53 protein-coding genes and 1 pseudogene (2 of these 54 cut by a window edge) are annotated in these 57,671 nt (G+C 71.4%); 30 read left to right on the forward strand and 24 right to left on the reverse strand.

What is annotated here, in order from left to right:
• A protein-coding gene (locus OG417_RS06915) for a hypothetical protein (RefSeq protein WP_329251361.1) crosses the window boundary here: on the reverse strand, positions 1-261 show its start. 1,683 nt of this gene lie to the left of the window's left edge; the window shows 261 of its 1,944 coding nt (coding positions 1-261); the start codon lies at positions 259-261; its stop codon lies beyond the left edge, outside the window.
• The gene (locus tag OG417_RS06920; protein WP_329251363.1) at positions 258-1,679 is read right to left on the reverse strand and encodes a bifunctional cytidylyltransferase/SDR family oxidoreductase; all 1,422 of its coding nucleotides are present in this window, start codon (positions 1,677-1,679) and stop codon (positions 258-260) included. Before OG417_RS06920 ends, OG417_RS06915 begins: the two co-directional genes overlap by 4 nt.
• Positions 1,680-2,020: 341 nt before the next feature.
• Here OG417_RS06920 and OG417_RS06925 point away from each other — a divergent pair, with 341 nt between their 5' ends.
• Positions 2,021-3,742: an outer membrane protein assembly factor BamB family protein gene (locus OG417_RS06925; RefSeq protein WP_329251365.1), complete on the forward strand. Its 1,722-nt coding sequence runs from the start codon at positions 2,021-2,023 to the stop codon at positions 3,740-3,742.
• Positions 3,743-3,758: 16 nt separating this feature from the next.
• Here OG417_RS06925 and OG417_RS06930 read toward each other — a convergent pair whose 3' ends face one another.
• From OG417_RS06930 to OG417_RS06940, 3 genes are all read right to left on the reverse strand, one after another.
• On the reverse strand, positions 3,759-4,847 hold the full coding sequence (locus tag OG417_RS06930; protein WP_329251368.1) for a glycosyltransferase: 1,089 nt from the start codon (positions 4,845-4,847) through the stop codon (positions 3,759-3,761).
• Positions 4,848-4,910: 63 nt separating this feature from the next.
• Positions 4,911-6,179 (reverse strand): nucleotide sugar dehydrogenase, encoded by a 1,269-nt coding sequence (locus OG417_RS06935; RefSeq protein ID WP_329251371.1) that lies wholly within the window; start codon positions 6,177-6,179, stop codon positions 4,911-4,913.
• Between the two features lie 13 nt (positions 6,180-6,192).
• The gene (locus tag OG417_RS06940; protein ID WP_329251374.1) at positions 6,193-7,377 is read right to left on the reverse strand and encodes a glycosyltransferase family 4 protein; all 1,185 of its coding nucleotides are present in this window, start codon (positions 7,375-7,377) and stop codon (positions 6,193-6,195) included.
• 383 nt (positions 7,378-7,760) lie between these two features.
• Between OG417_RS06940 and wecB the strand changes: the two genes are divergently transcribed.
• From wecB to OG417_RS06955, 3 genes are all read left to right on the forward strand, one after another.
• Complete coding sequence (wecB, locus tag OG417_RS06945; RefSeq protein WP_329262154.1) at positions 7,761-8,816, forward strand: non-hydrolyzing UDP-N-acetylglucosamine 2-epimerase; 1,056 nt, start codon at positions 7,761-7,763, stop codon at positions 8,814-8,816.
• A gap of 62 nt (positions 8,817-8,878) precedes the next feature.
• Positions 8,879-9,550 (forward strand): hypothetical protein, encoded by a 672-nt coding sequence (locus tag OG417_RS06950; protein WP_329251377.1) that lies wholly within the window; start codon positions 8,879-8,881, stop codon positions 9,548-9,550.
• Entirely contained in the window at positions 9,547-11,799 is a 2,253-nt protein-coding gene (locus tag OG417_RS06955; protein ID WP_329251378.1) for a glycosyltransferase, read from the forward strand. Before OG417_RS06950 ends, OG417_RS06955 begins: the two co-directional genes overlap by 4 nt.
• Here the strand turns inward: OG417_RS06955 and OG417_RS06960 are convergent.
• From OG417_RS06960 to OG417_RS06970, 3 genes are all read right to left on the reverse strand, one after another.
• Complete coding sequence (locus OG417_RS06960; RefSeq protein ID WP_329251381.1) at positions 11,729-12,862, reverse strand: acyltransferase family protein; 1,134 nt, start codon at positions 12,860-12,862, stop codon at positions 11,729-11,731. The genes OG417_RS06955 and OG417_RS06960 overlap by 71 nt on opposite strands.
• 117 nt (positions 12,863-12,979) lie before the next feature.
• Positions 12,980-14,386, reverse strand: a complete 1,407-nt coding sequence (locus tag OG417_RS06965) for an LCP family protein (RefSeq protein ID WP_329251384.1) — start codon at positions 14,384-14,386, stop codon at positions 12,980-12,982.
• Positions 14,387-14,392: 6 nt separating this feature from the next.
• Positions 14,393-15,115, reverse strand: a complete 723-nt coding sequence (locus OG417_RS06970) for a TIGR03089 family protein (protein WP_329251387.1) — start codon at positions 15,113-15,115, stop codon at positions 14,393-14,395.
• A 226-nt stretch (positions 15,116-15,341) separates the two neighbouring features.
• Between OG417_RS06970 and OG417_RS06975 the strand changes: the two genes are divergently transcribed.
• From OG417_RS06975 to OG417_RS07000, 6 genes are all read left to right on the forward strand, one after another.
• On the forward strand, positions 15,342-17,405 hold the full coding sequence (locus tag OG417_RS06975; RefSeq protein WP_329251390.1) for a hypothetical protein: 2,064 nt from the start codon (positions 15,342-15,344) through the stop codon (positions 17,403-17,405).
• Positions 17,406-17,458: 53 nt separating this feature from the next.
• Positions 17,459-18,355 carry a glycosyltransferase family 2 protein gene (locus tag OG417_RS06980; RefSeq protein ID WP_329251393.1) on the forward strand — a complete coding sequence of 299 codons (897 nt, stop codon included), beginning with the start codon at positions 17,459-17,461 and terminating at the stop codon, positions 18,353-18,355.
• Positions 18,352-19,440, forward strand: a complete 1,089-nt coding sequence (locus tag OG417_RS06985) for a glycosyltransferase family 4 protein (protein ID WP_329251396.1) — start codon at positions 18,352-18,354, stop codon at positions 19,438-19,440. The genes OG417_RS06980 and OG417_RS06985 overlap by 4 nt, the downstream gene beginning before the upstream one ends.
• Positions 19,441-19,615: 175 nt before the next feature.
• Positions 19,616-21,019 (forward strand): glutamate decarboxylase, encoded by a 1,404-nt coding sequence (locus OG417_RS06990; protein WP_329251400.1) that lies wholly within the window; start codon positions 19,616-19,618, stop codon positions 21,017-21,019.
• 12 nt (positions 21,020-21,031) lie between these two features.
• Positions 21,032-21,901, forward strand: coding sequence for a class II glutamine amidotransferase (locus OG417_RS06995; protein WP_329251402.1), 870 nt, complete (start codon positions 21,032-21,034; stop codon positions 21,899-21,901).
• Between the two features lie 169 nt (positions 21,902-22,070).
• Complete coding sequence (locus OG417_RS07000; RefSeq protein WP_329251406.1) at positions 22,071-22,649, forward strand: Uma2 family endonuclease; 579 nt, start codon at positions 22,071-22,073, stop codon at positions 22,647-22,649.
• Between the two features lie 29 nt (positions 22,650-22,678).
• On the opposite strand, the gene trxA is transcribed toward OG417_RS07000, so the two are convergent.
• Positions 22,679-23,020, reverse strand: a complete 342-nt coding sequence (trxA, locus tag OG417_RS07005) for a thioredoxin (RefSeq protein ID WP_329251410.1) — start codon at positions 23,018-23,020, stop codon at positions 22,679-22,681.
• Between the two features lie 110 nt (positions 23,021-23,130).
• Between trxA and OG417_RS07010 the strand changes: the two genes are divergently transcribed.
• Positions 23,131-23,331, forward strand: coding sequence for a hypothetical protein (locus OG417_RS07010; RefSeq protein WP_329251413.1), 201 nt, complete (start codon positions 23,131-23,133; stop codon positions 23,329-23,331).
• Here OG417_RS07010 and OG417_RS07015 read toward each other — a convergent pair.
• The 9 genes and pseudogenes from OG417_RS07015 to OG417_RS07050 all read right to left on the reverse strand — a co-directional run bounded on the left by OG417_RS07015 (position 23,322) and on the right by OG417_RS07050 (position 32,699).
• Complete coding sequence (locus OG417_RS07015) at positions 23,322-23,999, reverse strand: hypothetical protein (protein WP_329251416.1); 678 nt, start codon at positions 23,997-23,999, stop codon at positions 23,322-23,324. The genes OG417_RS07010 and OG417_RS07015 overlap by 10 nt on opposite strands.
• A 19-nt stretch (positions 24,000-24,018) precedes the next feature.
• Positions 24,019-24,345: a hypothetical protein gene (locus OG417_RS07020; protein ID WP_329251418.1), complete on the reverse strand. Its 327-nt coding sequence runs from the start codon at positions 24,343-24,345 to the stop codon at positions 24,019-24,021.
• A gap of 5 nt (positions 24,346-24,350) precedes the next feature.
• The gene (locus tag OG417_RS07025) at positions 24,351-24,701 is read right to left on the reverse strand and encodes a hypothetical protein (protein ID WP_329251420.1); all 351 of its coding nucleotides are present in this window, start codon (positions 24,699-24,701) and stop codon (positions 24,351-24,353) included.
• 393 nt (positions 24,702-25,094) lie between these two features.
• Positions 25,095-25,508 (reverse strand): IclR family transcriptional regulator domain-containing protein, encoded by a 414-nt coding sequence (locus OG417_RS07030; RefSeq protein WP_329262157.1) that lies wholly within the window; start codon positions 25,506-25,508, stop codon positions 25,095-25,097.
• Positions 25,509-25,737: 229 nt separating this feature from the next.
• Positions 25,738-25,941 (reverse strand): annotated as a pseudogene (locus OG417_RS54235) (helix-turn-helix domain-containing protein); the annotation flags it as partial.
• Positions 25,938-27,917, reverse strand: coding sequence for a hydantoinase B/oxoprolinase family protein (locus tag OG417_RS07035; protein WP_329251422.1), 1,980 nt, complete (start codon positions 27,915-27,917; stop codon positions 25,938-25,940). The gene OG417_RS07035 and the pseudogene OG417_RS54235, both read right to left, overlap by 4 nt.
• Positions 27,914-29,971, reverse strand: a complete 2,058-nt coding sequence (locus tag OG417_RS07040; protein ID WP_329251425.1) for a hydantoinase/oxoprolinase family protein — start codon at positions 29,969-29,971, stop codon at positions 27,914-27,916. The genes OG417_RS07035 and OG417_RS07040 overlap by 4 nt, the downstream gene beginning before the upstream one ends.
• Before the next feature lie 31 nt (positions 29,972-30,002).
• Complete coding sequence (locus OG417_RS07045; protein ID WP_329251427.1) at positions 30,003-31,298, reverse strand: MFS transporter; 1,296 nt, start codon at positions 31,296-31,298, stop codon at positions 30,003-30,005.
• Between the two features lie 30 nt (positions 31,299-31,328).
• The gene (locus tag OG417_RS07050) at positions 31,329-32,699 is read right to left on the reverse strand and encodes a dihydroorotase (protein ID WP_329251430.1); all 1,371 of its coding nucleotides are present in this window, start codon (positions 32,697-32,699) and stop codon (positions 31,329-31,331) included.
• 235 nt (positions 32,700-32,934) lie between these two features.
• On the opposite strand from OG417_RS07050, the gene OG417_RS07055 reads away from it, so the two are divergent.
• Positions 32,935-33,111, forward strand: coding sequence for a hypothetical protein (locus OG417_RS07055; RefSeq protein WP_329251433.1), 177 nt, complete (start codon positions 32,935-32,937; stop codon positions 33,109-33,111).
• A 41-nt stretch (positions 33,112-33,152) separates the two neighbouring features.
• On the opposite strand, the gene OG417_RS07060 is transcribed toward OG417_RS07055, so the two are convergent.
• Positions 33,153-34,097 carry a lysylphosphatidylglycerol synthase transmembrane domain-containing protein gene (locus OG417_RS07060; protein ID WP_329251436.1) on the reverse strand — a complete coding sequence of 315 codons (945 nt, stop codon included), beginning with the start codon at positions 34,095-34,097 and terminating at the stop codon, positions 33,153-33,155.
• Between the two features lie 328 nt (positions 34,098-34,425).
• Between OG417_RS07060 and OG417_RS07065 the strand changes: the two genes are divergently transcribed.
• From OG417_RS07065 to OG417_RS07085, 5 genes are all read left to right on the forward strand, one after another.
• On the forward strand, positions 34,426-35,130 hold the full coding sequence (locus OG417_RS07065; protein WP_329251440.1) for a class I SAM-dependent methyltransferase: 705 nt from the start codon (positions 34,426-34,428) through the stop codon (positions 35,128-35,130).
• Between the two features lie 96 nt (positions 35,131-35,226).
• Complete coding sequence (locus tag OG417_RS07070) at positions 35,227-36,351, forward strand: glycosyltransferase family 4 protein (protein WP_329251444.1); 1,125 nt, start codon at positions 35,227-35,229, stop codon at positions 36,349-36,351.
• Positions 36,352-36,398: 47 nt separating this feature from the next.
• Entirely contained in the window at positions 36,399-37,451 is a 1,053-nt protein-coding gene (locus OG417_RS07075; RefSeq protein WP_329262160.1) for an NDP-sugar synthase, read from the forward strand.
• An 87-nt stretch (positions 37,452-37,538) separates the two neighbouring features.
• On the forward strand, positions 37,539-38,762 hold the full coding sequence (locus OG417_RS07080) for a hypothetical protein (protein ID WP_329251448.1): 1,224 nt from the start codon (positions 37,539-37,541) through the stop codon (positions 38,760-38,762).
• A gap of 59 nt (positions 38,763-38,821) precedes the next feature.
• Positions 38,822-39,727 carry a DNA-3-methyladenine glycosylase family protein gene (locus OG417_RS07085; RefSeq protein WP_329251453.1) on the forward strand — a complete coding sequence of 302 codons (906 nt, stop codon included), beginning with the start codon at positions 38,822-38,824 and terminating at the stop codon, positions 39,725-39,727.
• Here OG417_RS07085 and OG417_RS07090 read toward each other — a convergent pair.
• Positions 39,712-39,837, reverse strand: a complete 126-nt coding sequence (locus OG417_RS07090; protein ID WP_329251456.1) for a hypothetical protein — start codon at positions 39,835-39,837, stop codon at positions 39,712-39,714. The genes OG417_RS07085 and OG417_RS07090 overlap by 16 nt on opposite strands.
• Before the next feature lie 242 nt (positions 39,838-40,079).
• On the opposite strand from OG417_RS07090, the gene OG417_RS07095 reads away from it, so the two are divergent.
• The gene (locus OG417_RS07095; protein ID WP_329251459.1) at positions 40,080-42,632 is read left to right on the forward strand and encodes a bifunctional FO biosynthesis protein CofGH; all 2,553 of its coding nucleotides are present in this window, start codon (positions 40,080-40,082) and stop codon (positions 42,630-42,632) included.
• Between the two features lie 39 nt (positions 42,633-42,671).
• Here OG417_RS07095 and OG417_RS07100 read toward each other — a convergent pair whose 3' ends face one another.
• Positions 42,672-42,983: a DUF6624 domain-containing protein gene (locus OG417_RS07100; RefSeq protein WP_329251462.1), complete on the reverse strand. Its 312-nt coding sequence runs from the start codon at positions 42,981-42,983 to the stop codon at positions 42,672-42,674.
• Positions 42,984-43,136: 153 nt separating this feature from the next.
• On the opposite strand from OG417_RS07100, the gene OG417_RS07105 reads away from it, so the two are divergent.
• Positions 43,137-43,805, forward strand: a complete 669-nt coding sequence (locus OG417_RS07105) for an HAD family hydrolase (RefSeq protein ID WP_329251465.1) — start codon at positions 43,137-43,139, stop codon at positions 43,803-43,805.
• A gap of 11 nt (positions 43,806-43,816) precedes the next feature.
• Here the strand turns inward: OG417_RS07105 and OG417_RS07110 are convergent, their stop codons facing one another.
• On the reverse strand, positions 43,817-45,112 hold the full coding sequence (locus tag OG417_RS07110) for a coenzyme F420-0:L-glutamate ligase (protein WP_329251468.1): 1,296 nt from the start codon (positions 45,110-45,112) through the stop codon (positions 43,817-43,819).
• Positions 45,109-46,053: a 2-phospho-L-lactate transferase gene (cofD, locus tag OG417_RS07115; RefSeq protein ID WP_329251471.1), complete on the reverse strand. Its 945-nt coding sequence runs from the start codon at positions 46,051-46,053 to the stop codon at positions 45,109-45,111. Before cofD ends, OG417_RS07110 begins: the two co-directional genes overlap by 4 nt.
• 95 nt (positions 46,054-46,148) lie before the next feature.
• Between cofD and OG417_RS07120 the strand changes: the two genes are divergently transcribed.
• From OG417_RS07120 to OG417_RS07150, 6 genes are all read left to right on the forward strand, one after another.
• The gene (locus OG417_RS07120) at positions 46,149-47,105 is read left to right on the forward strand and encodes a hypothetical protein (RefSeq protein WP_329251473.1); all 957 of its coding nucleotides are present in this window, start codon (positions 46,149-46,151) and stop codon (positions 47,103-47,105) included.
• Between the two features lie 258 nt (positions 47,106-47,363).
• Complete coding sequence (locus tag OG417_RS07125; protein WP_285579166.1) at positions 47,364-47,630, forward strand: WhiB family transcriptional regulator; 267 nt, start codon at positions 47,364-47,366, stop codon at positions 47,628-47,630.
• A gap of 305 nt (positions 47,631-47,935) precedes the next feature.
• Positions 47,936-51,010, forward strand: a complete 3,075-nt coding sequence (locus tag OG417_RS07130) for a glycosyltransferase family 2 protein (RefSeq protein ID WP_329251476.1) — start codon at positions 47,936-47,938, stop codon at positions 51,008-51,010.
• Positions 51,007-52,533 (forward strand): DUF5719 family protein, encoded by a 1,527-nt coding sequence (locus tag OG417_RS07135; RefSeq protein ID WP_329251478.1) that lies wholly within the window; start codon positions 51,007-51,009, stop codon positions 52,531-52,533. Before OG417_RS07130 ends, OG417_RS07135 begins: the two co-directional genes overlap by 4 nt.
• A gap of 314 nt (positions 52,534-52,847) precedes the next feature.
• Positions 52,848-52,991 carry a hypothetical protein gene (locus OG417_RS07140; RefSeq protein ID WP_329263185.1) on the forward strand — a complete coding sequence of 48 codons (144 nt, stop codon included), beginning with the start codon at positions 52,848-52,850 and terminating at the stop codon, positions 52,989-52,991.
• Between the two features lie 292 nt (positions 52,992-53,283).
• The gene (locus OG417_RS07150) at positions 53,284-53,703 is read left to right on the forward strand and encodes a MarR family winged helix-turn-helix transcriptional regulator (RefSeq protein WP_329251481.1); all 420 of its coding nucleotides are present in this window, start codon (positions 53,284-53,286) and stop codon (positions 53,701-53,703) included.
• Between the two features lie 12 nt (positions 53,704-53,715).
• Here the strand turns inward: OG417_RS07150 and OG417_RS07155 are convergent, their stop codons facing one another.
• Entirely contained in the window at positions 53,716-54,102 is a 387-nt protein-coding gene (locus tag OG417_RS07155) for a metallopeptidase family protein (protein ID WP_329251483.1), read from the reverse strand.
• A gap of 307 nt (positions 54,103-54,409) precedes the next feature.
• On the opposite strand from OG417_RS07155, the gene OG417_RS07160 reads away from it, so the two are divergent.
• From OG417_RS07160 to OG417_RS07180, 5 genes are all read left to right on the forward strand, one after another.
• Positions 54,410-54,772, forward strand: a complete 363-nt coding sequence (locus OG417_RS07160; RefSeq protein WP_329251485.1) for a DUF3499 domain-containing protein — start codon at positions 54,410-54,412, stop codon at positions 54,770-54,772.
• A 121-nt stretch (positions 54,773-54,893) separates the two neighbouring features.
• Positions 54,894-56,249: a phosphomannomutase/phosphoglucomutase gene (locus tag OG417_RS07165; protein WP_329251487.1), complete on the forward strand. Its 1,356-nt coding sequence runs from the start codon at positions 54,894-54,896 to the stop codon at positions 56,247-56,249.
• A complete protein-coding gene (locus OG417_RS07170) occupies positions 56,246-56,419 on the forward strand; it encodes a Trm112 family protein (protein ID WP_329251490.1) in 174 nt (57 codons plus the stop codon). Before OG417_RS07165 ends, OG417_RS07170 begins: the two co-directional genes overlap by 4 nt.
• A 52-nt stretch (positions 56,420-56,471) precedes the next feature.
• A complete protein-coding gene (locus OG417_RS07175; RefSeq protein WP_329251492.1) occupies positions 56,472-57,617 on the forward strand; it encodes an SIS domain-containing protein in 1,146 nt (381 codons plus the stop codon).
• Between the two features lie 16 nt (positions 57,618-57,633).
• On the forward strand, positions 57,634-57,671 hold the beginning of the coding sequence (locus tag OG417_RS07180) for a cation diffusion facilitator family transporter (RefSeq protein ID WP_329251495.1). 901 nt of this gene lie beyond the right edge of the window; only the first 38 of its 939 coding nucleotides appear in the window; the start codon lies at positions 57,634-57,636; its stop codon lies beyond the right edge, outside the window.

The raw sequence follows: 57,671 nt of genomic DNA on the forward strand, positions 1-57,671 counted from the left end.
GCCCGCGTGTCCCTGGCGCACCAGCAGCAGGAGCACGGCGAGCTCGCGGATGAGGAACCGCACCGTCACGCCGGTGTGGGCCTGGGCGAGCCGCTCGGTGACGGGGAGTTCCCCGCGCGAGGCGACCGCGTCGGCGACGTAGGCGATCAGCGCCGTGACGACGAAGGCCCAGGCGCTCGGCCACAGCGCGGCCACGACCGTCGCGGGATAGGACAGGACGAGCGCGGGGCCCGCCGCGGCCCGTACAAACCGATGAGTCATCGGGCGACCGCCGTCGGGTCGTGGCGGCGGATGTCGACGGTGTGGCCGGTCAGCCCGGAGATGAGCACGTCGATCGAGGTCATCGCCACGTCGCGGGAGGACAGCAGCGTGCCGGGTGGCTCCTGCCCGAACGCTCGCGTCCGCATCGGTGTGGCGGTCCGCTCGGGGTTGATGCAGTTGACGCGTACCCCGTCGTCGGCCCACTCGTCGGCCAGCGCCTGGGTCAGGTTGACGGTGGCCGCCTTGGCCGAGGAGTAGAGGCTGTAGCCGGCGCGGCCCCTCGTGTAGCTGCTGGAGGTGTAGAGCAGCAGCTGTCCCTTGGTCTCGCGGAGGTAGCCGATGGCCGCCCGCGCGACCCGCAGCGGGCCGAGGTAGTTGATCCGCAGCGACTCGTCGATGATCGCGTCGTCGACCTCGTCGAGGCGCCCGGTGTGCAGCACGCCCGCGGTGTTGACGACGTAGTCGATGCGGCCGGTCTCACCGTACGCCTTGGCGAGGGCGTTCTCGATGTCCTGCGGGTTCTCCACGTGCGTCCCGGTCTCCGAGCGCGAGAAGGAGTACACCTTCGCGCCGAAGGAGCGGGTCAGCTCGGCGATGTCGGCCCCGATGCCCTGGCTGCCGCCGAAGATGACGACCGTCTTGCCGGTCAGGCGGCTCTCGTAGCCGCCGTCGTCCTCCGGCGACGGTGGCGGCGCCTGGGAGGACAGCTGGAACAGCTTGTCGGCGAGGAACACGTCGACCGGGTGGGTGACCTTCATGTTCTGCTCGCTGCCGGGCACGACGACGATCGGCACGTCGGGCAGGTAGCGGAGGACGACGCTGCAGTCGTCGGTCGCGGTGACCTTCCCGCCGGTGAAGTCCGGGTCGGCGAGCGCCAGCGCGTAGGCGTCGCGGATCGTCGACAGGCGGAAGCACTGCGGCGTCTGCCCGCGCCGGAGCAGGTCGCGGCGGGGCACGTCCTTGATGACCGTACCGCCGTAGTCGTCCACCCTGATGATGGTGTCGGCCGAGGGAATCGCCACGTCGACGGCTTCGTACCGTTCCAGAGCCGTGACGCAGTCCTCGATGACGCGGTGGTCGATGAACGGCCGCACGGCGTCGTGGAAGAGGACGTTGGCCTCGGGTGAGGTCGCGCCGACCACCTCGATCGCGCGCATGGTGGTCTCGGTACGCGTGGCGCCGCCCTCGATGACGCGGGACACCTTCGTACATCCGGAGGAGGCGACGATGGCCTCGGCCTCGGTGGTGAAGCCGGGGGTCATGGCGACGATGATCTCGTCGATCTGCGGGGCACTCTGGAAGACCTGCAGCGTGTGCTGCATGATCGGCTTGCCGGCGATCTTGACGAGCTGCTTGGGGATCTCGAGCCCCATCCGCTGCCCCGTGCCACCTGCCAGGACGACTGCGACGTTGTACAACTTGGGTCCGTCCTCTGTCTGATAGGTGCAAGCGAGGATAGCGCCAGATATCCGGTAAAAAACGACAGACGAGTTATGTGAAGGCTACGTAACAGTCACCTGAGAATTCGGTTACTTGATCAACGTTTTACGTCGCCCAAGCGTCTCCTGCGCGGGGCCGCGAGGCGGCGCGACCCCCTACGACCCCGGTCCGGTGCGGCGGAAACGCCTTGACCGGTGCCGTCATGCCGCCATCATCGGTGGCAGGCGTCCAAACCCCGTACGCTCGGCAGTCCCGGATTCTGGAGGTGATCACGGTCGAGTTCGCACGGAGCCGTTGGCGCGCCGTGCCAGGGGTTCTCGTGACCTTGGTCACCGTCGTCTGCGGCGTGATCCTCGCCGACCGGCTCATCCTCCAGGCGGAGTGGTGGCAGGTGAACCGCACCGTGACCCATGCCCCGCGCCCGCCGCTCGCCGACCTGGGTCCTCCGCCCGGTCCGGTCACCGTGAGCTGGCAGCTCAGCACTCCGGTGGCCGACAGCGAGCTGCCCGCCTACGACCGGGTCGCCTACACGGTCATGGAGGGCGAGCTCGTCGTCGTGTCCGGCCACGGCCTGACCGTCCGCGACGCGCGCACCGGCCGCGAGCGCTGGCACTACTACCGCGGGCAGTGGTCCCTGCTCGGGTGGGCGCGCACCGGTCACGTGCTCGTCGCGTACCTCGAGCGCACCGGCCACCGCGGCAACCGCCTCATGGTCGGCCTCGACGCGGTCAGCGGCACGCTGCTCTGGCGCCAGCGCGGCGACGTGCCGGCCGCGACCGAACGCAGCACGCTGCGCTGGCCGGCCGGCTACGGAGTGGTCATCGTCACCGAGGACGGCCGGCACACGCTGTACGGCCGCGCGGCGGCGACCGGCCGGCGCGTGTGGAGCAAGCGCCTCGCGCACGGCTGCCTGCTGCCCGAGGCCGTCCCGTACGGCTCGGCGGCCAGCGACGGCGTTGCCGCGTTCGGCCTCGACTGCGGCGCGCGCGACCGCACGCTGGCGATCGATCCGCGTACCGGGCGCACCCTGTTCACGACGAGCGCCGCGCATCCCGCGGTGTCGGTCAGCGGTAACGTGACCGTCGTCTTCGACGGCACCGGCCTGCACGCCTACGACCGGAACGGCCGGGAGTTCCTCGTCCGCCGGGGCGAGAGCGTCTGCCGCGACATGTGCCCGGCCGTGACGAACGGCGGGCGCCTGTTCATCGCCTACGACCTGGCCCGCGGGCCGGAGAACGGCACCGAGACACGGAGGCTGGAGTCGATCGACATCGATTCCGGATCGCTGTCCTGGCGCCGCGACATGTCCGGGTACACCGCGCTGTCGGTGTCGGGCGGCCTGCTGTACGGCCTGCGCTCCCGGCTCGCCGACCCGCTGCTGCCCGCCGGGATCGACGTGATCGACCCGGCCACGGGCGCCGGCACCACGGTGCCCGCGCCGCTGGTGACCCGCCCGGGCCTGGACGGCGTACGGCCCTGGCTCGCCGCCGGCGGCGGACTGCTGTACGTGGCCGTGCCGACCGCGCGTCCACGTCCCTTCGGCGCGGCGCGGCTGGTCGCCCTGCGCGGCGGGGTCCGCGGGGCGGGGCCGCCGGAGCTGGCCGGGGTGCCGGCCCGCGACTGGCCCGACGCGTGCTCCCTGCTGACCAAGCACGACCTGCCGCGCGGATACACGCCGGAGCCGACCACGGTCCAGGTCGAGGGCGTCCGTCTGCGGGCCGGGTGCACCTACCGCCTCCGCCACCAGAAGCACCGGACGTCGGACGGCCCGGAGCGCGAGGCGGCCACCCTCTCGGTCACGGTCCAGTGGGTCGCGGCCGACGCGAAGACGGCCTCGGCTCTGTTCGGGGCGGCCCGCGACACGCAGAGCGGCGCCCGCGACCCGGTGAAGGCCGGCGACGCCGCGTACGGGCTGGGCGCACCGTCGGGGACGGTGGTGATGCAGGTGGGTCGCACGATCGTGACGGTCACCGCCAACGTGCCGAACCGGGCCACACAACTGGCCACGCTGATCGCCACCCGGCTGCGCGCCTCCGCCTGATCCCCAAGCGCCTGGGTCAGGCTCTCGCGGAGGCCCAGTCCTCGAGCTGGGCGACGAACAGGCGTGCCTGCTCGGGCCAGTGGAAGCGGGCGCGCGCCGCCTCGTGCCCGCGCTTGCCCATCTCCAGCCGCAGCGCGGCGTCGTCGCGCAGCCGCCGGACCGCCGCCGCCGTGGCCGCCGGATCCTCGAACGGCACGACCAGGCCGCAACCGCCCTGGGTGACGATCTCCGCGGCGATCGGGTTGGGCGTGGTGATGACCGGCAGGCCCCGCGCCATGTACTCCACGACCTTGGTCGGCATCGAGTGCCGGTAGTTCGGCGAGTCGTGCAGCAGCGCGAGCCCCGCGATGGCGCCCTCGGCCATGCGCAGCGCCCGGTCGTTCGGCACGAAGCCGTACCACCGCAGCAGGCCCGTCCGCTGCGCCTCGCGCAGCAGCGGCCGTACACCGGCGTCGGCCGCGCCGATGAGCTCCAGCGTGATCCCGTCGGACTGGAGGATCCGCGCGAGTTCGATCAGGTCGGCGGCGCCGCGGGCCATCGAGAGCTGCCCGACGTAGACCACCCGCTCGTCACCCGGAGGCGCGGGCGGGACGTCCGGGACGTTCGTGGTGTTCGGCACGACGAGATGGGTCCGGCGGAACCGCGTGCGGTACCCCTCCTCGGCCAGCAGCAGCTTCATCCGGCGCTCCGCGCGCCGCTCCAGCCGCCGTACGGCGAACCGCAGCGGTATCCGCATCGGCGCCGGCAGCCAGCCCTTCGCACCCAGGGCCGCCGCGGTGTCCTCGTGGACGTCCCAGACGGTGCGTGAGCGCAGACGACGCGGCACCGCGAGCAGCAGCTCCGGATCGTGCAGCAGGACGAGGTCGGCCTCCGCGCCGCGTTCGCGCAGCACGCGCCGAGCCATCCGCAGCGCGTGCAGCCGGCGGCGGCCGGTCGCCCGCGGCACGTCCACCGGAGTGATCTCCGGCCAGGGCGTGACATTGCACGCGCGGAAAGGCGCCATGTAAGTGATCTGGTGACCCGCGTCGAGCAATGCTCGAATCTGCCGGTGCAGAATTCGCGCGTCCTCCGGATGGTGCACGACCGTACAGACGAAAACACGCATTGATTTCACTTCACCGCGAGTCTCTTGTAGGAAGGAGAACATTCGGTGAATTCGGCGCGACCATCACAGCAATTCAACGCGTTCGGCGGCCGACTCGTCCGCCATTCGCGTACGGCCACGGGTGTCGAACAGCAGGCGCGCGTGCCGGGTCAGCGTGTCGGCGTCGTACTCGGCGTGGTTCGTGAGGACGACGACGAGGTCGGCCTCGGCCAGCGCCGTGTACAGCACGCGGGCGCGCGGCACCGCGACGCCGTCGACCTCCCAGTCCTCCACGTGCGGGTCGTGGAAGGTCAGGTCCGCGCCCATCTTCCGCAGCCGCCGCGCGACCGGGCGCGCCGGCGACTCGCGCTGGTCGGCGATGTCGGCCTTGTACGTCACGCCGAGCAGCAGGACCTTGGCGTTCTTCATCGCCCGGCCCTCGCGGTTGAGCAGGGCCTGCGCCCGCTCGACCACGTACCGCGGCATCCGGTCGTTGATCTCCTGGGCGAGCTCGACGAAGCGGAACGGGTAGCCGAGCGAACGCACCTTGTACGACAGGTAGTTCGGGTCGATCGGGATGCAGTGGCCGCCGACGCCGGGTCCCGGGTAGAACGCCTGGAACCCGAACGGCTTGGTCGACGCGCACCCGATCGCGTCCCACAGGTCGATGCCGAGCTCGTGGCAGAACACCGCCATCTCGTTGACCAGCGCGATGTTGACGTGCCGGTAGGTGTTCTCCAGCAGCTTGGCCATCTCGGCCTCGCGCGTGCCCTTGGCCTGCACGACCTGCTCGACGAACTTGCCGTAGAACCCGGCGGCCGCCTGGGCGCAGCCCGGGGTCATGCCGCCGACGATCTTGGGGGTGTTCTTGACCCCGTACACCGGGTTGCCCGGGTCGATGCGCTCCGGCGAGAAGGCCAGGTGGAACTCCTCGCCCGCCTTCAGGCCGGACTCCTGCAGGATCGGCGCGACGACCTCCTCGGTCGTGCCCGGGTAGGTCGTCGACTCCAGCACGACGAGCATGCCCGGCTCCAGGTGCCGCGCGACCGTCTGCGCCGCCTTCTGCACGGCCGTCAGATCCGGGCCGCCGTCGGCCGACAGGGGCGTGGGCACGCAGATCACGACCGTGCGCACGCCTTCGAGGACCGACTCGTCCCGGCTGGGGGTGAAGCCCGCCGCGAGCATCTCCTCGACCTCGGCCGGGCTGACGTCGTCGACGTGGGAGAGCCCCGCCTTGAGCCCTGCCACGACGCGCGCGTCGAGGTCCAGCCCGCCGACCCTGAGCCCGGCGCGGCAGGCTTCCCGCACGAGCGGGAGGCCGACGTATCCGAGTCCGATGACCACCAGGTCCATCCGGTGGCTCCCTTCACGATGCTGTGGAGGCGATTTCCCGGTAGCGATCGAGATATCGAGCCGTCACGGCTCGCCAGGTGCGATATTGGGCGACCCACTCTCGACCGGCTTGTCCGATTTCGCCGCGTGTCTTCGGACTGTAAATGAGCTGGTCCAGGCAATTCGCCCATGCTTCCGGGTCTTCCGGAACTGTTAACGTGCCGGTCACGCCCGGTTCGATGATTTCGCGAAGTGCTCTGACATCACTTGCTATTACCGGGATAGCTCCTGCCATCGCCTCCAAGGGCTTCAGCGGAGTCACCAGCCGGCACACACGGTCCGCGGTACGCGGGACCGCGAACACATCGAGGACGGCTTGATACCGACGCACCTGATCGACCGGCACCCGGCCGGTGAAGATCGCCGGGACGCCCAGCTCGGCCGCGCGGCGCTCCAGGGCCGGGCGCTCCGGCCCGTCGCCCACGAGCAGCAGGGTGAAGTCGCGGCGCAGGGCGGCGGCCTCGATGAGCGTGGCGATGCCCTCGAAGCCGTAGAACGTCGAGGTCAGCCCGACCACGACGGCACCGGGCGCGATGCCGAGCTCCGCGCGGAGCTTCGCACCGTCCGGAAGGGGTTCCAGGAACGAGTCGTCGACGGCGTTCGGCACGACGAGCACGTTGTCGACGCCGCGGCTCTCGATCTCCTCGCGCATGGCCTCGCCGAGGGTGACGACCAGGTCGGCCGCGCGCATGCGGGCCGTCTCGACCTCGCGGGTGAGCCGGTAGAACTCATCGTTTTCGGTACGCGCCGGGTCGCGCGACAGCCAGGAGTCCTCCAGGAAGCCGCGCACCTCGTACGCCACCGGCACGCCGTACCGGTCGCGCAGCTCCAGCGCGACGGCCGCGTTCAGGTGGTTGCTCGCCGCGTGCAGCACGGACGGGCGGAGCCGCTCCACGAGGTGTCCGGCCAGGTCGGCGGCCTTGCGGATCTCCCGCACCGGCCCGCGCGCCGGCAGCCAGGGCAGCAGGCGGTGGTAGGGGATGCCGTCCACGGCGACCTCGGCCCGAGCGTCGCCGATCCCCTGAGCGAGCGGATGCCCGAGCCGCGTCACGACGTGCGGGTCCAGACCCAGCTCCCGCTGGGCCACGACGATCCGCTGCGTCCGCACGGTGTACCCGGCCTGGGTGGCCGGCAGCGCGTTCGTGACGAAGTGCAGCACGCACGCCGGGTCGCGGAGCCCGGAGCCGCGAGGCGCGGAGGACTCTGGCCTGTGAGGGGCCCCCTGACCTTGCTCTGGGCGGGTGAGGGGTCCCCTCACACCACTTGCGGCGGGCCGCGGCGGAGCGGCGGGCTCAAGGGCCTCGACGAGTTCTCGGAGGGCGCTGGTCTCGTTCGACTTCGGGGTTGGCATCGCCCACTTCGTCAGGTGGGGGCGTGCCCCTCCCGGAACGACGCGCAGCGCCAGGCGTACGGCGAGCCGGAGTGCACGCCGCGGGTCGTCGCGCGCGTGCCGCCAGGCCAGCACAGCGGAGAAAAAGATCATCTTGGCCACCTGCATGGCGGGCGAGGCTAAGCACCTTCAATGAACGAGAGGCAAACGTGATCGCGCACGTTCTCGGCGCCCGGCCGAACTTCGTCAAGGCCGCACCCGTCATCGCCGCCCTGCACGACCAGAGAGTGATCCACACCGGCCAGCACTACGACGAACGCATGTCGGAGGTCTTCTTCCGCGAGCTCGGCCTGCCCGAGCCGGACGTCAACCTCGGGGTGGGCTCGGGCAGCCACGCCGCGCAGACCGCGGCGATCATGGTGGCGCTGGAGAAGGAGTTCATCGAGCGTTCACCCGAGCTCGTCATGGTGTACGGCGACGTGAACTCCACCATCGCCGCCGCGCTGGTCGCGGCCAAGCTGCACATCCCGGTCGCCCATGTCGAGGCCGGGCTGCGCAGCTTCGACCTGACCATGCCCGAGGAGGTCAACCGGCGGCTGGTCGACCAGCTCTCGACCCTGCTGTTCGTCACCAGTCCCGAGGCCGTCGGGCACCTCGCCGCCGAGGGCGTGGACGTCGGCCGGGTGCACTTCGTGGGCAACCCGATGATCGACACGCTGCTCGCGCACCTGGACTCCTTCGACACCGAGGCGGTGCGCGCCGCCCACGGCCTGCCGGAGCGCTACATCGTCGCGACCCTGCACCGGCCGGCGAACGTCGACGACCCGCAGGTCGCCGCCGGGCTGGTCAAGCGGCTGCACGAGATCGCCGACCTGGCCGACGTGGTCATGCCGGTGCACCCGCGCGGGCGCAGGGTGCTCACCGAGGCCGGGCTGGACGACCACCCGCGCGTGACGCTGCTGGAACCGCTCGGCTACGTCGACTTCGTCGCGGCCGTGCGCGGAGCCGCGGCCGCCGTCACCGACTCCGGCGGCGTCCAGGAGGAGACCACCATCCTCGGCGTGCCGTGCCTGACCGTACGGCCCAACACCGAGCGGCCGATCACCATCACCCACGGCACGAACCGTCTCGTCACCCCCGACGAACTCGTGCCCGCGGTCGAGCAGGCGCTGACCGCGCCGGCCGGCGAGCGTGAGGTCCCGCCGCTGTGGGACGGCAAGGCGGGCCCGCGCATCGCACGGATCACGGAGGGATGGCTCGATGGCTGAGCGGGACGCCGGGGCGCGAACCGCCCGGCTCGCGGAAGGACGCCTCTCGAAGGGACTGCTCGATGGCTGACCGGCAGGTGTCCCGGCTCAAGGCGGCGCTGGCCGACCGTGAGGCCCGGGTGCGCATCCTGGAGGCGCGGGTCGCGGCGCTGGAGGCCTCGACGTCGCTGCGGGTCGGCCGCGCCGTGACCGACGCGGCACGCAGGCCCGGCAAGGGCGTCGTACGGCTGCCGCGCGAGCTGTACCGCATGTGGCGGCACCGCGGCACGCCCAACGTCGTCACGTCGGTCGACGCTCGCGAGCGCCCGATGTTCAGCGCCCGTGACGAGGACCGGCTGATCGTCGGCTCGCCCGCGACGGGCCTGGCCGTGGCCGGGGTGCTCGGCCGGGCCGCCGCCGAGGAGCTGGGCCGTACGGCCCACGTCGTCCCGCTGATGCCGCACGACGCCGCCCTGATCCTCGACACCGCCGACGTCGACCTGGTGCTCGTGGACGCCGCCGCGGGCGCGCCCGGCGGGCCGTGGGCCTACCTGGGCGTCCCGGGCGTTCCGGACCGCGAGCGCGCCCTGCTGGGCCTGATGGACGTCGCGCGGAGCCGGGGCCGCCCGCTCGTGCTGCTCGGTTCCGCCCCGGGATTGGCCGGGCTCGGCTGGGACGCCACGCTCAGGACCGACGCGCCCCTGGATGAGGCGCTCGCCGGTCTTCACGCTCGCTTCAGCCTCGATCTGGGATGACTGTCACCACCACCACCGCGAAAGGAAATCGCGTGCGCGCTCTCGTGTACGGCGACGTGGACCTCAACATCATCGACGGGTCGGCGATCTGGGCCCAGGCGATGGTGCAGGCGCTGCGCGAGGCGGACGTCGAGGTCACCCTCGTGCTCAAGGCGCCGGTGCGCACGGACCGCCTCGTGGCCCCGCTGGAGCGGCTCCCCGGAGTGACCGTACGGCGCCGGCCCGAGGACGCCACCGGCCCGCTGACGGTCGAGGCCGCCGCCCGGCTGCTCACCGAGCTCGACGCCGCCGAGCCGTACGACCTCATCGTCGTGCGCGGGCGACGGCTCGCGGTGCGCGTCACCGCGACGCCGTTGGCCGGACGGCTGTGGACCTACCTGACCGACGTGCCGCAGAACGCCGCCGAGATGGCGGCCCCGGCGAACAAGGGCGTCCGCGGCGAGCTGGCCGCCGTCGCCCGGGCGTCGCGCTTCCTGCTGTGCCAGACCGAGGAACTGCGCTGCTTCCTCGAAGGCATGCTGCACAAGGCGGCCGGCAAGTGCGTACTGTTCCCGCCGGTCGTCGTGCTGCCCGAGGGCCTGGAGCCCACGCCGGGACGCACGCCCGGTCGGCCGCTGAAGCTCGTCTACACCGGCAAGTTCGCGCCCCGGTGGAACACCTACGAGATGACCGCGCTGCCCCGGCGCCTGGCCGCGCGCGGCGTCGAGGCCGAGCTGCACATGGTCGGCGACAAGATCCACAACGACCGTACCGACCCGGGGTTCTCCCGCCGGATGCGCGTGGCGCTGGAGTCCACCCCCGGCCTGGTCTGGCACGGCGGTCATCCCCGCGCCGAGGCCATGCGGGTGACCTCCACCTGCGACATCGGACTGTCCTGGCGGCACCCGGACCTGGACGCCAGCCTCGAACTGTCCACGAAGGTCCTGGAGATGGGCGGCCTCGGTGTGCCGGTCGTGCTCAACCGCACCCCGATGCACGAGAACCTCCTCGGCCCGGACTACCCGCTCTTCGCGAACACCGAGGACGAGGTGGTCGACGTCCTCGCCGCGGCGTCCGAGCCCGCGACGTACACCGCGGCGCGCGACCGCTGCCTGAAGGCCGCCCGCGAGTTCACGCTCCGCGCCGCGGCCGACCGGCTCCGCGGCTACCTGCGCACGGCCTTCCCGCCCGCCCCGGAGGGCGCGGGCCGTACGAAGGTCGTGGTCGCCGGGCACGACCTGAAGTTCTTCACCCGGCTGCTCGACCACCTGCGCTCCCTGCCGAACGTGGAGGTGCGGGTCGACCGGTGGCCGGCGCTCGGCAAGCACGACCCGGAGGTCAGCCGCGAGCTGGCCGCGTGGGCGGACGTCGTGGTCTGCGAGTGGTGCGGGCCGAACGCCATCTGGTACAGCGAGTGGCTCAAGAAGCACGGGCGGCCGGACCAGCGGATCATCGTCCGGCTGCACCGCTTCGAGCTGTACGGCGCGTGGCCGGGCCGCCTCGACATCGACGCGGTCGACCAGGTGGTGTGCGTCAGCCCGCACTACGCCGACCTGACCCGCAAGATGACGGGCTGGCCCGCCGGCAAGGTCACCGTCATCCCCAACTGGGTGGACGACGCGCAGTTCGGCCGGGCCAAGCTGCCGGGCGCCGAGCACCACCTGGGCCTCATCGGCCTCGCGCCGTGGCGCAAGCGGCTCGACCTGGCCGTCGACGTGCTCGAACGCCTGCGGCGCGACGATCCGAGGTTCACGCTCTTCATCAAGTCCAAGCTGCCCTGGGATCTGCCGTGGATCTGGAATCGCAGCGAGGAACGCGAGAGGTTCGAGGCGCTGTTCCGCCGGATCCGCCGCTCGCCGCTGCTCGCCCCGGGCGTGGTGTTCGACCCGGCCGGGCCCGACGTGGCCTCCTGGCTGCGACGGGTCGGCTTCGTGCTGTCCACCAGCGACGACGAGAGCTTCCACCTGGCGCCGGCCGAGGGCATGGCCTCGGGCGCGGTGCCGGCGCTGCTGCCCTGGGAGGGCTCGGACCGGATCTATGACCGGCGCTGGATCCACGACGACCCGGCCGCGATGGCCGACGCGATCGCGGCGGTCGTCGCCGAGGGCCGCTGGGAGGCGGAGCGGGCGCGGGCACGCGAGGAGGTGCGGCGGTCCTACGCCCTCGACCTCGTCTGCGACCGCTGGGCCGAGCTGGTGCTCACACGCTCTTCGGACGACGCAGCGGGACGAACGCCCACGACATGTCCGGCTCCAACGCCCAGTGCATGAGCCAGCGCACCGGCGGAGTGCACAAGATCGTCGCGAACACCGCGCCGGTCGCCGCCGTCACGGCCACGCCGGGCAGCGTGTGCAGGAACGGCATGTCGTACCAGCCCATGTACTCCATCAGCTTCGTGGCGAAGCCGTGCAGCAGGTAGGCGTACAGCGTGGCCGCGCCCAGGTTGGTGAACCAGGTCTGGCGCGCGGGCACCATCGTGAGGAACGCGATCACGAGGATGCCCGCCGCCACCAGGAGACCGAGGCGCATCCCCGAGCCGACGAGGTTGTTCACGTGCATGTCGGCGTTGCCCTTGCGCCAGTACATCCACTCGGTCGTCATGTGGCGGTCGGCGACGAAGTACGTGAAGGCGAGTGCCAGGGCGAGCGTGATCCCGCCCAGCACCCGGGCCATCGGGCGCTTCAGCGTCTCGAAGTGCTCCGGCTTGAGCACCAGGCCGAGCACGTAGAACGGCACCAGGCCGAGCGTGCGGTGCATCTCGAGCTCGCCCGGCAGGGCGGTCATGGCCGACAGCAGTGAGATCACCACGGCGGCGGCGACCGGCCAGCGGATCTGCTGCCACACCGGCGTGGACAGGCGCCACAGGAACAGCGCCATCAGGAACCAGGTCAGGTAGTACGGGTCCAGGATGCTGATCTCGAACTTCGAGTGCCCGACCGCCCAGTGATAGGTGGAGTAGGCGGTCTCGAAGACGATGTACGGCACGCCGAGATTCACGATCAGCTTCTGGGCCTTGCGGCCGCTGAAGGTGAAGTTACGCGAGAAGTAGCCGGTGATCACGATGAAGACCGGCATGTGGAACGTGTAGACGAACATGTAGAGCGCGTGTGCGGCGCGCACGTCGCGCAGCTTCACGATCGAGTGACCGGCCACGACGAGCACGATGGCCATGAACTTGGCGTTGTCGAAGAACGGGTCGCGCCGCCGGCGCGCGGGGCGCTGCTCGACGACCGCGTCGCGTGGCGCGGGGACCGTCGGGGCGGCGGAGGCGTCGGCCGGTATACCGGCCGGAGAGGCCGGCGGTGCGGTGTGTGGTGTGCTCGGCGAAGTCATCGATTCCGTTGAGAGACGACGGTGCGGCCGGCTCCGGGACATGACCGGGAGCCGCGAACGACCATACCTATCCGGACCGATGATCGGACGCCGGGTCGAAAAACTCTCCAGAAGCTCTCAGGCTTTGCAGGGGTCGTCGGAGGCGGTGACCGCGTCCGATGACTTGGGGATCGTCGTGGACCGCGTGCCCTTGAGACCGTTCCAGTCCGGGCCGAGAATCAGGTCGACGACCCCGGCCGCGACCGACTGGTCCGCCACCGGGCTGCTCGCCGGGGCGACCTGGCCGAGCGCGGCGGCCTGCTGGTCGGCGCCGCTGCCGTAGCGCAACTCGGTCCTGCTCGGCTTCGTCGTCGCGGTCCCGATGCCGGCGACGGAGTAGCCGCGCGCGGTGAGCTGGTCGCCGACCCGCTGGGCCAGGCCGGCCGTGTCGGTGCCGTTCAGCACGCGCACCTTGATCTGCGCCGGCGGCACGTTCACCTTCTGGGCCTTGGCCGGTGTCTGGATCTTGTTGTCGTTGCGGATCGCGGCGAACAGGTTGTTGGCGTCCGGCTGCCGCCAGGCGATCCGGTTGGGGTCCGGGGCGTACGCCCCCCACGGCACGGTGACGAACTGCACCTTGCCCGCCGACATGCCCTGGACGCTGCCGGCGACCTTCTTCATCTCGTCGACGGTGAAGTCCTTGTCGGTGGTGACCGACTTGGTGGCGGCGTCGAGGAAGCTGTAGAGCTTGCCCGGGTTGGTCAGCGTGCCGTTGCTGGTGGCCTTCTTCACGACCGCGCCGAGGAACTTCTGCTGGCGCTTGATCCGGTCGGTGTCGGAGCCGTCGCCGAGGCCGTGCCGGGTGCGGACGTACGCGAGTGCGGTGTCGCCCCTGACGATGTGCCGGCCGCGGGACAGGTGCAGCTTGCTGTCCGTGTCGTTGACGGCCTGGGGCAGGCAGATCTCGACGCCGCCGAGGGCGTCGACGACCCGCTTGAAGCCGGTGAAGTCGACCTTGACGAAGTGGTCGACGCGGATCCCGGTCAGCGTCTCGATGGTGTGCATGGTGCAGCCCGCGCCGCCGTTGTTGAACGACGCGTTGATCATGTTCAGGCCGCCGGGGATGGTCCGCCCGCTCGCGGTCTTGCACGAGGGGAGCTGCACCATCGAGTCGCGGGGAAAGCTGATGCCGACGGCCTTCTGACCGCCGGGGGAGAAGTGCAGCAGGATGATCGTGTCCGAGCGCTCGCCCTCCGCCTTGCCGTACTTGGCGTTGGCGCCGTTGCGCTGGTCCGAGCCGATCAGCAGGATGTTGAGGGCCTGGTTGAGCTTGGGCGGCCGATGCGTGCCGAGCTCGGCGGTGACGTCCTCTTGGGTGATGTTGCCCTGCAGCTTGCGATACGTCCCGTACGCGACGAGGCTCGTCCCGACGAGCACCACGGCGAGCCCGACCGACACCCAGCCGAGCACGCGCCAAAGGACGCCGCGCTTCGGCTCGTCGCCGAGCGCGTCGTCGTACTCCGGGTACTCATAGTCGCTGAACATTCGGCCCTAGAGGCTAGTGGTGGTTGCCCTTTCCAGGGATATACGTCTATTCAGTCGTGTTTCGTCGAGGTTTTGGCAGATTATTACTGATCCCTGCGCGACCAAGGGCCCGATCAGTCCGGAAAGTAGCCCTTCTGTTGTGGCGTAGGACACAGTCGTCAGCGTGCGAGTCTGGGGCGGCAGTCCCAGCGCCTCACCGGCGGCGACGAGCCGCGCACCGCTCATGACCTCACCGGCGATCTCCACCGCCGGGGCGTCCGCGTCGGTCACGGCGGTGAAGTGGTCGCCGTACGAGCGCACCTCGACCGCGTAGTCGGTGACGCCGGGCGGGCACTCGGCCAGCGGCGCGCCGAGCGCGTGCAGCGACAGGCCGACCACCTCGGCCCCGGTCGCCAGCGCGGCCTCCAGCCGATCCGGCGCGGCGGCCACGAGGTCGGCGTCGGCGGGGATCTCGCCCTCGTCCACCGGGATCGCGGTCAGCCCGGCCGACCAGCAGGCGAACAGCCACACGGCGGTCTGCCAGTGCACCGGCAGCGCGAGCGCGACCCGGGCGCCCGGGTCGGCGGCGAGCCCGTCGATCAGCAGGTTCGCCGTCTTGGCCACCCAGTTGTCAAAGGTCTTCACCGACAGCTCCACGCGTTCGCCGGTGGCGTCGTCGTAGAACGTGACGAGCGGGCGGGACGGCTCGGCCGCCAGCGCCCCCCGCAGCAGATCGACGGGATGTGACATGAAAGTGAAGAGTAGGGCCTGTCCCAACGGTCCCGTGGACAACCCGGGTGTCGGTGGGCTCGCCGTGGGCGTGAGGTTCGTGTCGGGGAGACCCCTCTGTTGCGCTCCGTGTCCTAGCCTGGCTCCTTGTGCTGGTCGATGAGCTGGTCCGGGACCGTACGGACGCGCCGCCATCAGGGCGACTCCACCTCCAGGCCCACCTCCAGGGCGGAGGTGACGGATCGTCGTGTCGGTAGTCGCTCCCGAACCGACGGATGAGCGGGACAGGAGAGACCCGGGCGAGGCCCGCGCGGGCGTCTTCCTGGCCCGCCTGACCGTCGCCCCGGCGCTGCTCCTGGTCTCCTGGCTGGCGGTGGCGCTGCCGCTGCTCATGGCCGGGGTGTTCACGCCGCTGCCCGCGGTCGCGCTGTTCGTGCCGGTGGCCGCCGCCGTGCTGACCTTCGGCCTGCGGGCGGTACGCCCGCCCGAGGCGCGCTGGGGTACGTGGTGGGCGGTCGGCGGGCTGCTCGCCGTCATCGTGGCGTTCTGCGTGTTGCAGCTCCTGACCTTCTCCGAGCAGATCGTGGTGCGCCGGGACCCCGCGTCGTACTTCAACTTCGCGACCTGGCTCGCCGGCCACGGGTCGCTGCCGATCCGCCCGGCCCTGGCCCCGTTCGGCGGCGCGGACCCCGCGCTGTCGTTCGGCAGCCCCGCGTTCTACCAGCGCGGCGGCGTGCTGTGGCCGCAGTTCATGGCGGGCACGCCGATGATCCTGGCGCCGGTCGGGCACCTCGCGGGCTCGTACGCCATGCTCGCGGCGATGCCGGTGATCGGGGCGCTGGCGGTCCTGTCGTTCGGCGGGCTGACCGCGCGCCTCGTCGGGCCCCGGTGGGCGCCGGCCGGCGCGCTGCTGCTGGCGCTGGCCTGGCCGATGATGATGATCTCGCGGTCGATCTACAGTGAGACCCCCGCGCTCGTGCTGGTGTGCGGCGGCCTGGCCCTCACGCTCGATGCCGTACGGGCGAACCGCGGGCTGCCCGCGCTGCTCGGCGGGCTCGCGCTCGGGCTGACCGTCCTGGTGCGCATCGACGGGCTGCGCGACGTGCTGCCCGTGGTCGCGTACGCCGGTCTGCTGGTGGGGCTGCGGCGGCACACGGGACCGGCGCTGTTCGCCGGGCTGGTCGTCGGCGTCGGCGCCGGGCTGCTCGAGGGGTACACCCTGTCGAGCCCCTACCTCCACTACGTCCGCGGCTCGCTCGTGCCGCTGCTCTACATCGGCGGGGCCGTGCTCGTGGTCACGGCGGTGGCGGTCGTCGTCGTGCGGAGGTGGGGCCTGCCCGACCTCACGAGGTTCCGGCTGCCCGACCTGGCCCTGGCGGCCGTCTTCGCGGTCATGGCGTTCTTCGCCGCCCGGCCGAGCCTGCAGACGGTCCGGCGCGTGCCGCACAACCCCGACGACGAGGCGAACGCCTCCTTCATCGCGTCGCTGCAGAAGTCGCTGGGGCTGCCCGCCGACCCGTACCGCCAGTACTCGGAGCTGAGCCTGCACTGGGTGACCTGGTACATCGGCGTGCCGGCGGTGCTGCTCGCCACGATCGGCGCGGGCCTGCTCCTGCGCAAGCTGCTGCTCCGCCGCCGTACCGACTGGCTTCTCCCGTACGCCGTGATCGCGTGGACGACCGTGACCACGCTGTGGCGGCCGGGGATCACGCCGGACCACCCCTGGGCGAGCCGGCGGCTGATCGTCGTGGTGCTGCCCGGCCTGCTGCTGTTCGCGCTGTGGGTGATGGCCTGGGCGGTGCGGAGCGTGCGGCGGCTGGGGTACGGGCCGCAGATCGCGGGCGGCGCGGCGGTCGTCGGTGTCCTGATGGTCCTGGCGCCCACCGTGCGGACCTCCGCGAGCATGATGTTCACCCCGACGGAGCAGGGCGAGGTGGCGCAGGCCCGGTCGATGTGCGCCGGCTTCGGCCCCCGCCCCACCGTGCTGATCATCGAGCGGGTGACCGCCGACCGCTTCAGCCAGCTCATCCGCGGCATGTGCGATGTGCCGTCCGCCCGGATCCGGGTGCGGCCCGGCTCCAACACGGCCGCGTCGGAGGACGTCGAGCGCATCAGTGAGAAGGTCGTCGCGGCCGGCCGCCGCCCGGTGCTGCTGGGCGCGGACGCCGTGGACGTGGCGCCGTACGGCACGGCGCGGCACGTCTATCACGTCAGCACAAGCCGCGATTCGAGCAGCCTCGTCGAGGCTCCTCACGGCACCTGGTCACTGACGATCAACGTCTGGATGGCCGTTCCCGTGTACGCAGGGTGAACAGTGCGTACCCTTGGCTCGTGTCCCAGCCAGTCCGAGTATCCTCGCCATGCGTGACTGACACGCCCCACGTGACGATCGTCCTGCCGTGCTACAACGAGCAGGACCACGTCATCGACGAGGTCGAGCGCATCTGTAAGGCGATGGATGCCAGTGGCCACACCTATGAGCTTCTCGCCGTGGACGACTGCTCGACCGACGGCACGCTGGCGCGCCTTGAGGAGGCGGCGCCGAACTTCCCGCACATGCAGGTGGTCCCCTTCCACCGCAACGGAGGCTCGGGCACCGTACGCCGCATCGGCTCCCAGCAGGCCAAGGGCGACATCGTCGTCTGGACCGACGCGGACATGAGCTACCCCAACGAACGCATCCCGGACCTGGTCGACATCCTGGATGAGGACCCGACCGTGGACCAGGTCGTGGGCGCGCGGACCAGCGAGGAGGGCACGCACAAGATCCTGCGGGTGCCGGCCAAGTGGTTCATCCGCAAGACGGCCGAGCACCTGGCCGGGCAGAAGATCCCCGACCTCAACTCCGGTCTGCGGGCCTTCCGCAGGGACGTCGCCGAGCCGTACCTCAAGCTGCTGCCCCCCGGGTTCTCCTGCGTCACCACGATCACGCTGGCGTTCATGTCGAACCAGCACGACGTCCGGTACGTCCCGATCGACTACGCCAAGCGGGCCGGCAAGTCGAAGTTCCACTTCGTGCACGACGCCTACCGCTACATCCTGCAGGTGCTGCGGATGGTGATGTACTTCAACCCGCTCAAGGTGCTGATGCCGCCCGCGCTGTGGCTGCTCGGCCTGGGCATCGCCAAGGGCGTCTACGACCTGATCGTGCACCCGGTGCGGTTCGCGAACAACACCGTCATGATCTTCGTGACCGGCATGATCATCGCGTCGCTGGCCCTGCTCGCCGACCTCATCGTGCGGTCGCGGGGAGACACGTGAAGATAGCGATCGTCGGTCCCGCCTTCCCGTACAAGGGCGGCGGCGCACACCACACGACCGAGCTGGCCCACCGGCTCGCCGCGGCCGGCCACGACGTGACGATCGAGTCGTGGAAGGCTCAGTACCCCGGCTTCCTCTATCCGGGCGAGCAGACGATCTCCACCCCGGAGGGCGTGCCGTTCCCGGGCACCCGCCGCACGCTGGCCTGGTACCGCCCGGACGGCTGGATCCGTACGGGGCGGCGGCTGCGCTCCTTCGACCTCGTGGTGCTGGTGGTGCTCTCGCCGGTCCAGGTCCCCGCCTACCTCGGCATGGCGCGTGGCCTCGGGCGTGGCGGCCCCCGCCTGATCGCCCTCTGCCACAACGTCCTGCCGCACGAGCGCAAGCCCTACGACGTCCCGCTGATGCGGCGGCTGCTGCGGCGCGCGGACGGTGCCCTGGTGCACTCCGCGCAGCAGGCGCAGCTCGCCCGCAACCTCGCCCCCGGCACGCCCGTGGTCACCGCCGGGCTGCCCGCCCACCTGCCGACCCCCGCCGGAGGGGAGCGGGTGATCAACCTCGACGCCGAGCCGGCGAACCACCTGCTGTTCTTCGGCATCGTCCGGCCGTACAAGGGCCTGGACGTGCTCCTGAGAGCCCTCGCGAACCTCGACGGCGTCTCGCTGACCGTGGCCGGGGAGTTCTGGGGCGGAGTGGACGAGACCCGCACGCTGATCTCCTCGCTCGGCCTGGCCGACCGGGTCGAGCTGCGACCGGGGTACGTCCCGGCGAGTGACGTGCCGCTTCTGTTCGCCCGCGCCGACGCGCTCGTGCTGCCCTACCGCACGGCCACGGCGTCGCAGAACGTCTTCATGGCCTACGAACACGGCATCCCGGTGATCGCCACCCGCGCCGGCACCCTCGCCGACCACGTACGCGACGGCATCGACGGCCTGCTGTGCGAGCCGGACGACGTCGACTCGCTGACCGACGCGCTGAGACGCTTCTACGCCCCGGGCGAGCCGGCCCGGCTGCGCGCGGGGGTCAAGCCGGTGGACGCCGAGCCACACTGGGTCGCCTACCTGGAGCAACTGCTCGGTCACTGACCTTCGCCCGGCGCGGCGCGCCGATCTCCGTGATCGCGTGGGCCCGGCCTCGCCGGAGATTGAAGTTCGCTTGGGCGTCGCGACGCGCCGCGCGGGGAATTCTGTGATCGCCGGGTACGGCTCCTGCCCGCCTCATGGGCGCTGTCGGGCGCACAGCTTCGGGGGATGTCAGCAGATGGCCGTAAAGAAGCCGCAGCGCAGCGGTCGTCCCGTACGGGACCTGGAGGTGAATCCCCTCTTCAGCCGGGAGCCGGTGAGCGTTCCCCGGTACGCCCTCGCGGACGGGGAGATGGAACCGGCGACCGCGTATCAGGTGGTGCACGACGAGCTGATGCTGGACGGGAACGCGCGGTTGAACCTGGCGACGTTCGTCACCACCTGGGCCGAGCCGCAGGCCCAGCGGCTCATGGCCGAGTGCTCCGAAAAGAACATGATCGACAAGGATGAGTATCCGCAGACCGCCGAGCTGGAGCTCCGGTGCGTGCACATGCTGGCCCGGCTGTGGCACGCCGCGGACCCCCGGCACGTGGTCGGATGCTCGACGACCGGCTCCAGCGAGGCCGCCATGCTGGCGGGGCTCGCGCTCAAGCGACGCTGGCAACACCGCCGCCGTGCCCAGGGCCGGCCGGCCGACCGGCCGAACCTGGTGATGGGCGTGAACGTCCAGGTCTGCTGGGAGAAGTTCGCGAACTACTTCGAGGTCGAGCCGCGCTACGTGCCGATGGAGGGCGACCGCTATCACCTGAGCCCGAAGAAGGCGGTGGAGCTGTGCGACGAGGACACCATCGGGGTCATGACCATCCTGGGCTCGACGTTCGACGGCAGCTACGAACCCGTCGCCGAGGTCGCGGCCGAGCTGGACGACCTGCGGGAGCGGACCGGCCTGGACGTGCCGATCCACGTCGACGGCGCCTCCGGCGCGATGGTCGCGCCGTTCCTCGACCCGCATCTGACCTGGGACTTCCGCCTGCCCCGGGTGGCGTCGATCAACACCTCCGGCCACAAGTACGGGCTGGTCATGCCCGGCGTCGGCTGGGTGGTGTGGCGTGACGCCGACGCGCTACCGGACGACCTGGTCTTCCACGTCAACTACCTGGGCGGGCAGATGCCCACGTTCGCGTTGAACTTCTCCCGTCCCGGCGCCCAGGTCATCGCGCAGTACTACAACTTCCTGCGGCTGGGCTTCGACGGCTACCGCCGCGTCCAGCGTACGTGCCGGGACGTCGCCACGCGGCTGGCCGGCGAGATCGCGGCTCTCGGCCCCTTCGAACTGCTCACCGACGGCGGCCAGGCGCCGGTGTTCGCCTTCCGGCTGCGCCAGGAGATCACCAACTTCACCGTCTTCGACGTCTCGGCCGCCCTGCGCGAGTACGGGTGGCTGGTGCCCGCCTACACCTTTCCGCCGAACCGTACCGACCTGTCGGTGTTGCGGATCGTCGTCCGCAACGGCTTCAGCCATGACCTGGCCGATCTGCTCCTGGAGGACATCCGCCGGATCCTGCCGCGCCTGCACCGGCAGCGCGAGCCTCACCGGGACTCCGGCGACGCGGGTGCCTTCACGCATGGCATCAAGACGTGAGGAGTGTGCGCGATGTGCCGTCTGTTCGGCATGAGCAGTTCGCCGCGGCGTACGCACGCCACGTTCTGGCTGCTGGACGCCCCGGACAGTCTCAGCGACCAGAGCCGGCGAGAGCCGGACGGCACGGGGCTGGGCTTCTTCGACGCCGACGGTTCCCCGTGCCTGCGCAAGGCGCCCATCGCCGCGTACGAGGACCGGTGTTTCGCCGCCGAGGCCAGGCAGGTCGAGTCCACGACCTTCCTCGCCCACATCCGTTTCGCCTCCACCGGGGGCCTGAAACGGCGCAACACTCACCCGTTCGAACAGGACGGGCGCCTGTTCGCGCACAACGGCGTGCTGGAGAACCTGAGCGAACTCGACGCCGAACTCGGCCCGGACATCGCGCTGGTCCACGGTGACACCGACTCCGAACGGTTCTTCGCCCTGATCACGCGCGAGATCCGGGCGCACGGCGGGGACGTCGCCGGCGGCATCGTCCCCGCGGCCCGCTGGATCGCCGATCGCCTGCCCGTCTACTCCCTCAACCTGATCCTGACGACCGCGGACGGCCTGTGGGCGTTGCGCTACCCCGACACCCACACCCTGTACGTGCTCGAACGCCGGCGCGGCGGCCACCACGGCGACCGGCACCTGGACCACAGCGGCACCGCCGGCCACATGCGCGTCCACTCCCGAGCGCTGACCGGCGAGCCCGCGGTCGTGGTCGCCAGCGAACGCATGGACGACAACCCAGCCTGGCGCCTGATGGAGCCCGGAGAACTCTTCCACGCCGGACCCGACCTGCACATCACCCGCACGGTCGCGCTTCCCCATGAACCACACCACCGGCTCACCCTGAAGGACCTGCGCCCCGAAGCCGCCGCATCCCAGCAGACCGTGTAGCGAGGCCGCGCAACCTACCTGCCCCTGCTCCCCGGATTCTCCCGCCGAACCGCCCAGAACAGCCCTGCGGTGCGCTAACCTGACGACTCCCCGACGTAATCACACAGTCGCGCTAGGTGACGCTTGATCTGTGTCAAACTGAAGTATGCGTAGTGGAGGTGAGGAAGGCGTGGCCGTGCCCCTTGAGCTCGACCTGCCCAGTGACCACTACACCGTCGAGGACTGGCTTCACCTGCCCGAGACCGTCGGGCAGCGGATTGAGCTCATCGACGGGAGCTTTGTCGTGAGTCCCACGCCGTTGTCGAACCACCAGGTTTGCGCTGGTCGGCTGCGCACACTTCTTGCGGCGGCAGCGTCGCATGATCTTGAGGTCGTCGAAGCGTTCGGCGTACGTACGGCGAGCGAGGTGCCGGTACCGGATGTAGTGGTCGGTGACGGGGAGGTGCTTCTGAGCGGGGCCACTGTGCTGCTACCCGAGCAGACCCATCTCGTGGCCGAGATCGTTAGCCCGAGCCACCGTCAACGGGACTATCACGACAAGCCGCGGATCTACGCCGCGGCCGGCATCCCGACGTTCCTCCGTATCGAACTGGCCGGGGTCGCTCCGCCATACGTCGAGGTGTTCCATCTGCACGACGGCGCGTACACCCTGGTCGCGAAGGCGAACGCGGGGCAGACGCTGGAGCTGACGCGGCCGTTCCCCGTCGCGTTCGACCCGGGGCGCCTTCTGGGGCGTCGCGCCGGGTGAACGCTTCGGGGTGAGTGGCCTGGCCCGTCTCAGGCGCTGATGCCCTCGATGTGGGGCTGGAGCTCCTTGAGCAGGGCGCGCTTGGGCTTGGCGCCGACGATCTGCTGCACCGGCTCGCCGCCCTTGAACAGCAGCAGGGTGGGCAGACCCATGACGCCGTAGCGGTTCGGGACGTCCGGGTTGGCGTCGTAATCGAGCTTTGCGATCTTGAGCTTGTCGCCGTGCTCCTCGGCGATCTGGTCGAGCACCGGGGCGATCATGCGGCAGGGGCCGCACCAACTCGCCCAGAAGTCGACCAGCACGGGCGTCTCGCTCGCCAGCACGGCCTCGTCGAAGGTCGCGTCGGTCACGGTCATGGTCTCGCCGGCCATGGGCTGTCTCCTTCCGGGCGCGCCGCCCGTACGGCAGCGACGTCTCCCGGTGAAAGTCGCGAACCGCCGAAGTTGTTCCCGCAGCCAACGGTTCGGGGTCGGTGAGCCGGGTGGCGCTGCGAACCGACGAGATCGCGGGCGGTGCATGTCAACTGCGTGCCGGCCGCTCCACGGGCGGTACCAGCGGCATCGATCAACACCGCGACGCCTTTTGCTGTTCGTCCTTCGGGGCATGGCTCGCGTTCGGCTCGCTCAAGACGCTCGCAGCCATCGCCGGTCGATCCGCAGCGCCGGTATCCCTTCACTCGTAGGGATACGCTCCCACCCAGCTCCCCAGATTTGGAGGTTCCAGCCAATTCTCCTCGCCGGTTGGGTCTGATTTCCAGTGGAAGCCTTCGCGCTTGAGGATGTCTTTTTCGATGCCGTCGAAGAGCTTCTTTGCTTTGTCTAGATCCGTGGCATATTGAGCGATCTTTCCAATGGCGTTCTTGCGCTCGTCCACCAGTAGCTTTTTTGTCTTGTTTACGGCGTTGACAGCATTCTTCGTGCGAGTCCCATCGTCGGTCACGCCGGGAAGGAAGCTCGCCCAGGCGTATTTCTCGTTGTCGTGGAGGTACTTCTTGAGCGTCCGCAGATTGTCGATCATGAATTTCTGGTATGCCAGGACGACGCGCCATGCCGCCAGCATGGCGCCCGCTGTTAGACCGGCGCCGGTCGCGAGGTCGGCATGATGGGCGAGCGGGCGGGTCGTCCAGAAACGCAGAAATGAGTCCACGGCATCGCTCTTGTTCTTTCCCACCTGGGCGATGGCGTGTGCGGGATGCGTGCTGAGGATCTGAATTTGCTTCTGTAGATTTTTCCAGTCCTGTATCGCGATATCGACGAACCAGACGTCTTCGTCCGGATAGGAGACTCCCACCCGTTCTTTGACATCCCACAGTTCGTCAGGGAATTCCAAAGCGCGCAGGTTTTCTGTCATGGCGCTTACCTGCCCTCGGCTAGGATTTGAGGAGTGGCCGGAAGATGTCTTCTATATTAATATTCTCTGTGTCTTTCATCATCTTCGCCATTTGTAGAAGCCCGCTCGAGGTCAGATTCAGTTCCGCGATGATCTCTTCCCGTGCGCCGTATCCGGCGTGCCGTGTGGCGCTGTACTTATCAGTGAATGCGCGCAACAGTGAGCTGTCGTCGTCGGGTGCCCACAGAAAGCCGTTGTCGTCCGGTATCTGAATTTTCAAACTTGAGAAAGGGTAATCGGGCTGCTGGTCAATCGCTTGATCTATCGCCGTGGCGGCATCGCGAAAGGCCTTGGTGTTGATTTCCACCGTGATCAGTCTCCCATTGCCCGCACGATGTCATGCATCATGCGATCGCAGGCTTCCAGTTGGCGTGCGTACTCGTCGTTGATCTCGGCGAGCTTTTTGTCCAGCGCCTTTTCCTCGGCGTCGGTGGCCTGTCTGACGTCCTCGAGTTGCCTGGCCCGGTCGAGTTGTGCGGCGCGCATCGCCTGCTTGAAATGGTCGGCGATGATATGCGCGTCGAGCCTTCTCGCCCTGGGGGTGAGTTCTACGGTGTCCACGAGTCCGTCGGCGGCGACCGTCACGCGTACGATGCCGCCCTTTGACTCTCCGTGGCCGTTGGCCGGGGCGTCGCCGGTGTCCGTGCGAGACCGACCGGCCATCACGTCTCCAAGCCCGAGGTCATGACTGGGCTCATCATTCCTCCGGTTTAACGGGATTTAATGCCCTTTTAATCGGGTCAATGTACATGATCGGATCAGGCGTCGCAGGAACTATCGTCCCCTTCTTCGTCTTTGGACGCGCATAGACGTGAGTGTCCGGTTATGGGCCGGACTCATCGGGGAATCGCGATCGACGGCTCGCTGACCTCGACCTTCTTCGCATGGTGCCTACCTGGAATGACCGGGCAGTGGAGATATGTGGGATCGGCGCGCTGTGGAGACCCGTGGAATGTCGCTTATCAGAATTGCGTTCGGTTGGTGGCGCACCTTCCGGCCGGGACATCCAACGGGAGATGGCGTTCCGACGGCCGCGAAGGCCGTGGTGGCGCGGCGTCAGGAAAGCGGGGACGGTGACCAGGCGGTGTCGACGCTCGTGGCGTCGAGGATCCGGCCGAGGTCGGCGGCGGAGGAGGTGACGGCTCGCAGCGCTTCCCGGAGCCGGTCGCCGGCCAGGGTGACGGCGGCGCCGGCGATGCTGACCACGCAGACGCACTGCCTCCGGCGGAACACGGGCACCGCGACGCCGACGGCATCGGCGTTGATCTCGCCCTTGCTGATCGCGTAGCCGCGCTCCCTGATCAGCGTGAGCCGCCGGCGCAGCGCGGCACGGTCGGGGGTCCGCGCGGTGAGCGGGCGGATCGGCCCGGCGAGTACCTCGTCGACGACCTCGCGGGGCGCGTGCGCGAGCAGCACCTGACCGCTGCAGCCGGCGTACAGCGCCTGTACGGAGCCGCGCTGGAACGTCAGCCTCGTCGAACGTCAGCCTCGTCGGACGTCGCGGCGTGACCCGGTCCAGGCACAGCAGCGTCGAGCCCACGCGCACGCTGAGCAGCGCCGTGTGGCGGGTGCGGTCGCGGAGGCGGAGCAGCGTCGGCTCCGCGATCGCGACCAGGTGGGCGGTGTCACGCCTGCTCTCGCCCCCGGCGAAGCGGGCCCCCACCGAGTAGAACCCGTCGACTTCGAACAGATAGCCGGACGCCTTCAGCTGCCGGACGTACCGGTACACCGTGGACACGGGCAGGTCGACGCGTTCGGCGATCTCCTCGACGCGTACCCGGGTGACCGCGGCGACGCAGTCGAGGATGCGCAGCCCACGGTCGAGCGCCGTGCTGAAGTGCGACGGCAGCTCGCCGTGCTCCTGGCCGCCCGCGTCCACCTGTGTCGGTCTCCTCGGCCTCACGTCACCTGGTCGAGTGTCGTCGTCCAGACCGCGTCGAGCCGCTCGACGGTGAACGGCTGCGAACTCTCGTCGGCGTCCACCCTCCGGTGGATCTCGTTCTTCACGAACGAGCGCAGTGCGACCGGCAGCGTCTCCAGGCGCACCCCGAGCTCGTGCCTCGCCTCGGGCGTCCACCTCTCTTCGTACGCGACCCGGTCCGCGCCGAGATCGAACAAGGACGCGTCGTCAGGCCGTTGACGCAGCTCGCCGCGGAGTCTCTCGGTCGCCGCATCGTCGACGCCGCCGCCGGTGACCACGACGCCGTAGTGCCGGGCGGCGTTCTCGACGCTGAGCAGGTCGGACCGCACGTCCGCGAGGACCAGGCGCGGATCCCGATCGAGGGGATCGCCGTAACCGCCCCCGCCGCTGCTGCGGATGGTGACGGTGTCGTTCGGCCGCAGGCGCAGGACGTCGATGCGGCCCAGCCGCCGCTCGCCGACCCTGCCCTCGTTCACGACGGTGCTCGTCAGCCCGGACGCCCGGCCGCCCGCCAGACCCCACGGGCCGAACCGGGTGCGCTCCATGCCGCGCGCCGTGACGATGGAGTTCGGCCGGAGCACACGGAACGCGAACTGCGTGCCCCAGCCGCCGCGATGGAGCCCGGCTCCGGCGGAGTCCGGCAGCAGTTCGTAGCGTTCCGCGATGACGGGGATCGTGTTCTCCATGCTCTCGATCGGTGTGTTCTTCAGATATCCGGCGCAGGAGTCGGCACCGGCGACGCCGTCGCACCGTCCCGTGGAGCCACCGCCGCCGAACATCGGCTGGAGCACGGCGACCTGCCGGCCACCCAGCCCCGGGCGGGGCACCGAGAGGGCGACCATCGCCGCCTGGCCGGCGCCGGCGGCCGGTACCCGGTCGGCGCACGCCTGGGCCAGCGCGCCGAGCACCACGTTGTAGAGCCGGTGCGCGGTCGCGTACCGCACGCCGACCGCTGCCGGAAATGTCGGATTAACGATACTGCCCGGTGTGGTCACGTTGCGCAACGGCCGCACGATGCCGCCCGTCAGCGGGATGTGGGAGTCCTGGGTGAGGAAGTAGTTCAGCAGGCCCTGGGCGAGGAAGGGGTGCCGCTCGCCGAACGCCGGGACGTTGAAGGCGGCGTCGACCTGCGGGTCCGTGCCCGTGTAGTCGAGCACGATGTCGTGGTCGGCGACGCGCAGCGTGACGGCCAGCCGGATCGGGATGCCTTCGGCGTCGTGGTCCATGTAGTCCGCGAAGGAGTACTCGCCGTTCGGGATCTCGCCGATCAGGTCACGGACGCGCTCCTCGCTCCAGTCGGCGAGATCGGACATCGCCCCCCGCAGCCGCTCCGCACCGAACTTCGAGACGAGCGTGGCGGCCCGCGCCTCGGCGGTGTTGAGCGCGGCGACCATCGCCTTGAAGTCGCCCCAGTTCTCCTCCGGAGTCCTGGTGTTGGCCAGGAAGGTGTCGATGAAGGCGCGGTCCAGCTCCCCGCCGCGGTACAGCTTGCGCGGCTGCACGCGGAACCCCTCCTGGTGGATGTCGTACGCCTGCGGGCTGATGCTCGCGGGCACGAGCCCGCCCACGTCGGAGCAGTGGATGAAGCACCACGCGAAGCAGAGCAGCTCGCCGTCGGCGAAGATCGGCTTCAGGAAGTGGATGTCGGGCAGGTGGGTGGCCAGGCCCATCGTCGTGTACGGGTCGTTGGTGATGACGATGTCGCCCGGCTCGTACGGCCTCGCGGCGCGGATCGTCTCAGCGAGGTTGAGGGCGACGAAGCTGGTCACGCCGACGTAGCGCGGGTACCCCACGATCTCGCCGTCGACCGTCGCGATGCCCGCCGCGAAGTCCGCCGACTCCTTGATGAAGGTGCTGTGCGCCGTCCGCTCCAGGGAGTGGCACATGCCCTCGGCGACGGCCACGAGGTGGTTCTTGATGATCTCCAGGGTGACCTTGTCGGTGCCGTGGCCCGTCATGCCTGTGCCCCTTTCTCGACGAGCAGGTTGCCGAACTCATCCGTCCGCGCCGTCCAGCCGGGTGGGATGACCGTGGTGCAGTCGGACTGCTCGACCACCGCCGGCCCCTCGACGCGGAGCTCGGTCGTCAGCCGGTCGCGGGGATGGATCGCCGCCTCGAACGACTTCCCGCCGATCATTACCGTCCGCTTGCCGGGCGCGCCGTGGCCCGCCGGGCATGGTGCGTCCTGCTCGGGTACGTCGGGCATGAGGCCGACCGCCCGGGTGCGGACGTCGACGATCTCGACTGCGGCGTCGCGGTCGCAGTGCCGGAACAGGCGTTCGTGCTCGTCGTGGAACGCGGTGCGGATGAGCTCGGGGCGCCAGTCGCGCAGCCACGGCTGTTCCACCGGCACGTCGATCTCATACGACTGCCCCACGTACCTGCACTCGAGCGACCAGCGCAGCGTCGTCTCGGCCACGGCCGGCGCCTCGTGGTCGAGCCAGACGGAGGCCCGCTCGATGAGCTCGTCCACGGCGGTGGCCAGCTCCGCCGGTGCCTCGTCGGCGACCGGGCAGCTCACCGAGCGGACGAAGTCCGACATCACGTCGGCGGCGAGCGCGCCGAGGGCACAGAGCGTCCCGGGCGAGCGGGGCACGAACACCTGCCCGATGTTGATCTCGTCGGCGAGCTGACAGGCGAGGACGGGACCGGCGCCGCCGAACGCGACGAGCGTGAACTCTCGCGGGTCGATGCCCTTGCGCTCGAACACCCCGGAGATCTCGGTGTACATGTTCGCCAGCGCCACCTCGATCACGCTGGACGCCGTCTGCGCGACGTCGAGCCCCAGCGAGGCGGCCAGCGGCCGCAACGCCGACTCCGCGGCGCCGGCGTCGAGGCTGAGCCCGCCGCTGAACGTCGCCGGGTTGAGGTAACCGGACAGCAGGAAGGCGTCCGAAAGCGCCGGCTCCTTGCCGCCGAGCCCGTAGCACGCGGGGCCCGGGTCGGCGCCCGCGCTGCTGGGACCGACCTTGAGCACGCCCGAACCGTCCAGCCAGGCGATGCTTCCGCCGCCCGCGCCGATGCTGGAGATGCCGATGGCCGGAATGATGACCGGCAGATCGCCGATCTGTTCCTCGCGGCTCAGCCCGGCCCGGCCGTCCTCGACGACCGCGACGTCCGCGCTCGTACCGCCCATGTCGAACGTGATCAGATTGCCGAGCCCGGCCGCCTTGGCGGAGTTCATCGCGCCGACGACCCCGGACGCGGGCCCCGACAGCAGGGTGTCGACGGGAGAGGAAGTGGCGGCGGACACCGTCATGATCCCGCCGTTGGAGCGCGTGATGTACGGCCGTACGGTGACGCCCAGCCGGTCGAGGGTCCGTTCGAGGTCGGCCAGGTATCGGGTCATCACCGGCTGCACGTAGGCGTTCATCACAGTCACGACCGTGCGTTCGTACTCCCGCATCTGCGGCCACACGTAGCTCGACGTGGACACGGTGAGATGGGGCAGCGCCTCGACGAGGGCGTGCTCGAGCGCCTGCTCGTGCTCGGGGAACCGGTACGAGTGCAGCAGCGCGATGACCACGCTCTCCACCTCGAGATCGCGGACGACGGACACGATCCGGTCCACCTCCGTGGCGGTGAGCTCGCGCTCGACGCCCGCCGGCGTCACGCGCTCGCGCACCGGCACGACGAACTCGCGCGGCACCAGGGGAGCGGACCGGTGCGAGTAGAAGTCGTACGGGATCGGAATCCGGACCCGCGCCTGTTCCAGGACGTCGCGGAAACCGTCCGTCACGAGCAGCGCGACGCGCGCGCCGGAGCGCTGCAGCAACGCGTTGAGGGCGATCGTCGTCCCGTGGACGAAGTACTCGAGCCGCGACGGCTCGATCCCGCGTTCGGCGAGCGCCGCGATGCCGTTGGCGACGCCCTGGGCCGGAGCCGCCGGCACGGTCGGCGTCTTCAGCTCGGTGCGCTCACCGGTGACGGTGTCGACCAGGCTGAGGTCCGTGAAGGTACCACCGATGTCGATACCGAGCCGGTACGCCGGAGCATCGGGAGAAGCGGTCATCAGATGTCTTCGGTCCTTTCTGGACGTCGGGTCAGTTCTTCCGCAGCGGGCGGCGGGCCGTCTCCGGCAGCCTGAGCACCACGAGACCGGTGACGACCGCGGCAGCGATCATGTAGAGCGCGGGTGTCGTGTGGTCGCCGGTCACCGAGATGAGCAGGGTGGAGATGAACGGGGCGGTACCGCCGAACGCCGCGACGGCGAGGTTGTAGCTGATCCCCAGGGCGCTGAACCGCACGTTCGTCGGGAACATCTCGGCCGTCGCCGTGGGACCCGCGCCGCCGATCAGCGCGACCACGCAGGCGAACACGACCTGGCCGATGATCACCGCCGCGATCGTCCCGACCGAGATCAGCAGGAACAGCGGGTAGGTGAGCACCGCGGCGAGCGCGCAGAACGCCAGCAGGACGGGACGCCGCCCGACGCGGTCGGAGAGGGCGCCCGCGAACGGGATGAGGGTGAGCATCACGGCGAGCTGGATCGAGTTGGACAGCAACGCGTTCGTCAGCTTGATGTCCGTGGTCGTCGTGACGTACGTCGGCATGTAGGTGAGCAGCATGTAGACCGAGACGGTGTACGCCAGCGTGAAGCCGAACGCACGCGCGCCGTCGCGCCAGCGGGAGGTGACGGCGCGGCCCAGGCCACTCTCCACGACCTCACCCCGCTCCCGCAGGTCGTTGAACTCCGGGGTGTCCTCCAGCCTGGTGCGCAGCAGCAGGCCGAACGCCCCGAGGACGCCGCCGAGCAGGAACGGCAGCCGCCATGCCCAGCTCTCCACCTGCGCCGTCGAGAAGACCAGGCCGAGCAGCACCCCGAGGAGCGAGCCGAGCAGCGACCCGCCGGACGCGCCGAACTGCACCCAGCTGCCGTAGAGTCCCCGGCGCCGCACCGGCGCGTGCTCCACGACGAACACCGACGAGCCGCTCCACTCGCCGCCGGTGGACAGGCCCTGCACGAGCCGGGCGACGACGAGCAGGATCGGGGCGAGCACGCCGATGCTGTCGTACGTCGGCAGCACGCCGACCATGAGCGTGCCGAGGCCCATCAGGATCACGGTCGCGGCCAGCGCCTTCTTGCGCCCGTGCCGGTCGCCGTACGCGCCGAAGACGATCGCGCCGAACGGGCGGATGAAGAACGACACGGCGAAGACGGCGAGCGTCGCGAGCAACGAGGCGACCTTGTCGCCGGACGGGAAGAAGTTCTTCGCCAGCACGGTCGCGAACAGCCCGTAGATGGCGAAGTCGTACCACTCGATGATGTTGCCGACGGTGCCGGCGGCGATGATCCGCTTGGTCCGCTGGGCGACCGGTAGGTCGACCGTGTCCGTCATCGTCGTTCTCCTCGGGTGCTGAGGGTCGGGTCAGTTCCCCCGTGCCGGCCGCACGAAGCGGCCCATCGGCGCCTCCGCGACGAGCTCGCCGTCGCGTGCCGTCACTTCGCCGCCGACGATCGTGTACGCCGTCGCGCCGGTGTACGCGCGCCCGTGGAACGGCGTGAGCCGGTGCCTGCTGTGCAACCGCGACTCGTCGAACTCGCCCCGTCGATCGAGGTCGACCACGGTGATGTCGGCGTCCGCCCCCGGCTTCAGGTTGCCCTTGCGCGGCCACAGCCCCCAGGCGCGCGCGGGCCCTTCCGACTGGCAGTACGCGTACCGCTCCAGGCTCAGCCGCCCCTCGTGAACCGCCGTGAGCATCAGCGACACGGTGGTCTCCAGGCCGGGCCAACCCGGCGTCGCGGCCCAGATGTCGGTCATCCGGTCGGCGTACCGCTTCTCCTCGTGGGTGTGCGGAGAGTGGTCGGTGCCGAGCACGTCGATCGTCCCGTCGGCGAGCGCGGCGAGCGTCGCGTCGGCGTGCTCACGTGTACGCACCGGCGGGTGCATGGTGAGCATCGTGCCGAGCCCGCGGTCCATGTCCTCGCCGTCGACCACGCAGTAGTGCGGGTTGGTCTCCGCCACGACGTCCACGCGCCCGTCCGCCTTCGCACGGCGGACCCAGTCGATGCTCGGCGCGGTCGAGACGTGGTAGAACGCGAGCCGCACACCGGTCGCCTCGGCGAGCGCGAGCGACCGTGCGATGCCCTCCACCTCGGCGACCGGAGGCCGTGCCTCGCGTGCCGCGGCGGGATCGCGCCGGCCGGCCAGCTCGAGACGGCGGCGCAGGTGCTCCAGGATCTCGCGCGTCTCCGGATGCACGCCGCAACGCAGACCCGTGCCGGCGACGACGTGCCAGGCGTCGAGGATCTCGCCCGAGGTCAGAGCCGGTATCGCCCCGACGGTTCCGGCCATCGAGAAGCGGAAACCGCAGACACCGGCGTCGGCGAGGCGCGGAATCTCCTCCACGTTGCCGGGTACGAGCGACGCCTTGATCGCGTAATCGCAGTACGACCTGCCCTTCGCGGCGGCGAGTTTGGCGTCGAGCGACTCGGTGTCCACGGTCGGGCGACCCGTGTTGGGCATGTCCATCACGGTGGTCACGCCGCCGCACACGGCGGCCGCGGACCCCGTGAGCCAGCCCTCCTTGTACTCCAGGCCGGGCTCGCGGAAGTTCACGTCGGGGTCGACGAGGCCGGGCAGGACGAACAGCCCCGTGGCGTCGACGACGGTCCGGGCCGCGGGAACGTCACCGTCCCGCGTGACGACGTCGACGACCGTGCCGTCATCGACCAGAACGTGCCCACGCCTGCTCCCCTCGGGGGAGACGACGGTCCCGTTGACGACGGCGAGTTGCACCTGATCGGCCCTCCAGAAGGAAGCTGCGGACGCGCCTCACGTTCGCAAGCACGTCCGACCGGCCGCCAGATCTCTCTCGGAGACTGAGAACCGCCGCGGACCAGGGCGGCTCGCAGCAGTTCTGTCGTTCGCGGCCGAACGGGAGGCCGGCGGTAGCGCCTCAGACGTGCCGGCCACCAGCTCCGCCACCTCGCGGGGCTTGAGCAGGTCATCGTCGTCTTTGGGGAGTCTCACGATGCGACCTCGCCGCCGGCCGTCGCGCCCCCGGGGAGCGCGCGGCGGCGCGTTCGTCATGGGTGAGCGGACCGCCGACGGGCAGGAGGGCGTGCACGACCTTGTGGTCGGCGAAGATCGTGTACGCGAAGTGCCCGAGCGCCATGACGATCTCGATGCCGCGCCCGTCTTCGTCTAACGACCCGTGTCGAGGTCGTCGTGGTCGACAGGAGGCGGTAGCTACCGCACGTCGGGCTGTTGCTCCAGCAGCTCGGCCTCTTCGACGGCCGGGTGGCGGGAGCCCAGGAGTACCGCCGCGCCCGCCCACAGCAGGTCGGCGACGGTCATCACGACCCGGGAGGCCAGGGCGACGACCAGCGGGGCGCCCGCGGGCAGCACCGGGCCCAGGGCGACGGTGAGCGCCGCCTCCCGTACGCCGACGCCGCCCGGGGCGATGACGACCAGGAAGCCGGCGGTGAACGCCAGCGCGTACGCGCCGGTGGACAGGAAGAAGCCCGATCCGCCCGCCGCGCGGACGAGTAGCCAGGCGTGCGCGCCGAACAGCAGCCAGCCCAGCGCCGTCCAGGCGACCGCGCGGATCATCGTGCCCAGGCCCGCCGTACGGTCGAGGGGCTGGCGCCGGGCGAGCCGGAGCGCCCGGTTGAGCGTCCACGCCACGATCCGCGGGTGCAGCAGGGCCAGGAAGATCGGTGCGAGGACCAGCAGCCACCAGTAGCGATGCGTGGCATCGGACGAGGTCAGCGGCAGGGTCACGGCGGCCACCGCGCAGCCGCTCGCGATCGTGGTGGCCATCGCCAGCAGCGCCGCCGTCGCGCCCCTCTGGCGCGGTACGTGATGTTCCTTCGCCAGCTCCATCTGGGCGACCAGCGCCCACACCGAGCCCGGGATGTACTTGCCGAGCTGGGAGACGAAGTAGACCCGTACGGCCGCCCGCAGGGGGAGCGGCGAGCCCATCCCGGCCAGCAGCGATCGCCAGCCCAGCATCCAGGTGGCCAGCCCGACGATCCCGGCGACGAGCGCGGCGACCATGTACGGCCAGGAGAACGCCGTGAGCGCGTGCCGGGTGTCGTCCCAGCGCGAGGCCAGGCCGTACACGCAGAAGGCGAGCGCGACGACGACCAGCGCCACGCGCGGCAGGCGACTCGCTCGCAGCCGGGAAATCACCCGGTCAGGGTAGTCGGTACCGAGAGCGATACGGGGCATGCGGATGAACAGTCGATGATCAGGAGATATCCATCCGCCGCGCCCCGTAGAGTGGGGCCGCCTTGACGTCCTCTCCCGCCTGAAGACGGGAGATTCCGACCTCTCGAACAGGAGTGCCGGTGGTGCGCAGTTCACGGCCCCGTCTGACGACTGGAGGGCTCCCTGCGCTGTCACGGCCCGCCCGGCCGCGAATCCGCTTGGCTATCGTGGACTCACTCAAAGTAGCAGAAGGGGGCAAGGGGCGTTTCCTCTCTGGCTCGCAGACCGGAGTCTCCACGCCGCGACCTCGATGAAACTTAACGACGCAAAGGCCTTCGTGGGCCATCAGGTGCACGTGTGCCGTTTCCGTGAGGCCGGGACGCTTCTCCGCTGGATGGGCGACGACCTGCGCGGCAAACGGGTGCTCGACGTCGCCGGCGGTGACGGCTACTGGGCCGGGCAGGCGCGCAAGCGCGGGGCGTACGCGGTCTCCATCGACCTCGCCCGCGGCAAGATGCTCTACGGGCGTACGCTCAAGCACCCGCCGGCGCTGATCGAGTGCGACGCTCTCAAGCTGCCGTTCGCCGACGAGTCCTTCGACGCGCTGCTGTCGGTCTGCGCGATCGAGCACTTCGACGACGGCGGCACCGCGCTGGACGAGATGTCGCGCATCCTCAAGCCGGGCGGCGAGCTGTTCATGTCCGCCGACGTGCTGAGCCGGTCCCACGACTGGCCCAAGCTCCGTGAGGCGCACTGCGACAAGTACCACGTGCAGCACACCTACACGCACGAGAGCCTGGCCGGGCTGCTCACCGAGCGCGGCATGGAGCTGGCCGACTACTCCTACCAGTTCCGCAGCCGGACCACCGAGCGTCTCTACCTGTCGCTGTCGGCGTACGGAGGCCGGGTCGGTTTCAACGCCGCCGCGCCGCTGACGCCGCTCGTGGCTCTCGCGGATCGCCGCAGTCCCAACGACCGCGGCAGCATCGTGCTGATCAGGGCGCGCAAGAAATAGTGACGTCCCCCCGTTCCGGACTGATCGGCGTAGGCTTCCGATCGGGGAGTGATCCCCACCACTTCGGCACCTAACGAGGGGGCGACTGTCAACGTGGTGCCTCGGGTCCTTGTCGACGCGACCGCTGTACCCGCTGACCGCGGTGCGCTGGGGCGATATGTCGACGGCCTGATCGCCGCGCTGCACCGCGCGGACGCCGATCTGGCCGTCGCCTGCCAGCGATCGGATGAGGAGCGCTACGCCGCACTCGCGCCGAAGGCCCGCGTGGTCGCGGGCCCGCCGGCGATCGTGCACCGGCCGGCGCGGCTGGCCTGGGAGCAGACCGGGCTGCCGTTCGTCGCCAAGCAGGTCGGCGCCGACGTCATCCACGCGCCGTACTACTCGACGCCGCTGCGGCCGGGGGTGCCCGTGGTCGTCACGGTGCACGACGTCACCTACTTCGCCGAGCCCGAGGTGCACAACCCGGTCAAGGCGACCTACATCAAGTCGGCCACGCGTACGGCCGTACGCCGCGCGGCCCGGCTGATCGTGCCGTCCAAGGCGACGCGCGACGAGATGGTCCGGCTGCTGAGGGCCGATCCGACGCGCATCGACGTCGCCTACCACGGCGTCGACCACGCGATCTTCCACCCGCCGGGCGAGGAGGAGCGGCGGCGCGTCTCCGACCGGCTCGGCCTGCACGGCCATCCGTACATCGCGTTCCTCGGCGCGCTGGAGCCGCGCAAGAACGTCCCGAACCTCATCCGCGGCTGGGTGCGCGCCGCCGACGGCCTGAAGGACGCGCCCGCGCTCGTGCTGGCGACCAGCGGCGGCTGGGACGACGAGGTCGACGCGGCGCTCGCCGACGTCCCGCACCAGCTGCGGGTGCTGCGGCCGGGCTATCTGCGCTGGTCGTCGCTGCCGGGGTTCTTCGGCGGCGCGCTCGTCGTCGCGCTGCCGAGCCGGGGCGAGGGCTTCGGGCTGCCGGTGCTGGAGGCGATGTCCTGCGGCGCGGCCGTGCTGACCACGCACCGTTCGTCGCTGCCGGAGGTGGGCGGTGACGCCGTCGCCTACACCGAGCCCGACGCCGAGAGCATCGGCGCGGCGCTGAGCACGCTGATCGCCGACGACGCCCGCCGCGGCGCGTTGGCCGAGGCGGCGGCCGCCCGCGCCGCGGAGTTCACCTGGACGGCGTCCGCCGAGGCGCATCTCGCTTCCTACCAGCGCGCCGCCGAACAGTAGTGTGGCCGCCACACCGATGAGGGAGGGACACGCTGGAAGCGATTCTGCTGGTCGGAGGTAAAGGAACGCGGCTGCGGCCGCTGACCATCTCCACCCCCAAACCGCTGCTTCCCACCGCCGGCGTGCCACTGCTGGAACACCAGCTCAGGAAGGCCCGCGCGGCCGGGATCCGGCGCATCGTGTTCGCGACGTCCTACCGGGCGTCGATGTTCACCGAGGCGTTCGGCGACGGGTCGCGGCTCGGCCTGGAGCTGGTCTACGTCACCGAGGACGAGCCGCTCGGCACGGCCGGCGCGATCCGCAACGCCGCACGCGAGCTGACGTGCGACGCCGACAGCCCGGTCGTCGTGCTCAACGGCGACATCCTGTCCGGCCACGACCTGGCGGCCCAGATCGCCATGCACGACAAGTCGGGCGCGGCCGTCACGATGCATCTGACGCTGGTCAACGACGCGCGCCGCTACGGCGCCGTGCCGACGACCTCCGAGGGCAAGGTCATCGAGTTCGTCGAAAAGTCGCCGAACCCACCGACCAACCAGGTCAACGCGGGCTGCTACGTCTTCCGGCGCTCGGCGATCGAGGCCATCCCCGAGGGTCGGGTCGTCTCGGTGGAGTACGAGACCTTCCCCGGCCTGCTCGCCGCCGGCGAGACGATCATGGGGTACGTCGAGGGCGCGTACTGGCTCGACGTGGGCACGCCGAGCACGTTCGTGCAGGGCTCGTGCGACCTCGTGCTCGGCCGGATGACGTCGCCGGCGGTCACGCCCGGCGGCGGCGTGCTGTTCCTCAACGGTTCGGTGGTCGCCCCGGAGGCGGCGGTGTCCGGCGGTACGGCCGTCGGCGCCGGGGCCGTGGTCGAGTCGGGCGCGACGGTGGAGTCCAGCGTGCTGTTCGACGGGGCCGTGGTCGAGCAGGGCGCGCGGGTCTCCCGCTCGGTGATCGGGCGGGGCGCCCGCATCTGCGCGGGCGCGGTGCTCGACGAGACCGTGATCGGCGACGGCGCGATGGTGGGCGCGGGCAACGAACTGCGCGGCGGCCTGCGGCTGTGGCCCGGCACCCAGCTTCCGCCGACCGCGGTCCGGTTCTCCTCCGACGTCTGAGTACGCCCCGGCGGTGGTGCTGGCTACACCCCGGTCGGGGGCCTGACCGGCTGGGGCGGGACAGGCGGCGTGCCTAGTTTCGTCGGCATGAAGATCCTCTCATCCGCCGCTCTCGCCGGTCTCGCCCTGGCCGGGATCGCTGCGGCGCCCGGCCAGTTGTCGGCCACCTCACATCACGTCGTCAACGCGGCCATGCACAGGGACGGTCCGGACGGACGGGGCCGCGTGGTCTCCGCCAAGAAGATCGCCGGCCTCTCCCGGGAGCAGACGGCCTCCTACCTGGACGAAATGAACTTCGGGTCGCCGGAGCCCAGGTACGGGATCGACGAGTACGCGGTCGTCTACCGGACGATCACCCCCGCGGGAGCGCCCACCACCGCCAGCGGGCTGCTCATCCTGCCGCGCAGCGAAGACCGTACGCTGCGGACGGTCGCCTACGAGCACGGCACGAACGCCACGAAACTGGATGCGGCGACGACCTCCGCCGAGAGCTATGACCGGGCCGCTGCGGCGCTCGTCGCCGGTGCCGGGTTCGGCGCGGTGGCCCCCGACTACCTCGGGCTCGGCCTCGGTCCGGGGCACCACCCGTACATGGACCACGCCTCGGAGACGACGGCCTCGCTGGACATGCTCCGCGCGGCCCGTGCGGTCGCCGCCGACCATGGCCGCTCGCTCACCTCGAAGGTGAGGGTCACCGGCTTCTCCCAGGGCGGCGCGGCGGCGATGGCACTGGGCCGTGCCCTCCAGGCACGCGGGGAACTCGCCGCGCTCGCGCCGATCAGCGGTCCGTACGACGTCGAGCACGCCGAGATCCCGGTGGGTCTCCACGGCGACCAGCTCTCGCCGCAGGAGGTCACCTTCTACCTCGGCTACTGGATAACGTCGATGAACCGGCTGCATCACTTCTACACGTCGCCTTCCGAGGCGTTCCAGAAGCCGTACAGCGAAACCGTGGAAACTCTCTTCGACGGTGACCACAGCGCGCCACAGATCGTCGCCGGACTGCCCGCGACGCCGCAGGAGCTGCTCCGGCCGGAGTTCGCCGCGCGGCTCGACCACCCCGACGGGTCCCTCGCGCGGGCGATGCGAGAGAACGACGACACCTGCTCCAGCTGGCGGCCCAGGGTGCCGATCCGCATCTTCGCCGCGGACGGCGACAAGGACGTGGCCATCCTCAACGCGCAGCACTGCCAGGCGCAGCTGCGCGAGCACCGGGTCGATGCCCCCTTGACCGACGTCGGCGCGACCGACCACACGGGCTCCGCGTTCCGCTCCATGCCGCAGGTCGTACGCTGGTTCGCCTCCTTGTAGGCCTCGCAGACACCGTCGAATGGCACAGAACCGCGCAGGTTAAGGTCAAGATGAGAACCATGCTCACCCGCGAGTGGCGGCCCTCGTGGCCGGTCGACCTGGGCCTGACGCTGGGCCCGCACCGGCGCGGCTCGGGCGACCCGGCGTACACGGTCGGTCCCGACGGCGCGGTGTGGCGTGCGTCGACGACGCCCGAGGGCCCCGGCACGCTGCGGGTCCTGCTGCGCGGCGACACGGTCGAGGGCCGGGCGTGGGGGCCGGGGGCGGAGTGGCTGCTCGACGGCCTGCCCGAACTGCTCGGCGCCGCCGACGACCCGACGTCGTTCACGCCCGCGCACGAGGTCCTGCGCACGGCCGCCGCGCGGTTCGGCCACTTCCGCGTCGGCCGGAGCCGTAACGTCTTCGAGGCGCTCGTGCCGGCCGTGCTGGAGCAGAAGGTCGTCGGCAAGGAGGCCTGGCGCGCGTGGCGCTACCTCGTGCGGAGGTTCGGCCAGGTCGCACCCGGGCCACAGCCGCCGCACCTGCGGTGGCCGCTGCGGGTGCCGCCGCCGCCCCGGGTCTGGGTCACCATCCCGTCGTGGGAGTGGCACAGGTCGGGGATCGAGGCGGTGCGGGCCCGTACGATCATCGGCGCCGCGCGGGTGGCGAGCCGGCTGGAGGTCTCCGACACGGCCGAGGCCGACCGGAGGCTGCGCTCACTGCCGGGCATCGGGGTCTGGACGTCGGCCGAGGTGCGGCAGCGGGCCCTCGGCGACGCCGACGCGGTCTCGGTCGGTGACTACCACATCCCCGGAATCGTCGGCTGGGCCCTGACCGGGCGGAAGGTCGACGACGCCGGGATGCTCGAGCTGCTGAAGCCGTACGCCGGGCACCGCTACCGGGTCACCCGGATGCTGGAGCTGTCCGGCGGCGGCCCGCCGCGCCGCGGGCCGCGGATGCCCGTACGCGACTACCGGGCGTTCTGACGGCGCCACACCGCCCCGAAGCGGCTCGGGCGGCCGTCGCGGGTGTCGGCGCCGTACACGGGGCCGATCACCGCCAGGGCGATGAAGAAGGACAGGACGAGCCAGGTCATGACGGTCTCCTCGCGGTAAGGGGTGTTCGTCGTTTCACTCATTAAGTGTGCGCGGCCGAACCGTTCAGCACCAGCGAGGAATTCTGCACGGAACCGGTAAGCGATGCTGAAGGTTCGGCCGCATCGCCGGGGGCGGCGGGAATACCGGGTGGGGCCTCGGCGTATGTTCCGGACATGAGCGAACGGAGTGAGCGAATCGAAGCCGCAGTGCGCCCGGTCCGTTCTCCGACGAAGGAGGGCTCTTGACCGATCTCGCCGGCGGACTCCCTTCGCCGACCGCCGTCCGACGGGCTCTCGCCCGCGCCCGCGACGGAAAGGCACTCGACGTCACCGAGGCCGAAGTGCTGCTCGGCGCCCGGGGAGAGCAGCTCGGCACACTGCTCGAACACGCGTCGCGCGTCCGCGACGCCGGGCTGGAGGCCGCGGGCCGGCCCGGCGTGATCACCTACAGCCGCAAGGTGTTCATCCCGCTGACCCGGCTGTGCCGCGACCGGTGCGGCTACTGCACGTTCGCGACCGTGCCCGGCCGTCTCGACGCCCCCTACCTCAGCCCGGACGAGGTGCTGGAGATCGCTCGCCAGGGCGCCGCGCTGGGCTGCAAAGAGGCGCTGTTCACCCTCGGCGACCGGCCCGAGGACCGCTGGAAGCAGGCCGGCGAGTGGCTGCACGCGCACGGCTACGACGACACGCTGTCCTACGTACGCGCCATGGCGATCCGGGTCCTGGAGGAGACCGGCCTGCTGCCGCACCTCAACCCCGGCGTCATGAGCTGGCAGGACTTCCAGCGGCTCAAGCCGGTCGCGCCGTCGATGGGGATGATGCTGGAGACGACCTCGCGCCGGCTGTTCGAGGAGAGGGGCCAGGCGCACTTCGGCTCGCCGGACAAGGACCCGGCGGTACGCCTGCGCGTGCTGGAGGACGCGGGCCGGTCCAGCGTGCCGTTCACCACCGGCATTCTCATCGGTATCGGCGAGACCGTGCGCGACCGGGCCGAGTCCGTCTTCGCGATCCGCAAGGTCGCGCGGGAGTACGGCGGGATCCAGGAGGTCATCGTCCAGAACTTCCGCGCCAAGCCGGACACCAAGATGCGGTCGATGCCCGACGCCGACCTCCAGGAGCTCGCCGCGACGATCGCGGTGACCCGGCTGGTCCTCGGCCCGAAGATGCGCGTGCAGGCGCCGCCGAACCTCGTTGACTCCGAGTACGCGCTGATGCTGCGGGCGGGCATCGACGACTGGGGCGGCGTGTCACCGCTGACCCCGGACCACGTCAACCCCGAGCGCCCGTGGCCCCAGATCGACGACCTCGCCGCGCGCACCGCCGAGAGCGGCTTCACGCTGCGCGAACGCCTGACGATCTACCCCGAGTACGTCCGGCGCGGCGAGCCCTGGCTCGACCCGCGCCTGTCCGCGCACGTCGCCGCGCTCGCCGAGCCGTCCGGCCTGGCCCGCGAGGACGTCGTTCCCGAGGGTCTGCCCTGGCAGGAGCCCGACGGCGGCTGGGCCGACCAGGGCCGCACGGACCTGCACGTCTCCATCGACACCGCCGGGCGCACCTCCGACCGCCGCGAGGACTTCGACGAGGTGTACGGCGACTGGGCCGAGGTGGGCGGCCGGATCCGCCCGGTGGAGCGGTTCGACGCGGACGTGGCGTCGGCGCTGCGCAGCGCGGAGCGGAACCCGGGCGGCCTCACGGACGACGAGGCCCTGGCCCTGCTCCAGGCCGACGGCCCGGAGCTGGACGCGCTGGCCCGCCTCGCCGACGACCTGCGGCGCGACGCGGTCGGCGACGACGTGACGTACGTCGTCACCCGGAACATCAACTTCACCAACGTCTGCTACACCGGCTGCCGGTTCTGCGCCTTCGCCCAGCGGCGCACCGACGCCGACGCGTACACGCTCTCGCTGTCCCAGGTCGGCGACCGGGTCGACCAGGCATGGGCGGCCGGGGCGACCGAGGTCTGCATGCAGGGCGGCATCCACCCGGACCTGCCCGGCACGGCCTACTTCGACCTGGCGCGCGAGGTGAAGAAACGCGCGCCCGGGATCCACATGCACGCGTTCAGCCCGATGGAGGTCGTCAACGGGGCGTCGCGGACGAACCTGTCCATCCGCGACTGGCTGACCGAGGCCAAGGCCGCCGGCGTCGACTCGCTGCCCGGCACCGCCGCGGAGATCCTCGACGACGACGTGCGCTGGGTGCTCACCAAGGGCAAGCTGCCGGCCGCCGAGTGGGTCGAGGTGGTCACCACGGCGCACGAACTGGGCATCCCGACGACCTCGACGATGATGTACGGGCACGTGGACACGCCCGCGCACTGGGTGGCGCACCTGAAGCTGCTGCGCTCGATCCAGGAGCGCACGGGCGGCTTCACCGAGTTCGTGCTTCTGCCGTTCGTGCACCAGAACGCGCCGATCTACCTCGCCGGCCTGGCGCGTACCGGCCCGACCCGGCGGGAGAACCGCGCGGTGCACGCCCTCGCCCGCATCCTGCTGCACGGCGCGATCCCCAACATCCAGTGCTCCTGGGTCAAGCTGGACGACGAGCTGTGCACCCAGGTGCTCCAGGGCGGCGTCAACGACCTGGGCGGCACCCTCATGGAGGAGACCATCAGCCGCATGGCGGGCTCGGAGAACGGTTCCTTCAAGACGATGTCGGCCCTGGAGGAGATCGCCACCCGCGCCGGCCGCCCGGCGCGCCAGCGCACGACGACGTACGGCGAGGTCCCGGCCGAACGCGCCGCGGCGGCCCGCGCCACGGACGGCGTGGGTCACTTCCTGCCCATCGTGTCGTGACGCGCGTCGGTTCGTGACGCGCGTCGGCCGTGACGCCGGTCAGCCGGGGAAGGAATCGAGGCCGACCTCGGCCCGGCGCTGCACGTCGAGCCGCCGGTCGGCGTGCTGGGCGACCAGCCAGGCCCGGCGCGCGCCCTCCGGGCCGACCAGCGTGGTCGCCGGCCAGCCGTGGTCGTCCATGATCTGGTCGAGGCGGTCGGCGTTGCGGGTGGTCACTCGGCGGTAGGCGAGCTGCGCGACGGCGTCCTCCGCCCAGCCCCGGTAGGCGTCCCCGCCCGTGCTCGCGCCCTGCTGGAGCCGCCGGTCCTCGTCGGTCATCGCGACCAGCTCCTCGGAGAGCGCCGGATCCACGGGTGCCGCCTTCGCTCCACCACCGTCGCCGTCCTGCCGCATTCCACTACCTCCCGGCGGCTCGAAAAAACGCTTCCCGACGGCAACGCTAGGGGCGCCGGAGGGCGGAGAATTCATCCTCCGGAAGGGTGACACACCTGATGAGAGGCCGCGATGATGATCCTTGGAGGCAGCACGGTGATCACCGCGGTGGCCTTCGACGTCGGCGAGGTCCTCGTCGACGAGACGCGCGAGAACGCCGCCTGGGCCGACTGGCTCGGCGTCCCCCGCCACACGTTCTCGGCCGTCCTCGGCGCGCTGATGGCGCGGGGGCGCGACGCCGCCGAGATCTTCCAGATCTTCCGCCCGGGCTTCGACTTCGCCCGCGAACGCACGCGACGGGAGGCGGCCGGGCGGCCGGAGCTGATCGAGGAGGGCGACCTCTACCCCGACGTACGCCCGGCGCTGACCGCGCTGCGGGAGGCGGGCCTGTGGGTGGGGATCGCGGGCAACCAGACCGAGCGGGCCGGGCGTCTGCTGCGCGCCCTCGGCCTGCCCGCCGACCTGGTCGGGACGAGCCACGAATGGTCGCTCCGCAAGCCGGACCCGCGCTTCTTCGCCCGCGTCGCGCGGGAGGCGGGCCGCCCGCCGGAGGAGATCCTGTACGTCGGCGACCGCTGGGACAACGACATCCGCCCGGCGCTGGCCGCCGGGATGCGCGCCGCCCACATCCGCCGCGGGCCGTGGGCCTACATCGACGACGCCGACGTGACGCCGACGATGCGCGTCGAGAGCCTCGCCGAGCTGCCAGCGGCGATCGCCGCGTTCAACGCGGGCCGGTGATGTAGCGGCGCTCAGCGGAGTTCGATGAAGTCGTCCGGGTCGCGGGGCGGGCGGTCGCGCGGGGGCGCGGCGGCGTGGCCGACGCCGACGGCGCCCATCGGGTCCCAGTTCGCCGGCAGGTCCAGGGCCTCGCGTACGACGTCGGCGCAGAACATCGTGCTCGACACCCAGCACGACCCCAGGCCCTCCACGGCGAGTGCCACGAGGAGGTTCTCCACCCCCGCGCCCATCGCGACCAGGAACATCTCGCGCTCCGCGCGGGAGCGCCGCGTGTCCGGGTAGGGATGCGCGCCGTCCGTCACCAGGCACGGCACGACCAGGTACGGCGCGCGCCGGAGCACCTCGCCCCGCCGCAGGCGGCGCGTGATGGACTCCTCGGAGAACCCGTCGCCGCGCAGGTCCGCCTCCCAGGCGTCGCGCATGGCGTCGAGCAGCCGGTCCTTGGCCTCCTCCACCAGCACGAACCGCCACGGCGTCGTGTGGTGCGGGGCGGGCGCGGTGATCGCGGCGGACACCGCGCGGCGTACGGCGGCGCGGTCGACCGGCTCGTCGGTGAACTCGCGTATCGTCCGGCGGGCCCGTACGACGTCCGCGGAGCCGTACCGGAACATGTCCTCGTCGGCGGGGCGCACGAGCACCCGCGCCCCGGGCCCGTCCTCCTCGGTGACCAGGTGCGACAGGCCGCGCACGACCGCCACCGGGACGCCGGCCAGCTTGCCCTTGACCAGCTCGGCCGCCGAGGCGATCTCGTCGGCCACCGAGGTCGCCGTGGCCGTGAGCAGGTTGCCGTACGCGTCGGTGCGCCCGCGCAGGTCGTCCATCGGCCGTACGCCGGCGGCGCCGATCGCCGCGTCGGTCAGGCCCATGCGCCACGGCCGCCCGAGCGTGTCGGAGACGATCACGCCCGCGCGTACGCCGGTCAGCTCGCGCAGCCGGGCGCGGATGCGGCGGGCCGACGCGTCGGAGTCGACCGGCAGCAGGAGGACGGTGCCGGGTTCGGTGTTGGAGGCGTCGACGCCCGCGGCGGCCAGGACGAGACCGTGCCGGGTCTGCACGATCCGGGTGTCGTCGCGGCGCGCGACGACGCGCACGGTCTCGGCGTCGATGGCCTTCTCGCGGTCGTCCGCGACGAGGACCCGCCCCTCCGCCTTGCTCACGATCTTGGAGGTGACGACGACGATGTCGCCGTCGCGGAGGTCCGCGTCGGCGATCAGCGCGGCGATGTCGTCGCCCTCGCGGACCTCGGGCAGCCCGGGTACGCCGAGGACCTCGAACGTCTGAGGCGTGCTCTCGCTTCCCTCTGTCATGCCCGCAGCTCCTCGGCGAGGTCGAGCGCCGCGCGGGCGATGCCCGCGGTGGCCTCCAGGTCGGTCATCAGCAGGGGCCGGGCCCGTACGGCGATGCCGTCCAGGTCCCCGGCCGTGTCGGCGTCCGCGGTGTCGACGAGCCAGCCGTCGAGCAGGTCCGGGCCGTAGTGCGCGGCCACCGCGCGGGCCGAGGTCTCCACGCCGATCGCGGTCAGGCACGCGTCCGCCATGCCGCGCACCGGGGCGCCGCCGATGATCGGCGAGACCCCGACCACCGTCTTGGCCGCCACCGCGGCGCGGATGCCGGGTACGGCCAGGATGGTCCCGATGCTGACCACGGGGTTGGACGGGGGCAGGATCACCAGGTCGGCGGCCTCGATCGCCTCCAGCACGCCCGGGGCCGGCTTGGCGTCGTCCGCGCCGACCGCCGCGATGCTCCGCGCCGGGGTCGCGGCGTGCAGGCGCACCCACCACTCCTGGAAGTGGACCGCGCGCTTTCCCGCGTCGTCCTCGATGACGACATGCGTCTCCACGCGGTCGTCGGTCATCGGCAGCAGGCGGACACCCGGGCGCCAGCGGTCGCACAGCGCCTCGGTGACCGCCGACAGCGGGTACCCGGCGTCGAGCATCTGGGTGCGCACGATGTGCGTGGCGAAGTCGCGGTCGCCGAGGGTGAACCACGCGGGCCCCACCTCGTACGCGGCCAGCTCCTCCCGGAGGGTGAACGTCTCGTCCGCGCGCCCCCAGCCCTGCTCCTCGTTGATGCCGCCGCCGAGGGTGTACATCACGGTGTCGAGATCGGGACAGATCCGCAGACCGAAGAGAGAAATGTCATCGCCCGTATTGCCGACGACGGTGATGTCCGCTTCGGGAGCGGTGTGCCGGAGTCCGCGCAGGAAACGGGCTCCGCCGATCCCGCCCGCGAGTGCCACGATGCGCATGTGGACAAGTCTGGCATCACTGGGCCAGACCAAATGCGACGGGCCGTCCGCTTGTGCGAAGCTGACACAAACCGATTACTCACTGGAGCTGGTTCGTGAACAAAGACGTACAGCGGCTGCGGGAGCCCGGAGCATGGGTTCTGCTCGCAGCGGTCGCGCTGCAGATCCTGTCCGGATTGATCGGCCTGCTGTTCGGCCGGGGCAGAACGCCCTTCACGATGGAAGCCTTCCAGTACGTCGTCGCCGACACCTTCTTCATGGGCGTGACGGTCACCGGCGTGGTCGTGGTGGCCGTGCTGCTGGTGACCAAGCTCGGCGGCCCGCCGACCCGGCAGGCCCGCAACGTCGCCCTCGCCGCCCTCATCGTGCTGGGTGTGGTCGGCCTGCTGACCATCATCTGCATGCTCGCCGGCCTCGGCGCGGGTTCCTCCGACTCGGGCATTCTGCTGGAGAGGGCGACCACCCAGAAGATCATGATGTTGCTGTACGGGCTCTCCAAGCTCGCGGTGCTCGCCGTCGGCGGCTACTACGTCCTGCACACCTACCAGACCTCCGCCCCGCCGGCGCCGCAGGTCCCGCAGTACCCGCAGCAGGGCTGGGGCCAGCCGGGCATGCAGCCGCCGTACGGCCAGCCGGGCTACGGGCAGCAGCCGCCGGCCTACGGTCAGCCGCCGCAGCAGCAGTACCCCCAGCAGGGCTACGTGCCGGCGCCGTACGGCACGGGTCCGTACGGGCAGCCGGGGCACCCGGGCCAGCCGGGCCAGCCGGGCCAGCCGGGCCAGCCGGGTCAGCCGCAGCCCGGGCGTCCGCCGGCGCCACCCATGCCGCCGCAGCCGCAGTCGGGTCCGCCCTCCGCTCCGCAGCCGGCCGCCCCGGCGTCCGGGCCACAGCAGGCCCCGCCGCCGACCCAGAGCGACGAGCTCGAGGGCGAGTGGACCCGCGCCTACGGCGGCATCTCCGAGTCGCCCAAGGCCGAACCGGAGGACGACAAGCCGGAGGGCTCGTCGCCGGACCAGCCGCCGGCGTCGGACCCGTACCGCCCGCCCGAGTAACCGGTCGCCCGGAAAGCCCCCCAAAAGGCGGCATGGAGCGAACACTCTCCCGGACCGGTCCGCGCTTCGTACCGCACGGTTCGTAATCGTGTCTCCGCAGGTCAACTGGGTTTCTTTAGCTTCGCTAGACCCTCGGCGCCTGATTCGGCTTGACGTCTGTGGTCAGACACGCGTGTAATTTCATCGGTGTAGTTCTGCCTTCCCGGGGGAGAGGGGAAGGCGTGACCAGGGGGGCTCCACGGGGCTAGGAGGTGCGCTATGGGCAGTGAGGTGCTCATCCCGCTGGCGCACGGCACAGACGGTGAAGAGTTGGGCTGGCAGGAGCGCGCCCTGTGTGCGCAGACGGATCCGGAAGCGTTTTTTCCGGAGAAGGGTGGCTCCACTCGCGAGGCCAAGAAAGTGTGCCGCGCTTGCGATGTACGTGCTGAGTGTCTGGAATATGCGCTTGGCCATGACGAACGTTTCGGAATTTGGGGTGGTTTGTCCGAGCGCGAGCGCCGCAAGCTCAAGCGCGCTGCGGGCTGACACCCGCCCGCGGGCCAGGCGCCCGCGCGTCGGTAGGTCGTGCGTCGGCGGGCTTTGGCCGGCTGAGCGGACGAAATACGGCTTCGGTCGGCTGAGCGGACCGGATGCGGCTTCGGTCGGTTGAGCGGACGGGATATGGCTTTGGTCCGCTGAACAGACCGGACGCGGCTTCGGTCGGCTGAGTGGATCGGACATTGCTTTGGTCCGCTGAGCGGACCGGACATATTCGGCGGGCGCCTTCGCTATCGTGGTCAGCCGTGCCGGGCAGCTGAGCCCGGTCCGGCTGACCAACTCGGATGAAAACAGTGGCGCCCCAACTCGACCGCCATATCGTCACCGCCGTACTCGTCACGCATGACGGTGCGCGCTGGCTGCCGGAGACGCTCAAGGCGCTGCTGACGCAGAGCCACCCGGTCGACCGGCTGGTCGCGGCCGACACCGGCAGCACCGACGCCGGGCCGGCCATGCTCACCGAGGTCGTCGGCGAGGGCAACCTCATCACCCTGCCGGCCCGCACCCGCTACGCCGACGCGGTCGCGGCCACGCTCGCCCACCCGGCGTCGACCATCGAGGTCCCGGACGGCGCGTCCGGGGTCGACCGCGTCGAGTGGATCTGGCTCCTCCACGACGACTCCGCGCCCGCACCCGATGCACTCGAACGCCTCCTGACCACCGCCGAGGCGCATCCGCCCGCGACCATCCTCGGTCCCAAGCTGCGCGACTGGGACGACCGGCGCGTGCTGCTCGAGGCGGGTGTCGCCATCGACCGGACGGGGCGCCGCGAGACCGGGCTCGACCCGCGCGAGTTCGACCAGGGACAGCACGACACCATTCGCGAGGTCATGGCGGTCAGCAGTGCGGGCATGCTGGTGCGCCGCGACGTGTGGGACGAACTGGGCGGCCTCGACCCGGCCTTCGGCCTCTTCCGCGACGACGTCGACCTCGGCTGGCGCGCGTACGCCGCCGGGCATCGCGTCCTGATCGCGCCGGACGCGGTCGCGTTCCACGCCGAGGCCGCCACGCGCGGCGCGCGCCGGGTGGCGTTCCCGGCCGACGACCGGCGCAGCGCGCTGCTCGTGCTGCTGGCGAACCTGCCGCTGTCCGCGCTCGCGCTCTCGCTGCCCTTCATCGTCGCCACGTGCTTCCTGCGGGCGGCCTTCTTCGCCGCGGCCAAACGGCCCGGCGCGGCGGGCGCCGAGCTCGCGGCGCTGCGCGGCGCGCTGTTCCGCGCTCCCCGGCTGCGCCGGGCGCGGCGGCCCGGACTCACCGCGAGCGGCGTCAACCGGTTCCAGCCGCGCTGGCCGACGCTGCGGCGGCTGCCGGACGTGTTCGTCGGCCGCGGCGCCACGCTGCCGTCGCCCGAACCGGGCGCCCTGTACCGCTGGCTCCGCCGCCCCGGGGTCCTGATGACACTCGCGCTGACGCTCGTCGCCCTGGTGGCCGAGCGCGGCCTCCTCGCCACCGGCGGACGCCTCGGCGGCGGCGCGCTCGTGCCCGCGTGGGGCGGGGCGAGCGACCTGTGGGCCGAGTACCTCACCGGCTGGCACCCGGTCGGCCTGGGCTCCGGCACGGGAGCGCCGCCGTACGCCGGGGTGCTCGCCGTGCTCGCGACCCTGCTGTTCGGCAAGCCGTGGCTCGCGGTGCTCGTGATCCTGGTCGCGGGTGTGCCGCTGGCCGGGCTCACCGCCTACACCGCCGCCCGCCGGCTGCGCGGCCTTCCTCCCAGGACAAGCCCAGCAGACCAGGCCCCCACGGGTCGAGGTCGTTCGTCCGTGGGGCGCTCCACCTCGACCCGTGGGGGCCCCGTCCCGGTCGCCGTCTGGGCCGGCGTCACGTACGCGCTGCTGCCCGTCGCGACCGGCGCCGTGACGACGGGACGGCTCGGCACGATCGTGGTGATCGTGCTGCTGCCGCTCATCGGGGTGTTCGCGACCGGCACGCTCACGACGTCGTCGCGGCACACGCCCTGGGCGGCGGGCCTGCTGCTGGCCGTCGCGATGGCGTTCGCGCCGCTGACGTGGGTGCTCGCCGTGCTCGTCGGCCTGCCCGCGCGGTACGCCCTGGCCGGTCACCGGCCGGGGGCCGGCCGCCGCCTGGCCGTCGCGCTCGGCGTGCCGCCGTTGCTGCTCCTGCCCTGGACGCTGCACCTGCTCGCGCATCCGTCGGAGTTCCTGCGCGAGGCCGGTCCCCGGGCGGCCGTCGCGAGGCCGGAGGCCGGCGCGCTCGTCCTGCTCAGCCCCGGAGGGCCGGGCACGCCCGTCTTCTGGGTCACCGCCGGGCTGGCCGCGGCCGGGCTGGCGGCGCTTCTGCTGCGGCGCCGACGCACGGCGGTGCTGACCGGCTGGCTGCTCGCGATCGTCGGAATGCCTGTGGCGATCCTCGTCCTGGCCCGGCCGGACTGGCCGGGTGTGGCGCTGACGTTCGCCGCCGCCGGCGTGGTGCTGGCCGCGTCCGGCATGCTGCGCGTCGCGGTGGCGAAGCTGCGGTCGCCGGGGCTGGTCGCGCGTGCGGGAGCGGTCGTCGCGCTGGCGGTCGCCGCGTCGACACCGTTGCTGGCCGCCGGCCTGTGGGTCGTCCACGGCGCGCACGGACCGCTCGCCCGCGCGAACCCCGAGGAGTTCCCGCTGGTCGTCGAGTCGCACGTGACCCGGCCGCGCTTCCTCATCATCTCCTCACGCGCGGACGGCGCCGTCGGAGCGACCGTGATGCGCGAGCGTGAGCCGATCCCCGGCGAGGAGACCGCCGAGCCTCCGGAGCCGGCGCGGCGCCACCTGCGCGCCGCCGTCGCCGGCCTCACCTCCGGCACCGGCGGCGCCTCGGCGCTGAGCCGGCTCGGCGTCGGGTACGTCCTCGTGCCCGACCCCGGCCACGACCCGCTCACCGGTGCCCTCGACGCCGTGCCCGACCTCCAGCGGCTGGGCCGCACCTCGGCGTTCGGGCTCTGGCAGCCGGTCACGCCCGCCGGGCGGCTGATGCTCATCGACGGCCGCACGGTGACGCCGCTCGCGGCCGGGCCCATCGACGCGAAGGTCCGGATCCCGCCGGGGCCCGCGGGGCGCACCCTTCTGCTCGCCGAGCCCGCGAGCGCGGGCTGGCACGCCGCGATCGACGGCCGCCCGGCGCGGTCGCGGACCCTGGACGGCTGGGCCCAGTCCTATGACGTCCCCGCCTCGGGCGGGACCTTCACGCTGCGCCGCGGCATGCTGCTGCGCCACCTGTGGGTGGCCGTGCAGGGCATGGCACTGGTGCTGATCGTCGTGCTGGCGCTGCCGTCCGCGGCGTGGGTCGAACGCCCGCGCGGCCGGCGTCGCCGCGGCGGTCACGCCCGTACGACGAAGGCCCAGCCCCAGGTCGAGGCGATGAGCGGAGCGGAGTCGTGAGGCCGTCGGTGGCGTCGGTGTACGCCGTGGCACGCCGGGTGCTCGGGCCGCCGGCGCGTCTCGCGTACCGGCTCACCCGCGCGGCGGCGCGGGCGGCGGGCGCGTACGCGGTGCGGCTGTCGTCGGCCGACACCCGGCCGGGGTGGATGAACCGGCTGCCGGCCAACCGGTTCGCGCTCGCCGCCCTCGTCGTGCTGGCCGTCGCCGCGCTGTACGGCGTCGCCTCGTTCGCCCGGCCGGCCGCCTCGGCGCCCCGGCACGGCACCACGGTCCCGGTCACCTCGGCGTACGCCGCCTGCCCCGACACGCACGGCGCCCGGGTGAGCGCGGTCACGCCGCCCGGCGCCCGCGGCTCCGGCCAGGCGTCGGTCGCGGGCGCGCCGGTCGTGCTCACCACGCCGGGCACCGCGTGGTCGGACGACGTCACCAAGGGCGCCGGCCCGTGGGTCTTCGGAGCGCAGGGGTCCCTCGCCCCCGGCCTGACCGTGGAGCAGACCACCTCCGACGGGGGGCTGGCGGGCACCCGGTGCGTCCAGCCGGCCACGGACCTGTGGTTCGCCGGTCCCGGGCCCGCCGACGCCGACGGCGTGAGCCTCTACCTCACGAACGTCGACGACCGTCCCGTGACGGCGCTGGTCACCGCGCTGAGCCCGGAGGGTTCGATCGAGACCCCCGAGGGCCAGGACGAGGTTCCGGTCGGTCCCCACTCCACGCGGCTGGTCCAGGTCGGCGTGCAGGTCGAGGGCTTCGGCCAGGCCGCGGCGGACGCCAAGCTCATCGCGCTGCACGTCCACGCCCTGACGGGGCGGCTCTCGGCGGCGGTGCGCGTCGAGCGCAAGAAGGGCGCCGACTGGCTGCCCGAGACCGCCCCGAGCCGTCGTGTCGTCGTACCGGGCGTGCCCTCGGGCAAGGGTCGCCGGCGCCTGCTGATCGCGGTACCCGGTGAGGACGAGGCGAAGGTCACCGTCCAGGGCATGGCCCGCGACGGGGCCTTCTCACCGACGGGCGAGCGGACGCTGGAGGCCCCCGCGCTGGCGGTGACCCCGTTCGACCTGGGCCTCGGCGGGAAGCCCGCCGCGCTGCGGCTGGTCGCCGACCGGCCGATCGTCGCGGCGCTCGTCGCGGAGAAGGGCGACGACTTCGGCGTCACCGCGGCCGTACCGCCCCTCGGCGCGGGCACCGGCACCGGGCTCGTCGCCGACGACCGCGACACGACGACGCTGCTGCTCAGCGCCCCACCCGAGCACGCCGCCGCGGTACGCCTGACCCAGCTCATGACGCAGGGCCCGGCCGGCACGGCGAAGGACGTCGCGGTGCCCGCCGGCCACACCGTGGAGGTGGCGATGCCACCGCCCGCGGGCGGTGACGGCTACGGCCTGGTCATCGCGCCGCGTCCGGGCTCGGGGCCGGTGTACGCCGCCCGCCTGCTCGCGATGAAGAAGAAGGGCTTCACCCTGCTGCCGGTGCCACCGGCGCGGATGACCGCCGTGCTGCCGCCGGTGGCCGACTCTCCGGTTCCCTGAGCGCACGGGACCGGGCCGTAACCGGCTGTTCGTCATGTTGCCGACATAATCATGTTAATTGGCCTATTGATTAGCTGGAGCTCATGGTTATGCTGCGCCTCGCATTCGACGAGCCCTTGCGTGGAGTCCCGGCCATTCAATTCACGGCTGGGATGAATCGCATCCAAGAAGTGCCGCGTAGCGGTGCGGGAACGGTCCGGGAGGCCGTCGGCCAGTCTAGGTGTTTGTGCCTTTTGGGGTAATTTAGTGCGGTGTCTGTGCGTGTTTTCGGTGTTCGAGCGCGTCGTGGTGTGGTCGGCAATACGCTGAGGGCCGTGAAGCTGATGGTGCAGGTGACGTTGCTTCCAGATGAGGCGAACGAGGCGGCTTTGCGGGAGACGCCGCGGTTGTGCAAAATCCGCGCAAACCATGCCTCTCCGTCACCTCCGACGGCGCCGTCCACGCCGGTGAGCATTTGAATCAGGTCCGGTACCGCAATCGCCGCCTCCGCAAGCCCCAGCGGGTCACCCTGCACTCTTGGAGTTTCGCCCCGCTCGGCGGCTACATCGCTTACAAGGCGGCCCGTGCCGGGGTGCCGGTGGTATTCGGGCTGGGCAGTGAGTCACGCTGCCGACGATGCGGCCTGACCCCTACCTGCCAGGCACGGACCAGAGCTGCAAGCTCGGCTCTTCAACTTCAGGGTCGAGAAGCTGACAGGCAGGGTTCAATACAAGGGAGCTTATATAAGGGGCCTTGGGTAAGCTTCCGGGTATGACCCGTACCCCGCAGGAAGTGGCCCTGCTCGTCAAACGGCTGCAGCACCGGCACCACCGGGAGCTGACGGCGGCGCTGGCCCCTCTCGGCATCTCCCTGGTGCAGTGGGACACCCTGCGGCACCTCGACCGCCACCCTGAGGCGTCGCTGCACGACCTGGCGCTGCTGACCTTCCAGACCGACCAGTCGTTCGGCTCGCTCGCCACCCGCATGGCCGATCGCGGCCTCATCGAACGCGTCCCCGGCCCGGGCCGCGCCGTACGGCACCGCCTCACCGAACGCGGGAAGGAGCTGCTCCGGGAAGGCACGGAGATCCACGAGAAGGTCGTCACCGGCTCCTTCGCCCCGCTCGCACCGGACGAGCTGGACCGGCTCGGCGATCTCCTCAGCGGCGTCCTGGACGCCTGGGACGACTAGACCAGCCGTCGTTCAGTCGTCGGGGGAGTCGTACGTCGGGTCGATCGACTCCGGGGAAAGCCCCAGCAGGTCGGCGACCTCCTCGACCACCACGTCGCGCACCAGGCGGGCGCGGTCGCGTTCGTCGTCGCCGCCCCGGGCCTCGACCGGGCGGCGGTAGACCACGATGCGGGGCGGCCGGCCGTCCGCCGCCGGGATCAGGCGGCTCAGCGGCACCGTGTCGGCGTCCAGGGAGTGCGGCTCGACCGACGGCACTTCCTCGACCGCGAACTCCACTCCGGCGAGCTGCCGGCTCCACCGCTGTTCGAGCCGGTGCGCCTCGTCGCGTACGAGCTCGTCGAACCGCTCGGCGCGCGTGCGTGAGATGGGCACCTCCGCCGGCGCGAGCGGCCCGCGCATGCCACGACCCCGGCGGTCACGACGGCGCGTGCCGGAGCCTCCTGTCACGCGTGATCGCACAACTTCGAGCATAGTCCGCCCGGAACGCGCTCCGGAGTGCCAACGGCGGACGAGACGCGGGCGGCGTTTCCTCGGTGGGCCGGAGCCGGGGGAGGAGGTTCGTACGTACGGCGGTCGCCCGGCGCCCGCTCCGCTCGTCCCGTGACCGGCGGCGATAAAGATCCGTTATGCGGGTGCCCGCCTGAAATACGGCGACACGAAGGCAGGATAGTGGCGCGGGTACGGGGGGAGGGGATACGTTCCCGTCGTGAGCCCCGTCCGCATCTGCTCCCGCACCGCGTGCAAGCAGTCTGCTGTCTACACGCTCACGTACGTCTACGCCGACTCGACCGCTGTTCTGGGCCCGCTGGCAGCGTACGTCGAGCCCCACTGTTACGACCTGTGCGCCGAACACGCCGAGCGCCTCACCGCCCCCGTCGGCTGGGAGCTGGTCCGGCTGCCCGCCGAGGAGTCCGAGCCCAGCAGCGACGACCTCGAGGCGCTCGCCAACGCCGTGCGCGAGGCGGCCAAGCCCGCCGCGCCCCGCGAGGAGCCGGTCGGGCAGGGCACGGAGGTCGGCCGGCGCGGTCACCTCCGCGTTCTGCGCTCCGACACGCCCCGCAAGCCCTGAGCGACCGCCCCGGCGGCGTGACCCCGACCCCGGCAGGCACAGTCTTCGATCGAGGCCCCGGTAGGCTCTGCCGTACGCGATACCGTGCCGAGCGACCCGGCAAGAGGGCAAGGGGCCAGGAGTGAGTGACCTCACCAAGATCTTCAAGGCGTACGACATCCGGGGCGTCGTCCCGGACGAGCTGAACGAGGAGATCGCCGAGGCCGTCGGCGCCGCGTTCGTACGAGTGACGGGCGCCACGGCGATCGTGACCGCGCACGACATGCGCACCTCTTCCGGCCCCCTGTCCGCGGCCTTCGCCCGGGGCGCCACGTCCCAGGGCGCCGACGTGATCGAGGCCGGGCTGGGCTCCACCGACATGCTCTACTACGCGAGCGGCAGCCTGGACGTCCCCGGCGCGATGTTCACCGCGAGCCACAACCCCGCGCGCTACAACGGCATCAAGCTGTGCCGCACGGGCGCCAAGCCGGTCGGCCGCGACACGGGCCTGACCGAGATCCGTGAGCTGATCGACAAGGGCGTGCCCGCCCACGACGGCCCGGCCGGCACGATCTCGCAGCGCGATCTGCTGTCCGGCTACGCCGAGCACGTGAAGACCCTGGTCGACCTGTCCGGCATCCGGCGGCTCAAGGTCGTCGTCGACGCGGGCAACGGCATGGGCGGCCACACCGTGCCGGCCGTCTTCGAGGGGCTGCCGATCGACCTGGTGCCGCTCTACTTCGAGCTCGACGGCACCTTCCCCAACCACGAGGCCAACCCGATCGAGCCGGAGAACATCCGCGACCTCCAGGCGGCGGTGCGCGAGCACGGCGCCGACGTCGGGCTGGCCTTCGACGGCGACGCCGACCGCTGCTTCGTCGTGGACGAGCGCGGCGAGCCGGTGGCGCCCTCGACGATCACCGCGCTGGTCGCCGTCCGCGAGCTCGGCAAGCACGGCCCGGGCCGGATCGTGCACAACCTGATCACCTCGCGGGCCGTCCCGGAGATCGTCCGCGAGCACGGCGGCGAGCCGGTGCGCACGCGCGTCGGCCACTCGTTCATCAAGCAGACGATGGCCGAGCGCGACGCCATGTTCGGCGGAGAGCACTCGGGCCACTACTACTTCCGCGACTTCTGGTTCGCCGACTCCGGCATGCTCGCGGCGATGCACGTCCTGGCCGCGCTCGGCGGGCAGGACCGCCCGCTGTCGGAGCTGCTGGGCGAGTTCACGCGCTACGCCGCCTCCGGCGAGATCAACAGCAAGGTGGACGACCAGGAGGCCACGGCCGCGCAGGTCCGCGCCGCGTTCGAGGGCCGGCCGGGCGTGACCGTCGACGAGCTCGACGGGCTCACGGTGAGCCACGACGACTGGTGGTTCAACCTGCGCCCCTCCAACACCGAGCCGCTGTTGCGACTCAACGCCGAGGCCGCCGACGAGGAGACGATGGCCGCCGTACGCGACGAGGTCCTCGAGATCGTGCGAAAGGGAAACGAATGAACATCGACTCCTGGCTGCTGGAGATCCTCGCCTGCCCCAACTGCCGGGGACAGCTGAGGACCGACGACGCGGCGGAGGAGCTCGTCTGCACCGGTACCTGCAAGTACGCCTACCCGGTCCGCGACGACATCCCCGTCCTCCTGGTGGACGAGGCCAGGACGCCTGCATGACCCACGCCGTGTCCCCCGGGGACCCTCGTCACATCGGAGGGCCGGCGCGACGATGAGCCTTCCCGAGCCCGACTACGGCCGCCTCGACGATCCGGAGGCACTGGCCGAGGCGGACCCGGGCGAGATGCTGCGTCATGTCGCCTCGGCGGCCGCACAGGTCCGTGAGGCCCGTCTGCTCGCCACCGAGGCCGGGATCGACCGAGTCGCCGGGGGCGGGCGGCCGCGTGCCGTCGTGATCGCCGGTATGGGCGCCTCCGGCGCCGTCGGCGACCTGCTCGCCACGGTCTGCGGCCTGGGCTGCCCGATCCCGGTGACGACCGTCCGCGGCCACCGGCTGCCCGGCTGGGTCGGCGTCGCCGACCTCGTCATCGCCGTCTCACGCTCCGGCTCGACCGAGGAGACCCTCGGCCTGGTGGCCGACGCCGCGCGGCGCGGATCCCGGCTGCTGTGCGTCGGCGCCGGCGGCTCGCCGCTCGCCGACATGGCCGTACAGGCCGGGGGGCTGTTCGTGCCGGCGCCGTCCGCCGCGCGCTCCCGTGCGGCGCTGTGGGGCCTGGCCGTGCCGCCCCTGCTGGCCCTCGACGCGCTGGGCCTGGCCGCCGCACCGCCCGAGGTGCTCGAACGCACCGCCGAGCGGCTGGAGGAGATGAGCCACCTGTGCCGCCCGGCCAGCGAGTCGTTCGTCAACCCGGGCAAGCAGACCGCGCTGGAGATCGCCGGATCGATCCCGGTGATCTGGGGCACGTCGCCGCTGACCGGCATGGTGGCGCGGCGGTTCGCCGCCCAGCTCGCCACCGACGCCAAGTACCCGGCCATCCCCGGTGAGCTGCCCGAGGCCGCGCACGGTCAGGTGGTGGTCTTCGACGGCCCCTTCGCGTCGGCGGGCGGCTCCGCCGGTGAGGAGGACTTCTTCCGCGACCGCGTCGACGAGCCGGAGACCACGCGGCTGCGCCTCGTCGTCGTCCGCGACACCGAGGAGCACCCGCAGGTGACGCGGCGGTGGCAGGCCTCCGTCGAGCTCGCGGCCGAACGCGGCGTGCCGGTCACCGAGCTGGTCGCCCGTGGCGAGCATCCGCTCGAACGCCTGGCCGGCCTCACCGCCCACGCCGACTACGCGAGCGTGTACCTCGCGCTCGCCCTCGGAACCGACCCGACCCCCCTGCCCGCCATCCAGGAACTCGAAGTGAGGATTTCATGATCGCCGAGGAACGACCGTGAGCGCCGAAGGCGGGGCCAAGGCGATCATCGCCGC

Origin of the sequence: Actinoallomurus sp. NBC_01490 (genome assembly GCF_036227085.1) — a bacterium.
In the GTDB taxonomy this organism is placed as follows: domain Bacteria; phylum Actinomycetota; class Actinomycetes; order Streptosporangiales; family Streptosporangiaceae; genus Actinoallomurus; species Actinoallomurus oryzae.

Coding starts and splice junctions, on each gene's coding strand:
- OG417_RS06930 (WP_329251368.1), bottom strand. CDS start 4,847: ATGCGTGTTTTCGTCTGTACGGTCGTGCACCATCCGGAGGACGCGCGA.
- OG417_RS06935 (WP_329251371.1), bottom strand. CDS start 6,179: ATGGACCTGGTGGTCATCGGACTCGGATACGTCGGCCTCCCGCTCGTG.
- OG417_RS06950 (WP_329251377.1), top strand. CDS start 8,879: ATGGCTGACCGGCAGGTGTCCCGGCTCAAGGCGGCGCTGGCCGACCGT.
- OG417_RS06955 (WP_329251378.1), top strand. CDS start 9,547: ATGACTGTCACCACCACCACCGCGAAAGGAAATCGCGTGCGCGCTCTC.
- OG417_RS06960 (WP_329251381.1), bottom strand. CDS start 12,862: ATGACTTCGCCGAGCACACCACACACCGCACCGCCGGCCTCTCCGGCC.
- OG417_RS06965 (WP_329251384.1), bottom strand. CDS start 14,386: ATGTTCAGCGACTATGAGTACCCGGAGTACGACGACGCGCTCGGCGAC.
- OG417_RS06970 (WP_329251387.1), bottom strand. CDS start 15,115: ATGTCACATCCCGTCGATCTGCTGCGGGGGGCGCTGGCGGCCGAGCCG.
- OG417_RS06990 (WP_329251400.1), top strand. CDS start 19,616: ATGGCCGTAAAGAAGCCGCAGCGCAGCGGTCGTCCCGTACGGGACCTG.
- OG417_RS06995 (WP_329251402.1), top strand. CDS start 21,032: ATGTGCCGTCTGTTCGGCATGAGCAGTTCGCCGCGGCGTACGCACGCC.
- trxA (WP_329251410.1), bottom strand. CDS start 23,020: ATGGCCGGCGAGACCATGACCGTGACCGACGCGACCTTCGACGAGGCC.
- OG417_RS07015 (WP_329251416.1), bottom strand. CDS start 23,999: ATGACAGAAAACCTGCGCGCTTTGGAATTCCCTGACGAACTGTGGGAT.
- OG417_RS07025 (WP_329251420.1), bottom strand. CDS start 24,701: ATGGCCGGTCGGTCTCGCACGGACACCGGCGACGCCCCGGCCAACGGC.
- OG417_RS07035 (WP_329251422.1), bottom strand. CDS start 27,917: ATGACGGGCCACGGCACCGACAAGGTCACCCTGGAGATCATCAAGAAC.
- OG417_RS07040 (WP_329251425.1), bottom strand. CDS start 29,971: ATGACCGCTTCTCCCGATGCTCCGGCGTACCGGCTCGGTATCGACATC.
- OG417_RS07045 (WP_329251427.1), bottom strand. CDS start 31,298: ATGACGGACACGGTCGACCTACCGGTCGCCCAGCGGACCAAGCGGATC.
- OG417_RS07055 (WP_329251433.1), top strand. CDS start 32,935: ATGCGACCTCGCCGCCGGCCGTCGCGCCCCCGGGGAGCGCGCGGCGGC.
- OG417_RS07065 (WP_329251440.1), top strand. CDS start 34,426: ATGAAACTTAACGACGCAAAGGCCTTCGTGGGCCATCAGGTGCACGTG.
- OG417_RS07080 (WP_329251448.1), top strand. CDS start 37,539: ATGAAGATCCTCTCATCCGCCGCTCTCGCCGGTCTCGCCCTGGCCGGG.
- OG417_RS07085 (WP_329251453.1), top strand. CDS start 38,822: ATGCTCACCCGCGAGTGGCGGCCCTCGTGGCCGGTCGACCTGGGCCTG.
- OG417_RS07090 (WP_329251456.1), bottom strand. CDS start 39,837: ATGACCTGGCTCGTCCTGTCCTTCTTCATCGCCCTGGCGGTGATCGGC.
- OG417_RS07105 (WP_329251465.1), top strand. CDS start 43,137: ATGATGATCCTTGGAGGCAGCACGGTGATCACCGCGGTGGCCTTCGAC.
- OG417_RS07110 (WP_329251468.1), bottom strand. CDS start 45,112: ATGACAGAGGGAAGCGAGAGCACGCCTCAGACGTTCGAGGTCCTCGGC.
- cofD (WP_329251471.1), bottom strand. CDS start 46,053: ATGCGCATCGTGGCACTCGCGGGCGGGATCGGCGGAGCCCGTTTCCTG.
- OG417_RS07125 (WP_285579166.1), top strand. CDS start 47,364: ATGGGCAGTGAGGTGCTCATCCCGCTGGCGCACGGCACAGACGGTGAA.
- OG417_RS07150 (WP_329251481.1), top strand. CDS start 53,284: ATGACCCGTACCCCGCAGGAAGTGGCCCTGCTCGTCAAACGGCTGCAG.
- OG417_RS07155 (WP_329251483.1), bottom strand. CDS start 54,102: ATGCGCGGGCCGCTCGCGCCGGCGGAGGTGCCCATCTCACGCACGCGC.
- OG417_RS07170 (WP_329251490.1), top strand. CDS start 56,246: ATGAACATCGACTCCTGGCTGCTGGAGATCCTCGCCTGCCCCAACTGC.
- OG417_RS07175 (WP_329251492.1), top strand. CDS start 56,472: ATGAGCCTTCCCGAGCCCGACTACGGCCGCCTCGACGATCCGGAGGCA.